Genomic DNA, 57,671 nt, shown 5'->3' on the forward strand with positions numbered 1-57,671 from the left:
TGCTTTACATCGATTCTTTGCATTGCCTCATCAATTTCTTCAACTAATGAAGACCATGTTTGCAAACCGTTCTCCATGATGTAAGCCATAAATTCATTACCTTCAAGCCCTGTTACTTTTCCGTTCTCACCAACGACATAACTTGCTACAATGCTATCTGATGCCATACCGAGCGTACAATCTAACACTGTCATTCCGCTCTCTAATTTTGCAGCTTGTACCAACGGATCATGCTCTCCTCGCATTAACCTTTTCACACGAAACATCGCTGAGTTTGGATGAAAGAAAAACGACTCTTCCGTACCTTTTGGATAAATAGCTAATCGGTTTTTACCTACGACAAGTACATCTTGTTCGTACTGCTCATACAGTTTATATACAGGTATGTCATTACGAATAACGAAAGCACTATTTAATTCTTCTGCTACTTTTTTTGCATATGCTGTCATTTCTTTATTTGTTCTTCCTGCTGTTGTTACTATCATTGTTTCACCTCTATATAAAGAAAAGAGGGAGATTTACTCTCCCCCTTCTTTAGCAATTCTTTTCGAAAGCTTGTTCTAAGTTTGTAATAATTTCGTCCATTGTTGCACCTTCAATTTCATGACGGTGAATGAAGTGAACAACTTCTTTTCCTTTTAGTAATGCCATAGATGGTGAAGATGGAGGAATTTCTCCGAAGTATTCACGCATTTTCGCGGTAGCATCTTTATCTTGACCTGCAAATACAGTTACAAGATTATCAGGTTGTTTTTCAGCACGTACAACTGCTTGACCTGCTGATGGACGTGCTAAACCAGCTGCACAACCACAAACAGAGTTTACAACTACTAATGTTGTACCTGATGCATTCTCCATAAATTCTGTTACAGCTTCTTCTGTAGTTAACTCTTCAAATCCAGAACGCACTAGCTCTTGGCGCATTGGAATTACCATTTGACGCATGTATTCTTCATATGCATTTGACATCTTGTAATCTCTCCTTCAACTTTCATTCCAAATTTATCATATCACGCTCTATTAATAGGTGCAAAAGAAAGATAGTGATGTCTTTATTTTTTTAATGGGATTTCACAAACCCCTTCACGGCAATGACCTACGGGTACAAGTTTTCTATTATTAGCAATATAATCATATACTTTACTTCCAAATCCAAGAGCTATCGATAGCTTAATGAAAGGAACTGCAAACCAAAAAGACGGGACAGCCTTCGCTAAGACGTATATACTATGAATGCCATCGTACCATTTATTGTTTTTTAATATATACAGTCTTTGTTCCATCTTGCTCTGTAATTCTTCAGAAAGTTCGTATTGATCCACTACCTCTTTATCTCGAAATGAAACAAATTTCATCTTGCCTTTTTTATCTACTTTTTTCGTACGGTCTGCCACTGCCGTGCACATCGGACACCAACTATCATAGAAAACAATCATAAATTATTCTCCTTTACGAGACTCCGTCATTTGCTTCCATACAGAACCTTTTGCTTCTTCGCCGCCTTCAATACGTTCTAAAGCTAAACGCGCTTGCATCGCTACTTCAAACTCTGGATCATCTTGCGCTGCTTTTAGTGCTGGAATTGCACTTTCATCACCAAGTTCAAATAAGAACATTGCTGCACGCCAGCGTACTAATTTACTTGAATCTTTCAGAGATTTAATCATAACGAACATCGCTGCTGGGTCACCTACGTCTGATAAGCAATCCCCTGCTGTACGGCGAACACTTACAGAACGATCTAATAACGCCTTATATAATAACGGCAATACTTCATCACCTTTTACCATACCTAAATATGCTGTTGCTAAGCGGCGGATAGATACTTTCTCATCATCTAACGCCTTTTTCAATACTGGAATATCTTCTTCAGTAGGATCCATTTGTTCTAAAGCTACAAAACGTTTTTTCCAATCAGAATCTTCCATCATCTCTTCTGTTACTTTATATGGCTCACGCTTTTGAATCGTTACTTCAATAGCACCTGCTTGATCTAATAATTCTTTAACCGTTTGATTTACACGTTCTTCTGAATAAGCAGCGACAAGTTCTTCTACTACTTCTTTCCCGATTTCTTCAAAATTACCGTAACGTGTACTTTGCTCTACCCATTTACGCTCTTTCACAACGTTAGGTGCAGACATTTGCACTTTCATAATTGATTCTTTAAAACGATCAGGTAAGCCAACACGCTCTTCTGTCGTTCCATCTGTTAACTTCACTTGCATCGGAATAGTAAAGAACATTTGAACAAACACTTTCACTTCTCCAAAATGAGAAAGTTGCTGTTCTTCACTTTCTTCCACTATTTCTTCACCGAAAACGGTACGAACTTGTTGTAATAAAACTTTCCAGTCATACTTCGCATTTCTCTCTACTGCTAAAAAGTCTGCTACATGATACACACCTTTAATGCCTTCAATTTTCAAAATTTCTTGTACTTGTACGGGTGCTTGTTCTTTATTTTCATTTGTATAATTATTACGTGCTCCTGATGGTAATACTTCATTCAAAATAACTTTCATTGTATTCGGACTTGGCGTCGGTTCAATTGCTTTAATCTTCACGTAAATAAACTCTCCTTTATTGCATGTTCTTAGCTGTATTGTAACATGTTATCCCTCTATACTCCTACTCGGATGCTTAACTACTTTCTTCCCACCATCATACTTTTTCATTCTTTCTTTTTCTTTATATAGAATAATAAAGTTTCTATAGTGCTTAAAGAAAAGAAAAGAATATATCTTTTTTAGTGGACTATATCCTATTCGCGTAAGTTTACTGATTGCAAAATAATTCAAATGGAAGTGCTGAAGACCGACAGACTGTAGATAAGATATGGGAGAATGTACTGACTGATAGTGGCCTCGCCCCTATTGATGTCCATACTCCATTATGGTTGTGGAATCGTACAGGTTTCCCACAAATTTCAAGCTGAGAAACATTACGAAGCAACACCTAATAAAAATACTTTTCACCAAATTCTTCCGAACCTATTGTTTAAATTCCCATTAATATCAGTAACAATAAAATATGTCATTTTTCTTTCTGTGGATTTCTTTATATAACCAATTGCTCCAAATCTCTGAATCAGTTCATTATTGCTATCATAACGTTCATACACAGTTCCTAATAATGTCTGTTTCTCCCTAATGACACCCATATAGATCCCCCTCTACAGGACTATCTCCCTCTAATAGCACTATTATTATTCATTTAAATATCGAAGTTTTTCATTTGATCCCTACTTTGCTTAAAACCCCACTATTATCATTATGTAGTTTCAAATTATTAGCCAGTTCTCTCGTTTATCATAAGTATATATTACACCGAAAAATTTACAATACTTTCCTAAATCTTTGTACTATCGATTAGCTTATCATAACCGATTAATACAACTCGATTCATCATAAGTTATACCACCTCACACATTTTTCTTCATTGTAAAGAAAAATGTGTGAGAGGTAAAAATTGCAAAATGGTATGTTTGTAAATAAAATTACTTATTTTATACCTTATAAAAGTAAAAAAGAAACCTTACATGTTTCAAACATATAGGGTTTCAAAATTTTTTACACTTCGCTGCAAGAAATATAATATCCCCCACGAGCCAACTTAATTTCAGCACGATAAAGTACATTTTCTAAATAAAAAATAATCGGTTTTACTTTACTCTCAAACTTTAGTTGTTCATTACACTCAGTCGCGTATCTATCAATAGCCGAACAAATCACTTCCGTCGATGGATACGTTAAAGCGTCATCTAGTTCTATGAAAAAACTTTTAGAAAATAGTTTTTTCAAAATCCCTTTTTTCTCTTTCATCATATTCCATCCCCTTCAATTCGAGTCGATATTATACCATGTTGTCAATTTATCTTTGAAAATAAAAAAATCCTGCACATTTCATGCAGGATTTTTTCATTAGTCATTTTTCGTAAAGTAAGAAACAAAACGAAGAATTTCTAAGTATAACCATACTAGCGTCATCATTAGACCCATTGCACTGTACCATTCCATATATTTTGGAGCTTGGCTACGTGCACCACTTTCGATTAAATCGAAATCTAGTAATAAATTTAATGCAGCAACTACGATAACAACTGCACTAATGATAATACCAATTGTACCACCTTGGTGAATATACGGAACAGTTACACCGAACATGTTTAGTAAGAATACGATTAAATACATAACCATAATTCCCATTGTCGCCGCAATTACACCTGTACGGAATTTATCAGTTACTTTTACTACGCGCGTTGCATATAAAACTAACATCGCAAATAGAATAGAAATTGTTAGTAATACAGCGTTTAAAACGATAGTATCGCCAAATTTCATTGTATAAACCGCTGAAATGCTTCCTAACACTACCCCTTCTACCGCTGCATAGATTGGCGCACCGATAGGTGATATGCGCGGGAAGAATATAGACGCAAACGCAACGATTGCCGCAATAACTAAAGCACCAATTAATACTGGCATCTTCATCGTACCTTGCGTCATCTGTATGTATGAATAGACAGACGTTGCAAGCAGCAAGATAAGCATGATAAACGTTTTGCCTACTGTTCCGCCAATAGTCATCGCAGAAGCATTTGCTCCTTCTTTACGGAATGCCTCTTTTTTCAACATTGGATTAGATGTTCTCATTTTTTCCCCTCCTAAAATAGGTTCTACCAATAGTGTAAAGTTTTTCTCTTTACTTTTCAATATATGCAGCTTGTTTTTATTTTAATCCTTCAACGATGTCTGATAGTTCACTCCATCTTTCCATCGTTTTTTCTAGCTCTTCTTCTGTTTTCTGCTGTGCTTCAGATAATTCTTGTGCCTTTGTAAAGTCAGATCCAACTTTCGCAAGTTCTTCTCCAATTGACTCAATTTTCTCTTCTAGTTCGGCAATAGTATCTTCAATTGTTTCCCATTCACGCTGCTCATTGTATGAAAGTTTACGTTTACGTTGTTGTTTTGGAGCTTCTTCTACTACTTTTTTCTCTTTTTGAACTTCCGCTTTCTCAATAAGTTCTTTCGTTTTTTCCATTTCTAAATAATCTGTATAACTACCTAGGAACTCACGCACTTCGCCTCCATCAGTAAAGATGAACAGTTCATCTACTACTTTATCTAAGAAATAACGGTCATGCGATACAGTTAAAACGACACCTGGGAAATCTTCTAAATAATCTTCCAGTACTGTTAATGTTTGTGTATCTAGATCATTCGTAGGTTCATCAAGTAATAGTACGTTTGGTTCTCCCATTAAAATACGTAATAAATATAAACGTCTTCTTTCACCACCAGATAGTTTACCAAGCGGTGTACCATGTGAATGCGTCGGGAATAAGAAACGTTCTAACATTTGAGATGCACCAATTACTTTTCCATCTGTTGTATGAATAACTTCTGCAATCTCTTTAATGTATTCAATCATACGCTGATTTAAATTCATCTCTTCATTTTCTTGCGTATAATAAGCAACTTTTACAGTTTGTCCTACTTCAACTTCACCACTATCAGGAGATAACTTGCCTGCAAGCATATTTAATAGAGAAGATTTCCCGCTTCCATTCGCCCCAATAATTCCGATACGATCGCCTGGTTTCACGATATGATTAAAATTATGTAGTACCGTCTTATCGCCAAATTTTTTCGTTACATCTTTTAACTCAAGTACTTTCTTTCCTAGACGACTTCCACTTAGTGCAATATCAACTGACTGTTTTGCAGCTGGTCCTTCTTGTCCCTTTAGCTCATCAAAACGCTGAATACGCGCCTTTTGTTTCGTCGAACGGGCTTTTGCACCACGGCGAATCCAAGCAAGTTCACGACGATATAAATTTTGGCGTTTTGATTCTTGTGCCGATTCTTGCTCTTCACGAAGTGCTTTCGCTTCTAAAAATGTACTATAGTTTCCTTCGTAGCTATATAGTTTACCGTTATCTAATTCAAAAATACGGTTTGTCACACGATCTAAGAAATAACGATCATGGGTTACAAGTAATACCGCACCTGTATATCTTGCTAGATATTCTTCTAACCATTCAACTGTCTCATGGTCAAGATGGTTCGTAGGCTCGTCTAAAATTAATAGATCAGGTGTTTCAATAAAACATTGTGCCATTGCGATACGTTTTTTCTGTCCACCAGATAAATTTCCAACAGTTGCAGTGAAATCTGTAATTCCTAATTTCGTTAGAAGAGATTTCGCACTTGCATTTGCTTCCCATGCACTCATTGCATCCATACGTTGCTGCACTGCAAATAATTGTTCCTGTACTTTTTCATTACTTGGATCTTTTTCGATATTTAATAATGCTTTTTCATAATCACGAAGAAGACGAATTAAAGGTGTATCACCATGGAACACTTGCTCTAATACTGTTAGTTTTTCATCAAACTCTGGTTGCTGTGATAAATAACTAATTGTATAACCACGTGAATGCGTCATATCACCTGTATCAGGAGTTTCTAACCCTGCAATAATTTTTAATAATGTCGATTTACCAGTACCGTTTACACCAATAATTCCGACACGTTGTCCTTCTGTAATACTACATGATAATCCATCAAATAACGGTTTTTCTCCGTATGATTTCGATAAGTTTTCCACAGTTAACATTTTCATATTTGTGCATTCCACTCTTTCATAAATTGTTCAATAAACTCTTCCATATAACGATGACGTACTTCAGCCTCTCGTTTTGCTGCGTTCGTGTTCATTAAGTCTTTTAGTTTTAAAAGTTTTTCATAAAAATGATTTAAAGATGGATCGTTATTTTTTCGGTATTCATCTTTCGTCATCACTTCACGAGGAGGAATATTTGGATTATACATTAATCTCCCTTTCGCTCCTCCGTATGCAAACGTACGAGCTATTCCAATTGCACCAAGAGCGTCTAAACGATCCGCATCTTGAACAATTTCCCCTTCAATTGATTCCACTTTGCCACCATGGCCACCCTTAAAGGACATATTCGCAATAATGTGGAGAATATGTTTACTTTCCTCTTGTTCAACATGTAAATCTTCTAACCAATCAGAAACTTTTTTCATTCCTGCCTCTTCACTCTCATTTAACTTCTCATCTGCTACATCGTGAAGTAATGCCGCCATTTCAATTATAAAACGATTTCCCCCTTCTTGCTCGGATAAAGAAATCGCCAATTTATGTACTCGTTCAATATGATACCAATCATGCCCACTCGCATCTTTTTCTAAAATATGTTTTACGAAAGTTATTGTTTTTTGAATTTTTTCTTGTTTTATCATTTTATCTTCACCCAGTTTCTTATTGTAACACGCCCGCATTTTTTCATCACATATTTTCTTGTCCGCCCATACACTAGGTGGTAGGCATCATCATGAAGGAGGAATAAAAATGTTCTATAATAATCAACCGCCTTACCCACAACAACCATTTTCCCCTCAACATCAGGATCAAAGATATGCAGAACAATATGAGGAGCAAGAAACACAACATCAAGAACCCCAATACGAACAAAATCCATACACAACTCCGCAAAATCAAGAAGCTGAATATCAACAAAATCCATATGAAACACGTCCAAATTATGAATATCCTCAAAATCCATATGTAGCACCACAAAATCAAGAACAACAATATCAACAAAATCAACAAAATCCATATGAAACACATCCAAATTATGAATATCCTCAAAATCCATATGTAGCACCACAAAATCAAGAACGACAATATCAGCAAAATCCATATGAAACTCAGCATACTCAAGAACAACAATATCGACAAAATCCACAGGCAACTCAGCATACTCAAGAACAACAATATCAACAAAATCCATACGCATCTCAGCCACAACAACCGCAATACCAACAACAAATGTATCAACCAAACTCCGATTCACGTGTCTCACCACCTGTACCACCAACAATTGATCCGACGCAACCACAAATTTTACCTCCAGGACCAACGTTAGATATTACACAGCCACAAATTTTACCTCCAGGACCAATTACAGAACCAACACAACAACAAATCCAACAAGTTGTCGGCACACAGTTTTTATCTTTAAAGAAACCTGTACTAGATTTCGTAAAACCTTGGGTAGATTACGGTTTAAATGAAGCAAAACATACATCACACCAACACGCTTTAACGGAAGTTGCTGCTATTATGTTCTTAATTGGAAAAGGATTCAACCCGACGATTGCTCATTATATTGTGGAATCTTGGGAGAAGAATGAACAGTTTTAGGGTTGTTCATTTCGTATAACACAAATACTATAAAAGTGCCATAAAAGCCTGTTATACAAGCTTTTATGGCACTTATTCATTTGTTATATTATATTCTATTTCAATAGGGAATTTCATATTTTTTTACGAGTTTTTATATTATTTGTGAGCAAAATGTGAGCAAATAATAGCCTTTTAATTAAACTGTATTAGATTAATTTTTATTTTGAAAACCATTCATTTAACATAAATTCCTACAATAAATCTTGTATTACAATCACCTTGATAAATAGGTATTACCGTTCACCTTGTTGAACATTTGCTTATTTCAACGGAATTGTAAATAACTTAATGGACAAGTTCTATTTTGATAGTGAATTTATGGGAGCGTAAAAAAAGCTCCCATACATTGAGGAATCAATAAGGGGATTTTTTCAAAAAGCATACGGAGCGGGATTTTCTACAACCGTAATACATGTTTTCATATTGTTAAAACACTCAAAATTCCTCTTAAGGATGAGAAAACTTCATATCTTATTTATTTAACTTATGTTACGGTACAATATGTCAATTAATTACAATACTTTCTAAAAGGAGGATACATAATGAAAGCAACGAAACTCGTATCATTAGCAATACCTATTTTATTATTAGTAGGTTGTGGGATAGGAGATAAAGGTTCTACCCCTAAGACTGAGGAAACTAGTAAAGCAATGTCGAAAACAGTAATATCTGAAAAACAGTATCCGTATTATATTTGTGAGCAACTGGTAGAGTTTCAATTCAAGAAGGATGAAATATTATTAAAACTAGGAGAAGCTTCAAAGGACAATAAGAAATATAAAGATGTATTTAAAACAGCAAACGATATGGATGAAGCCTTAGATCGTATGGAGAACATAACAGTACCTGATAAATACAAAGACATTCATAAACTCGTACAAGAAGGGATAACAGATGCAAGAAAAGGAACAAAGTTAATAAAAGACGCCGATAAAGACGATGGACTGAAGATTCAAGCAGCTGTATTAAAAAGTTCTCCACATATGTCAGGTGTGGATGGAGAACAGTGGAAAGAAGCAATTTATAAGTTAAATCAGGAAACCAAAGATGCCTACGCCAAAGCACTTGATAAGAAAATGGAAGAACATACAAAGTAATAGAGTAACTTGTAAGAATACATACTTGATATATTATTTGATTTAGGGGGCATCTTCATGAAAGTTGTACGCTCTATATTTAAAGCTTTTCGTTTAATAGGTTTAATTGTAAAACCTATACTCAAAGCATTATCTAAAAGCAAACTTTAATAGCATAGAAATAAAAAAGCCGTCATAATGACGGCTCTTATTTTTGGTAATCAAACTATTCTTTTGTCAAAAACTCACTTCACATACACATAGGCTTCATTTGCTGTTACATAGTATGTTTTACCTTTACTATTGTGTACTTTATATTGTGACGATCCATTGACAGTTACTTTCGCATCAATTGTGAATCCTAACCCTGCATCCACAGAACCACCAACATCTTTATCCTGCCAAGATGGAGCATCATAGAAACGTAGATTATTAACTTTAGAAACAATTCGTTTCCCTACAATAATAAATGCCCCTTAATATAATCTGAATTTTATACATTTACATTTTTTTCTTTTTGTCTCATACTTTTCATTGGGAAAGGGAGGAAAAAAATGGTTCAAATCAAAGTAACAGTAAAATCAGGTCGTCCTTGGGAAATACCTAAAATAGATAGAGAATAAACAATAAAGGAGATAAATTATGGCAATTCATATTACAATGAATAAAGAATTTGAAGACGAGGAAATAGTTGTATACCAATTTTATCCCTCAGAGTATCCAGATAAAGTTGGAAAAATGTATTTTCATAAAAAAGAGCAAATGTTTCATGAAATAGATCCAGTTCCGGTAAAATCAGCTGCAACAAGTGAACATTACTTTCATTGTGCATGTAGCAGAATAATGAAATGTATCAAGAGTGGTGGAGAATTCTTGGAAGAAATGACATATGGAGTATAATGAAATGAAAAAATGTATAAGCCGGCTCAATTAAGAGCCGGCACTTTTTATTTTACAGTTATATAATATTGACTAGCTGTAATGTAAAACACATTACCTCTACTATTTTTCACTTTATATTGAGGTGAACCATCCACAGATACTTTATCAAGGATTGTAAACCCTAGTCCTTCATCCACACTTCCTGCTACATCTCTATCTGCCCAGGAGGGGGAATCATAGAAACGTAGATTATTAACTTTAGAAACAACACGCTTTCCAACAATAGAAGAATCCACTGTGCTTTTCTTACTAAACTTCACATAAGATGGATCGTTTTTAATCCATTGCTCACCGCCAAGATTTAACCAACCATCCTTTTCGTCACATCATAGTGAGTCCACAATCCTTTTTCTACAGATAATCCACGATCACGTAGGATTTTAGCAAGTAATTTTACATATTTATCATAGCTGCGTTTGAATTTCTTGTAATCAAATGTTCCGTCCTCATTACGTACAGCAAAATAGATTTCTTTTACATCATGTTTGTTTGTCATCATTCATCATCCTCCAAAATAAAAAGCACCCGAATGGATGCTTAAATTAAACTTATTCATTATCAATATCTCTACTTTCATCATTAACTGATTTCGGGTCTAACAAGCTTCCTATATCAGGCGGCAAAGTTAACTCTATACCAGCTACTGGTTGATTATCCTCATTAAAATAATACTTCTTCACCTTATTCAATTCTTCATTTTTCTTATTTTCACTCATATTACCCCGCCTTTTATGTATGATATTAAACACTTTACTTAATTTGTACATTGAGAAAGATAATATACTATTTTTTCAACTCACACACGACTTATACAATTTTTGCATAATGAAAGGGCAACTGTGCACCAGCTGCCCTTTCGTCAAAATTTTATGATTATAAATACGGTAAATGAAGTAGTCTTTACAAAATGGATCTCGTCACGAGAGCACTTTATTAAGTGCTCTTTTTTTCTGGAGGTTTTCTACAAAATGAAATTTTTGTGCAAAAGATACAAACTCAGACAAAAATAACGATTTTGTTACTTTTTCGTAACTACTATAGGTATATGTACATGTTACAATTTATATGATTTTACAGATTACCCCTTGCAACTCCATGTATATTCTGCCCTTGTTGCTCCTCCGATAAGGGCAGTTTTTAATAAAGAATAGAGATTTTATTTAAAGTTTACAAAACCCACATTTACAAAAATGAGTTCAAAATTCCCATTTTGTTTATATGATTTCTTAAAAAATTTAAAATTCTATAATTAGTAATGGAGGCATTAAAATGAGCAGTACCCCAGAATTATCACAACAATTAGTCCCCCAAAAACAATTTAATCCTAACAATCGACAACAAACGAAGAAAAAACTAAGACGGCGTTTGTTGTTAACTTTAGCTTTTATATTGTCTGTAACTTTGTCTGCTCAACATTCCATTTACCAACAACAAAAATTAATAAAAGCAAAACAAGCCCTAATAGGTCAAGAAAAACAAAGATTATATGCTCTAGAAAAGGTTGGAAAATCCCTTGAGAAAGATATTAAGACTTTAACAGCAAGCGAAGAAGGAATGTTAAAATTCGCAAGAAAACTATATAAATTTTCCAAACCTGGCGAGACTATATTCCCAATAAATAATTAACGTATAAATAATCTGATAGTAATTTAATTTATTTAATATTTGTATCACTGATTTTAATTATTTTTGCTCCAAAAGGTATAGGAAGGAACTTTGCTATTGTTGTTTTTATACTTGTAAGTATTTTCCACCCCTTCTTTTCCATTATTGGTGCTATGTTCGGGGCTAGCTGAAACACATTTAAAAGACATAAGCCCGGTACAATACCGGGTCCATGCCCAAGGAACTTCCAAATGAAATAACGTGTCTAACTTTTTTGGATCACTTCATTCTATCAAACTTTTCAAATCCGCTTATACTAGCGCCTTCTATTAGGACCTCTTTTTTCTAGGACCTACAATTAATTTGATTGCTGTTCTTTCTTGATTATTGATAGAAACCTCTTGAAATGCTGGAACAAGAACCAAGTCAATGCCACTTGGAGCTACAAAACCTCTTGCAATCGCAATTGCTTTAATCGCTTGATTTAAAGAACCAGCTCCAATCACTTGGATTTCTACATTGCCACTTGCTCTTAGTACACCCGCAATTGCACCTGCAACTGAATTTGGACTTGATTTTGAGGATACCTTTAATATATTTTCCATGTAAGTTGCTCCCTCTATTATTTATTAGCTTTTCGTTACAGTTTGAAAAATAGTTAACGTATCTTTATTCCTACCAAAAGCAAACAGTACTGTATAATTACATTCATTCGATACTTTTTGTCTTCTTCCTGCACAACTACATAAATAAAAAGCGAGGACTAAATTTCAAACTTAGTCCCCGCTTTATTCATTATCTCCTGGTTCACACTAATATATCTTATTGATTAAAGTTTCACTTTATTTAATTCTATATGTTTATTTCTCTTACTTCTCCACATAAACAGACTTAACAATCGTACGATTATAAGGCTGTCCTTCCTTATTCATCCCTTTTATATCAATCGTAATGTTATATACGCCTGGCTGCTTTACGTTTTTCAAAGCGCCTGTAAACGTATTAGTATTTATATTTTGCGATTCATTTGATTCAGATACTAGCTCCCCTTCTTTATTAATTACTCTTACTGTTACTAAAAGGTCACCTTTCATTTCAGGAGCTGTAGGTGATTTTTTTAGTTTATAATCTGTTTTATCTAATTTGACTTTTGCCGGCATTTGAAGGACGAACGGAGCTTCTTTTTTGTAATCAGTTACAATTAAATATGCATCTTTCGGCTGCTTCGCCATCATTTTAACTTGCCATTCTCCTACGTCCATTTTATCAAATTTAAATGTTCTTATAGTCGCTCCTTTAAAGAAAGATTCACCTTCACCAATTGCTAAAGCACTATCTTTATTTGTATAAACTTTTCCTTTTGGAGATATAAGTTGTGTTTCTACATCTGAAGAGGCAGTTAAAACTGAGACTGTTCCTTCTGCCTTTTTGTCTACCACAACAGTTTGCCCTATCCACTGATTTTGTTGTAATTCTCCTCCTAAAATATTTTGATTAGAAGTTGTGTTTAATTGTTCTACCTTTTCATCTGAACTATAACTCGGAGCTAATAAAGCTGGTACTGCTACATTTGCTGTACGTAAATATGGTTCAATTCTTGCGAAAACAGCCGAACCTTTCCGTATATTGTCATGATCAAATCTTGAATCTGTAAATAAATGTGTTCCATACGGCAACTTAGCACTCCATTCGTTCACTAATCCATCATTAGAACCGTATGATGCTAAATACAGTCCGCCCATAGATAATGCTGAAAATACAGGTCCCCAACTTGTCCCAGTAGCCGTAAAGTAGCGGTTCAACTTAACTGCAGGATTATTATCTATTGTAGATCGAAATTTTGCCATTTCACCTAGTTGTAATGAATACGTACCATCATCTTTTTGACCTAATATAGAAGCAAGCCATCCTGCCCACCAACTATATGATAAATCCGCTAAATTTGATCCATAATGCGGAGTGGCAAGTGTAATAACATTTCCAACAAATCGATTCGCTCCGTATCCAACTAAAGCAGCTTGTGTATCGATACCACCTTTACTATGAGCTACAATATTTACTTTTTTACCAAAATGATTATAAATCTCTTCAAGTTTTTGCGCTAACAATTTTCCATTGTCCCACTGACTCGCTGACCCTTTCCCTGCAGCATCATACAATTGAATAAATACAGTTTGATAGCCTGCTCTCACTGCATAATCGTACATATCATTTATATCGTGATACACTGTTTTTCCATACCAACTATCCGCATTACCATTTCTTCCTTGCACAAAGAGAATTGGTGGTTTATTCTCATCATAATTAGCTGGCTTCTGACCTAAAAACCATTCTCCAGGAGTAAATACTTCTTTATCTGGAAATCCGGTCTTAAGCTCTTTTACAACCTCCGCCTGTATATTTGTACTAATAACAATTGGACTTATAATAAAAAGTACAATAAGTAATACGATACATCTTTTCATAATCCCCATTAAAATCCCCCTTTTTTCATCCCGAAAGAAAGCGTTATCATTTTAATGAATACCTATTGTTATAAAACCTATTTAATCAATTATTTTTGTGATACATTTGAATAAGAAATTAATAACGACATTCCTTTCTTATCCAACGTTATTCTCTAAATAATCCTTCATTCCTTTTTGCAATAAGGGTATTAAATATTTCTCAACTAAGCTTTCTCTTTACAAAAAAGCTGCGTATAAAAGGTCTCTTTAATAACCTTTTATACGCAGCTTCTTTGTTTAAAACTCGATGATGTACTCATCATCATATTTATCGTATTGTAAACCAGCTCCGATTTTCAATTCTGTAACTTGATCTCTTAAAAATGGTGCATCTTCTATATTACTAGTTGCAATTTCAATTCCATATTTTTTTGTTAAGTGCGCTAACTCTATTAAAAACCATTCTCTTCGTAATGCGACTGGAATGTCATACGTTCGTCTTTTCATGTATACTAGCGCCTCATTTATTTTCATAAATATAAAGAGTATCCCCTCTATTTTTAATACACTTTTTAAATCTATACTTCATCATAAAAGGCTAATGAAACATTATAGTATATACATGTCTGTTTTAAACGTGCTATTGCAAAATTAGTATAAAAAAGACGGCATACCCCTTATTAGTTTACATAACGAAATTATGTAACAGTAAAATGGTAAGACTTGTCCCTCATCCTTTTACTATTAAAATTTAAATTAAGAGCATTTTGGTACACCTAAAGCTAAAAATAAACCTGCTACTCCTGCTGTAATTGGTACTTTTAACATAATAACATCATCTACTTTCGTTACTAAAAAGTAATCATTACCTTCTTGTAACACGCAATTCACTAACAATTGGAATTCAATTCAAATCCCCTTCTTTCAGACGAGATACTATAATCTATGAAAATCTTTTCGAAAGGTAATAGGAATCAAATTCATTTTTCCCTATATATAAAATATTTATTTTTGTTTGTTTATCTATTAAAAATAATATAAATTTTTTTATTTTATTAGAAACCCTGTTAATCCCAATGAATTCTTATATAATCAAAAGGGCAAATCTTACAAATGGAGGTATTGAAATGGCAGTTTTGAGTAATATTGGTACAGCTTTATTTTTTATTGCTTTTATTCTTTTAATCTTATGTATTATTTCATTCTTTAAGAAAAATGGTAAGGCGATAAAATATGGTCGTTTTACCGTTATTCTTTTTATGATTTCAATTGTCTTAATGGTGACCGGCACAACAAAATCTGATCACCCAGTCGTCGAATTTTTTGCTATTTTAAGTTTCGTTCTATTTATATTCTTCCTTGTTCTTGCGATATTATCTGTTATTAAGAAAACAGGTGTAGCAAAAAAACAATTTATTATTACCGCTGTGTTATTTGTCATTTTCTTTGCGCTATTAGGTATTTCAGGTCCTTCATCTGAAAAAACGACAACAAGTAATAAACAAGTCGCTTCTAATAATGAAGAGAAAAAAGATGCCGAAAGGAAAAAGGAATTAGAAAAGAAAGAGGCGGACGAAAAAACTCGTAAACAAGAAGATGAGAAACGCCAAGCTGAGGAACAAGCTCGTAAACAGCAAGAAGAACAACGTCAAACTGAAGAACAGGCTCGTAAACAGCAAGAAGAGCAGCAACGTCAAGTTGAAGAACAGGCTCGTAAACAACAAGAAGAGCAGCAACGTCAAGCTGCTGAGCAAGCTCGTAAACAACAAGAAGAGCAGCAACGTCAAGCTGAAGAACAAGCTCGTAAACAACAAGAGGAACAGCAACGTCAAGCTGCTGAGCAAGCCCGTAAACAACAAGAAGAGCAACAACGTCAAGCTGCTGAGCAAGCTCGTGTACAACAGGAACAACAAAAAGCACAGCAAAGTCAAACACAACCAGTTGCTGAAAGCAATAGTAATACATATTACAAAAATTGTACTGAAGTTAAAAATGCTGGAAAAGCTCCTTTATATAAAGGTCAACCAGGATATAGCTCTAAACTTGATCGTGATGGCGATGGAGTCGCATGTGAGAGATAATAATAAAAAAGAAGCTCATTAGGAGCTTCTTTTTTATTATACTTCCTCAATTTCCACTTCTAAATCCACGGGCTTCGTCTCTGGTACAAAACGTCCCATTACTTCCCCCTCCTTTTGAATTAGAATCCTCTTGAAGTTCCAGCTCACTACTTTCATAACGAATAATGATGTAATTAACACATAATAAGTGATGTATATCACTAAATAGATTTTAAATTACTGCTATTCTACATTTAGATATTAAATTTAAACTTTATGGAGGCATTTATATGGAGCATACATTTACTGAGACTTCTATTATTGGTGATATTGTTACACAATTTCCAAAGGCTAGTGATCTTTTTAAATCATATAGAATAGATTTTTGCTGTGGTGGTAATAGACCACTTATAGATGCTATTAATGAGCGGAATTTATCAGCAACAGAGATTATCACAGAGTTAAACACTCTTTATCATAATACAAAACTATTAAACGAATCTGAAATTGATTGGAAAACTGCTTCTTATCGCGAACTGATTGACTACGTTATAAATAAGCATCATCGCTATTTAAATGAAGAGTTGCCACAGTTAAGTCCATATGTGACTAAAGTATTACGCGTTCATGGGGCAGGTCAGCCTCATTTAGCTCAAATTCATAAGCTATTTCATGAACTAAAGATTGAATTAGAACAGCATTTAATTAAAGAAGAAACGGAGGATTTCCCATTAATTTTAGAATTCGAACAAAATCCAACTGATGAAAACTATGCAAAGTTACGTAAAGTAGTAGATGAGTTGGAAAATGAACATAACCATGCTGGCAATATTATTAAAGAACTTCGTAAAGTGACAAATGACTTTACACCTCCAGAAGGAGCTTGCGGCACTTATCGACTTGTTTACCAGCGCCTTGAAGCTCTTGAATCTGATTTATTTGAGCATATTCATTTAGAAAATAACATTTTATTTCCGCGTGCAATTACGAGAGCATAAATACAGCGCAGGACATGAGTATAAATACTCATGCCCTGCTTTTTCATTATGTAAAAAACATTCACACTTCCCCCCACTATTTCACTGAAGAGCTTGATATAATTTAATTTATCGAAGAAATATATCAGTTAGCATTAAGGAGTTGTATTTATGAATGAAGAAATGATTAAAAAACATTTACGAGAGGTCTTCCTCTTTAAAGAACTTTCAGAAGAAGAACTACAGCCTATTGTAGATATTTCAAGTTTACGAACATATAAATCTAAGTCATTTGTATTTATGCAAGGTGAGCCACTTGACCGTGTTTTCTTTATCCACTCAGGGAAAGTAAAAATTCAAAAAACTGATACAACTGGAAAAGAGCAAATTGTGGCTGTACTTCAAGCTGGAGAAATGTTTCCACACGCTGGTTTCTTTAGGCGAGGTGTCTTTCCGGCTCATGCTGAAATAATTGAAACTGCTCAATTAATCGTTACACCAATCACTGATTTTGAGAAGATTTTGATTCAGTACCCTGAATTATGTATAAAATTATTTAAGGTTTTAGGAGAAAAAATTGTGGACCTTCAAAACAGATTAGAAGAACAAATTCTTCATGATACGTATGAACAAATTATTATGTTATTACTGCGCTTATGTAAATCAAATGGTATACAAGTGAATGATACATACACATTAAAAACACAATTTACAAATCGCGAGCTCGCCAATATGATTGGATCCTCAAGAGAAACAGTTAGTCGTACAATGAGTCAATTAAAACGTAGAAAGTTAATTGATCTCGATGAAAATGGCTGTTACATAATTGACCCTAATGCTTTAGAAGCAGAAATCCTTTAAAAAATGAAACTTTCTCAACGGAGGATTCTTCATTCCCAATTGATTATTCCTCCTTTCTCTCTTCTTTAATTCCCTTAAATAGCTTTTTCTCTCATAAAGTGAAACTTCAAATTAGCCTCAACCTCACCCTATCTACTTCCCCTACAATCTTTTGGTATGGCTATCTACTCTACTCACATAGCCAAATATTCCTTTTGTTTCTCCCTGCACATAAATCCGAATTTTAATAATTTGTGAATCATTATAAAAATGTGATAAATATCACATCTCCCTATATTTTGATTTTCTATAATGGAAATATAATTATTTGTTCAACATTTCACATAAAAGGGGAAATGAATATGAAAAAACGTTTGGTTATGATCGGAAATGGTATGGCTGGAATACGCTGTATGGAAGAAATATTAAAACATGATAGTAGTTTATATGATATTACTATTTTTGGAGATGAACCGCATCCAAACTACAATCGTATTATGCTCTCTCATGTTCTTCAAGGCAAAACAAATATGCATGACATTATTATGAATGAATATAGTTGGTATAAAGAAAATGAAATAACTTTATATACAAACGAAAGAGTTCAAGGTATTGACCGAGAAGAAAAAGTCATTGTTACAGAAAAAAATCGTACTCTTACATACGACAAACTCATTATTGCAACAGGATCTAGTGCTTTTATATTACCTGTTGAAGGTTCCACCCTTCCTGGTGTGACAGGATTTCGAACAATTGAAGATACACAATTTATGATAAACAGTGCTAAAGACTATAAAAAAGCAGTTGTCATTGGCGGTGGATTACTTGGTTTAGAAGCCGCAAGAGGCCTCATTGACTTAGGGATGGATGTACATGTTGTTCATTTAATGCCGAGCTTAATGGAGCAGCAACTAGATTCCAAAGCTGCTTCCTTACTGCGTGAAGATTTAGAAGCGCAAGGCATGAAATTTCTTATGGAAAAGAAAACTGTGAAGATTCTTGGAACAAATCATGTCGAGGGCATTCAATTTGAAGATGGTGAAATTGTAAATTGTGATTTAATCGTGATGGCTGTTGGAATACGTCCGAATACCCAAATAGCAAAAGATGCTGATTTAATTGTAAATCGCGGTATTGTAGTCAATGACTATATGCAAACGAATGATGAATCCATTTATGCGGTTGGAGAATGTGCAGAACATGACGGTATTGCATATGGACTTGTTGCACCACTTTATGACCAAGGTGCAGTATTAGCAAAACATATAACACATTTACAAACTGCTGGATATGCGGGCAGTATCGTTGGTACACAATTGAAAGTTGCAGGTTGTGACTTATTCTCTGCTGGCCAAATTTATGAAGATGATCAAACGAAAGCAATATCAATCTTTGATGAATGTAAACGTTCCTATAAAAAAGTATTAATTCGTGACAATAAAGTCGTTGGTATTGTTTTATATGGTGATACCGCTGATGGTACACGCCTCTTTAGCATGTTAAAGAAAGAAGAAGACATACAAGAATATACAGCAGCTTCCCTTCTTCACAAAGCTGGTGAAGAAAGTGAACTTAACGTTGCTACTATGAGTGCTGATGACACTGTTTGCGGATGTAACGGTGTTACGAAAGGCACAATAGTTCATGCCATTTTAGAACAAGAATTAACTACTTTTGAAGAAGTAAAAGGATGCACGAAAGCCGCAGGATCTTGTGGTAAATGTCGTCCACTTGTTGAACAAATTTTATCTCATACACTTGGAGATGCTTTTGATGCCTCTGCACAATCTGCCGGTATGTGTGGATGTACAACGTTATCACGTGATGAAGTCGTAGCGTCCATTTATGAAAAAGGTTTAAAATCTCCAAAAGAAGTACGAAATGTACTTGGTTTTGCACATGAAGACGGATGTTCAAAATGTCGCCCTGCTTTAAATTACTATTTACGTATGGCGATTCCGGAAGAATATGCAGATGATAAATTATCCCGTTTCGTTAATGAAAGAATGAATGGTAACATCCAGCATGATGGTACATTTTCTGTTATTCCACGCATGTACGGAGGCGTTACAACAGCAGATGATTTAATGAAAATTGCTGAAGTTGCGAAAAAATATGACGTCCCTCTTGTGAAAATTACAGGTGCGAGCCGAATCGGCTTATACGGTGTTAAGAAACAAGATTTACCTAACGTATGGGCTGACTTAAATATGACTTCTGGATATGCGTATTCAAAATCTCTTCGTAATGTAAAATCATGTGTTGGTTCTCGCTTCTGTCGTTTCGGTACGAAAGATTCATTAGGACTTGGTATGCTCCTTGAGCAGTCATTAGAAATGGTAGATACACCTCATAAAATGAAAATGGGTGTAACGGGTTGTCCACGTAACTGTGCTGAAGTACTTACGAAAGATTTTGGCGTTGTGTGTGTTGAAAATGGATTCCAACTTTATATCGGAGGAAATGGTGGTACGGAAGTACGTGAAGCTGATTTTGTAATGATTGTCCCTACCGAAGACGATGTCCTTCGCATCGCTACAGCTTACGTACAATATTATCGTGAAACTGGTATTTACGGGGAGCGCACTGCCTACTGGACAGAACGATTAGGTTTCGATCACATAAAAGAAATACTACAAGATACAAGTATGGTCACGATGCTAAATGAGCGTTTCCAAACAGCTCGTAACACATATAAGGAAGCATGGGGACAAGCATTAGAAACGAAGTCATTAAAAGCTATGTATGAAGTAGAAACTGTGAAATAAGGAGCCGTGATCCATATGTTACAAACGAAAGAAAAAATAAAAGTTATGCGTGCAGAAGACCTTCCAATTCAAATCGGTAAAGAGGTGCAAATGAAAGACATGTCTATCGCCCTATTCCGCCTTTCAAATGGTGATATTCGAGCTGTAGAAAATCGTTGCCCTCATAAAAATGGACCATTAGCAGAAGGAATTGTCTCCGGTAAATTCGTCTTTTGTCCACTACATGATTGGAAAATTTCATTAATAACAGGTGAAGTTCAAAAACCTGATGACGGTTGTATTCAAACGTATGATGTAGAAGTTATTGACGGAGATATTTATATATACATGTAATTTACAAAAGGAAGCCTCCCCTGGCTTCCTTATTAAATAAAAATAGACGAGGTGCGAATATGAACGGATATGTATATTTAGTTGGTGCAGGACCAGGTGAGGAAGGGCTTATTACAAAAAAAGCGATAGATTGCTTAAAGCGTGCAGATATCGTCTTATATGACCGCTTATTAAATCCTACCTTTCTTAGTTATACAAAAGAAACATGTGAACTTATTTATTGCGGAAAAATGCCAAAGAATCATATTATGCGACAAGAAATGATTAACGCCCACCTCCTTCAATTTGCGAAAGAAGGAAAAACCGTTGTACGCTTAAAAGGCGGAGATCCCTCTATTTTTGGTCGTGTAGGTGAAGAAGCAGAAACTTTAGCAGCAGCGAACATTCCATATGAAATTGTACCAGGTATTACATCTAGCATCGCTGCTAGTAGCTATGCAGGTATCCCCCTCACCCACCGTAACTACAGTAATAGCGTTACTTTACTAACTGGACATGCAAAAGGTCCTTTAACCGATCATGGAAAATATAATTCATCCCACAATAGCGACACAATCGCCTACTACATGGGTATAAAAAACTTACCTACCATTTGTGAAAACTTACTACAAGCAGGAAAAAAAGAAGATACGCCAGTAGCAGTCATTGAATGGGGTACAACTGGCAAACAACGCGTTGTCACAGGGACACTTTCAACCATTGTTCATGTGGTCAAAAACGAAAATATTTCTAATCCTTCAATGACGATTGTTGGTGATGTCGTTTCCTTACGTAATCAAATCGCTTGGAAAGAACGTAAACCATTGCACGGTAAAAAAGTATTATTTTCAGCTGCTACAAATAAAGAAAGTTCAATAAAAAAAATGTTACAAGAATGCGGTGCAGAAATATATCAAATTCCAACTTTCAAAAAGAAAGAATACACATTAACCTCTGAACAAATCAATGAGATTTTTAGCGTTGATCGCCTTGTATTTTGTTCTGCTGAAAGTATAGAAATCTTGATGCGATCATGCAGTAAACATCATAAAGATATTCGTTCCTTACACGCGGAACTTCAATATATGAACCTTTCCGTTCAAGAAAAGCTTACGCAATATGGATTGTTAAGTAAACCTGCACAGTTTTCTTCTCATTCTACTATTTATTTAGACCGAAACATTAACCGAATTGCTTTTATTCAAGAAAAAATTGGTGCTGGTTCTTATATGATGACTCATGAGTATACAATTGATAATCGCTTCGATGAAATTCATTCACGTATGCTTTCTGAATTCTCATGGGATAGCATTGTATTTGAAGGGCGTGCTTCAATTGATACGTTTCTAGCAGAAGTAAAACGTCTTGGCTTTATGCATATTCTTACTCTTCCCTTCTCGTATACAGACGTTCCAACTTTACACTATGCGAATAAAGTCGGGTTTCATAACGTAGATCATCAATTACAAGACATTATTACGAAGAAGGATATGGTGGCACAATGAAAGGAATTGTATATGTTGGACACGGTAGCCGATTACAAAAAGGTAATGAACAATTCATTCACTTTATTCAATCTGTTTTGAAAGAACGTAACGAAAGGATTCAAAAAATAGCTTTTCTTGAACTCACAACTCCTACCATTCAAGATGCAGTTACAGAAGCGGTAATAGAGGGAGCAACTGAAATAATGATTGTACCTGTTTTATTATTTGCAGCTGCTCATTATAAACGTGATATTCCTTTTGAGATAGAGCAAATACAAAAGAAATATCCACATATAACATTTTCAGTTGCACCACCTTTTAGTACACATCCTCGTATGGTTGAACTTGTAGTAAAACGCATACGTGAAACTATGCCAATGCAAGGTAGTAGCGTTCTGCTCGTGGGACGAGGTAGTAGTGATCCTCAGCCCATATATGAGTTACAACAAATTGGTGCAGCTGTCGAAAGAAAACTCGGTATGCCAGTATCTTGTTCCTTTTTAACAAAAGGAACTCCCTCTTTTACCGCTGAGCTCAAAAATATAACATCGAATACTTCCCATGTATATGTTATGCCGTACCTTCTCTTTACTGGATTGTTGCTTCAAAAAATTAAATTGCACACAAAAAAATATGATCACGTTACAACTTGTAATTGTCTTCAGTTTGATACATATATGAAGTTAGCATTATTAGAACGAATGGAGGAATGTGTGTATGTATAGCATGTACCCTCTTATGTTTAATCTAGATCAAAAAGTAGTTGTTATAATTGGTGGTGGTAAAATTGCATATCGAAAAGCGGCTGGATTAAAAGATACAGGTGCTTTTGTCACCGTTGTCAGCCCAGAGATTTGTGAGGAAATGAAGCAGCTGCCTTATATTACATGGAAGCAAAAAAACTTTACTGATGATGATATTATAGATGCCCACCTTATCTATGCGGCAACAAATCAACATACTGTAAATTTGATGGTCAAACAGGCCGCCCATGATTTCCAATGGGTTAACGTTGTAAGTGATGGTACAGCATCATCATTTCACACACCTGGCGTCATACGAAATGATGAATATGTTGTAACTATTTCAACTTCAGGTAAAGATCCATCGTTTGCGAAGCGTATGAAACAAGAATTAACTTCTGTCCTTCCTAATCTTATAAAAAGACTTTCTCGTACTCACAAATTGTAATCTATTTCTTAGCTAAAATAGTAATTAACTTTGGACAAACGTTTTTTAGAGGCGTTTGTTCTTTTTGTTTTGGTTTCGTTTTTTAGAATCGCACAAGCAATTGGACAAGAATCTGCGAAGAAAAATAATGGTGTTGGAAACTTGTAAGCAAGTGAATTTTATGACAACTGCAACATTACGGCATAAAAAACCTTTATTGAGAGCAACTGGTTCAATAAAGGTTTTATATTGGATATTCATTCAACCAAATTAGCGCTTGTTCATAATCATCAAAAAATTTTACAGATTCTTTTGTATTGGATTGTTGTAAATAATTCATTATCTCCCCTTCTTCAAGAAGAAACGCAATTGCCTTACTGTGATTCAAAATGGTTTCATTGAAGAACTTATCTTTCCATGCTTTTTGAACAGAAAAATGATTTGGCGTGTATCCTTTTCTATTCACCAACAATTTGTATTTCCGACCCTCGGAAATGAATTGCTGACAAACCTGCTCAAAGCCATTAAACCATTCATAAATATCATCTGTTTTTATCTTGCCAATTAGATGGGTAACAATTAAATCTCCTGAAACTGTTGTGCTGATATTCTGTTTACTCAACTTGGAATCATCTCCCTTAGTTACAATTATGCGTAAAAATCTCATAAAATCAATAAGGATAAAATTCTTATGCAATAAAGCAACATTATTTACGAAAAGAGCCTTGTTATTAATAAAACAATTCATTCTCTTTTGTTCAAGTAAAAAAAAGGATGCCTCTACTAGACATCCTTTTTTCTTATTAATTATTCTTTAACATCACTAACAGCTTCTCTTGGCTATACATCCACACTGTAATGATTAAACAAGCAAGTGCTACTTCTGACAATGCCATAAATCCAATTGCATAATGACCTGTTAGTTGGAATAGTAACGTTAAAATTAATGGTGGGAAGAACCCTCCTAGTCCGCCTAAAGCTGAAACTAGTCCATTTACAATCCCTGCTTGCTCAGAGAAATACATTGGAACGAGTTTAAAGATTGTACCATTTCCAATACCTGCACAAAATGCAACTAGTAAGCAACCAAATGTATACACATGCATACTAGGCATAAATGATAAAATAATACCAGATAGTGTTAAGCCGATAAATACGAAGATTAATATTTTAAATGGATTAAACTTATCACCAAGCCAACCACCAATTGGGCGCATCATTGTTGCTAATACGATGAATCCTGCTGTCCGCATACCTGCATCTACTTTCTCTAATCCGAAGTGAGATACTAAAAAGTTTGGTAAATATACTGTGAATGCTACAAATGATCCGAATGTTAAAAAGTAAAAGATACATAAAAACCAAAGTTTTTCATTTTTATATACACCTTTTATTTGTTCTATTAATGGTGTATTCACCTTTTTCTCCTTACGATCGCCTAATAAAAAGTTCATAAGTGCAAATGCTGCAAGTAAAACTAAATAACACTGTACAGTTGTTCTCCAGCCAACTGAAGTTGCAATAACAGGTGCTAAGAAGGAAGTAATTGCTGTTCCTGCGTTACCGACACCGTAAATACCATTTACAAAACCGTGACTCTCTTTCGGAAAGTATTTTGGTAAAGAAGTTACCCCTACCGAGAAAACAGCTCCACCGATTCCTACAAATAAGCCACCAATAATTAAATCCATCATAGAATTGGCAACACTAATATAAAAGACAGGGAATAATAAGAGAATAAAACTAATAAAGAATAATTTTCTTGCTCCATAACGATTTGTCCAATAACCAATTGGAATGCGAAGAATAGAACCTAAAATAACGGGTACTGCTGTGACCATAGAAATTTGTCCCGCAGTTAATGGAATATCCACTTTAATATAAGGCATTAATGATGATAAAATGACCCATACCATAAAACCGATAACTAGATTAGAAGTTTGTAAGCTTAATTGAAAATTAGGACTTTTCATCCTGTTCCCTCCTATGTATGCATAGTTATATTAATTCCCTCCAGTCTAATCACGTACTAACATGATTAGACTGAAAAGAATCAACCACCACTTACTGGTGGAATGATTGCTACAACATCACCAGTTTGAATTATGTCGTCTTCATTTGCATATTCTTCATTTATAGCGACCATAATTTCGTTTGAAATTACTACGCTGTATTTCTTTATAAGAATATCTTTTACCTCAGCAACCGTAATATTTTCACAATCTATTTGCAACGTTAACTTACTTGCTTCTTCTTGCAAATTTGCAAATAATAGTACGTCAATCATCTTCTCATCTCCTTTTCAGGCTCACCATTTACATATGCTACTTTCTCTAACTGATCACCTATCCATGACTCACCATCTTCCCAAAACTCCTTTTTCCAAATCGGAACAATTTGTTTAATACGTTCCATAATATATTCATTCGCCTCATAAGCTGCTTTCCGATGTGGTGTAGAAACGGCGACAACAACGGCAAGATCAGAAATTTGCAATGTACCAATGCGATGTGTAATTGCCACATATGTCCCAGGCCACTTCTCTTCTACTTCGATACCAATTTTCTCGAGCTGTTTTTCCGCCATATTCTTATAAGCCACATACTCTAAATATAGCGTACGACGTCCTTTCGTAAATTCTCTGACAGTACCAATAAAAGTAGTAACAGCACCACACTCACGCCGAATTACTTTACTTGTAACATCTTCAATCGAAATAGGTGTATCAATTACTTCATAATACGTATGTGTCATCTTGCACCTCTTATCTTTGTCTAAAACATTTTTTACATAGATCATTAAATGGGATCCTAATCTGTGGAAAATCCATCAATCTATTTTTCTACTATTTGTATGATCGAAGTGGTTCTTCCCATGGCCACTCGCTTCCTAAGTTCGATTCTAATAACAGTACAGAAACAGTTATTCCTGCTTCAAATCCTCTTGTTCCACCCGGTAAAACGATAAATGCATTCGCATCTGCAAGTGAAGAAATTGCACTAGATTTATCTAAACCAACTGGTATAACTTGCAATTGACCATCTACAATTTCCACTTTTCCTCTTACAAAACGAGTAAATGGGTTTGCTTTCGGAAAGTCTTTTTGTAAAATTGCTTCTGCACGATATACATGCGGATCTTTCCTATGCAAATATGTTTGAATGACTGGTCGAACATATAATTCACATCCGACATAACAAGCAGAAGGATTACCAGATAGACCAAATAATAGTTTTCCTTCTAGCTCAGCTACAGTTGTCACACTTCCTGGTCGCATCGCTATTTTATTGAAAAGTACATTAGCTTGTAATCTCTCATAAATAGCAGGTAAATAATCACAGTCTCCTACTGAAACACCACCAGTTGTAATTAAAATATCAACTTCTTTCATCGCCTTTTTTACAATGTTATAACACGTCTCTAAATCGTCAACGAATTGTCCATAATACCGTACAATTCCACCTGCTCGTTCAGCTTGAGCGGCTATCATATAGGAGTTACTATTTCGAATCTTCCCTTGTTTCAGCTTTTCATGTACTTCCAACAGTTCACTTCCTGTTGTTACGATCCCAATAACCGGCTGTCTTACAACATTTACTGAACTATAACCAAATGTAGCAAGAAGCGCTGCTACTCCAGGATTAATAGCAGTCCCTTTTTTCACAAGTAGGGCGTTTTGTTTTACATCTTCTCCTTTAAAAGAAATGTTATCACCAGAGGCGAAAGGGCGTTTTAACTTCATATATGTTTTTTCGTTTTCTTCAAACCCTTCCGTTAGCTCTAACATAACAACGGCATCACAGCCCACTGGAATTGCGGCTCCTGTCATAATACGTACAGCTTGAAATGCTTTCACCTCTTTTGTAAAAACAAAACCAGCCCCAATTTCACCAATAACTTCGAACTGAATCGGATTACTGCTACTTGCTTCTTTTGTATCTTCCGCTCGAATCGCAAACCCGTCGTATGGAGAGCGATCAAAATGCGGGACATCATGATCCGCAACAACATCTTCTCCAAGAATTCTTCCATAGCTTTCTATAAGTGAAACCTTTTCAGTTTCACCTCGATGAGTGTACTCCATTACACGTGCGACTGCTTCTGCCACTGGAATTGGTATACGTTTTTCTACCATTCTTTTTTCACCTCATTTTGATAAGGAGAAACTTTCTTTCTGTTCATCCTATATATTTTGCGTATAATCGTTTTGCTATTTTCATATCATTTGTCCCATGAATAAATGCCCTACCGTCTGTAAATAAAACAAAACGATATTCATCAATTAGAAACGATAGTAAATACGGAGTTTTTTGGACATTCACACTTTTTTGTAAGCGCTTTTGAATTTCTTCTAAATTAAGAGTTTTCTCTATTCCTGGACGGATTTGAACGGTATTCCGCCCGCATAACACTTCAGTTTTCATCTGTGATTCAAATGTTAAACTTGGGTACGTGCGTACATTTCCACAAGATGGACATGTACTTTTTTTCTGCCTATTTACTTTTAATGAGAGATATTGATTGTTCCAAATATCAAATGATAACATTGTCCCTCGCAGCGCCTGAAAATCATCCACCAATATTTTCATCGCTTCTGTCACTTGGTGAGCAACGACCATTTGTACAGCTGGCTGAATGATTCCTGCTGTATCACATGTTGCACCACCCATAGGATGATCCATTAAGCAGCGAAAACACGGTGTTTCCCCTGGAAGAATTGTATAGGTTACACCGTAACTTCCAATGCATCCACCGTATATCCAAGGTATATTTTCTTTTTGTGAAATATCATTTATAAGTAGTCGCGTATCAAAATTATCAGTCGCATCTAATATGAGATCCACTTCTTTTGTTAACTCTTCCATTTCTTGCACTGTGACATCCGTTACAACTGACACAATTTCTACTTCAGAATTAATCTTTCTTAAATGCTCTGCCGCTGCAATTGCTTTTGGTTTGCACTGCTGCGCATCTTCTTCTGTATATAACTGCTGCCTTTGTAAATTACTCCATTCGACGTAGTCACGGTCAGCAATTGTCAATTTCCCAATTCCCATCCTAACGAGCGCTTCCGCATTTGCAGCGCCAAGTGCACCCGCACCAATTAGGAGCACATGTTTTTCTCTTATTTTTCTTTGTCCCCTTTCACCAATTCCAGAAAATAATACTTGCCTTGAATAACGCTCCTGCATATGGAATCCTCCTTTCGTTATCCACCAATGTAAGACATTTCAACTTTTGGACGTTTTTTTGTACTTTCTGCCGTTCGTTCATCTGAATACCGATCTTTTCTAAGCTCCCATGTATGCTGTAGAATTTTTAATAGTGATGCATCGGAAATATTTTCTCGAAGAAGCGTTCGTAAATCCGTTCCTTGGGTTGCGAATAAGCACGTAAAAAACTTACCGTCTGCCGAAATACGTGCCCTCGTACAAGAAGAACAAAATGACTCAGAAACAGAAGTAATAAATCCAATTTCTGCATCGCTCCCTACATATCGATACAATTTCGCTACCTCTCCAAAGTAACGAGGGTTAACGGGCTCAATCGGATATACACGATTAATTTTCTCTATTAATTGTTCCTTCGTAATAACTTGTTCAAAGTTCCAACCGTTCGTACTGCCCACATCCATAAACTCGATAAAACGAAGCTGAATTTCTTGTTCTTTAAAATAACGAGCCATAAGAAGAATTTGACTATCATTCATCCCTTTTTTTACGACCATATTTACCTTTACTTCTAATCCAGCTGCCTTTGCTGCTTCAATTCCTTTCAATACAGGTTTTGTACTTACATTTCGTCCATTAATTTTTTGGAAGACATGATCCTCTATCGCATCTAAACTAATATTTACACGTTTTAATCCCGCTTCTTTTAATGCCTTCGCTTGTTTTGCTAAATGAATACCGTTTGTTGTGAGTCCAATATCCGTTAAACCTTCTAGCTTTGCAAGCCTTGCAATTAACTTCGGTAAGTCTTTACGCAATAATGGTTCACCGCCAGTAAGCCTAATTTTATGGGCTCCCATACTTATAAATAATCTCGCTAATCTTTCTATTTCATCGAACGTTAATAAAAATTCTTCCTGTAAAAAGGCGTAATCAGGTCCGAACACTTCCGCCGGCATACAGTACGTGCACCTAAAATTACAACGGTCAATAACTGAAATACGTAAATCTTGAAGTGGCCGTTCTAAAGAATCTCTCATCTTCTCGTGCATCTATATCCCTTCTTTTCTACTCAAATCCTTAGTAAGCTTTCAAATTTTTTATTTGCCTTCATTATAAAAAAGAAGCTACATATTCAATGTGACTTTTCTCACATTACTTTCCCCATTCAAAAATTCTTCACAAATCCGTTCGAATTTTGTTCACATCTCTAGCCTCATTCTCTTTTTCAAAATAAAAAACTTAGAGTTATATAATTCCTTACTACAAGTAGCTTTTTTAAAATTTAATGCTGTTTTCCCTTACGGTCATTGAAATTTTACTTTATTTTTAAAAATAGCTCTTGCATTTTCATCATACTTACACTCAAAATAGGAAATGTATTGCTTATAAGAAGAAAGGTGATCACTGTGGCAAACAGTATGACATTATCTCAAGATTTAAAAGAATTACTTGCATCTGTTGAATATAAAATGCAAATTAAAAAAGGAAGTTTTATTTTTCAAGAAGGTATGGAAGCAACAGAACTCTATATCATCCACTCCGGAAAAGTACAAATTAGTAAACTAAGTGCTGACGGGCAAGAATTAACACTTCGTATTTGTTCAGAATACGACATTATTGGCGAATTAACATTGTTCACGGACAATGCGAAGTATTTATTAAATTCAAAATGCCTTGAAGATGTTGAAGTAGGAGTTATAAAGCGTGAAGCCTTAGAAAAAGCATTACTCCAAAAGCCCGCTCTTGTATTTGAATTTATGAAATGGATTAGTGAACATTTAAGAAGAATGCAAACGAAATTCCGAGATTTAGTATTACATGGCAAAAAAGGTGCCCTATATTCTACTCTCATTCGAATGACAAATAGTTATGGTGTTTTAAAAGAAAATGGAATTCTCATCGATTTGCCATTAACAAATCAAGAACTTGCAAATTTCTGTGCAACTTCGCGTGAAAGTGTAAATCGAATGTTAAATGATTTAAAAAAACAAGGTACGATTTCTATTTATAAAGGAAAGATTACAATTCATGATTTACAATTTTTAAAATGTGAAATCTCTTGTGAAGATTGCTCTGCCTCTGTTTGTAGCATTGAGTAGCATCTTATTTAGATGCTACTCTTTTTTTCATATTTAGCTACTTCACACATACAGTTACTCGCACCTATAAGGAAAGCCAAGGCCTCCAATTAGACCTCGGCTTTCCTTATAAATTACTAAACATATATAACAAAATTATTTTTTCAATTCATTAGGAATACGTCTTCTGTAAATTACATAACTACGGCTTAAATATTTAATTGGGGCACTAAATACATGTACAAGTCTTGTAAATGGCCATACTGCGAAAAGCCCCATCCCTGCAATAATATGAATTTTAAACCATACAGGTACTTCCATCATATATTCAACTTTCGGTTGGAAAATAAAGAGACTTCGGAACCATGGACCAATTGTTGTACGGTAATCAAACCCTTTTGAGTCGATATTTAAAAACGTTGAGGAAAGTCCTGCCAGCATTACAATAAGTAATAAAATAAGCGCAATATAATCTCCCTTTGTACTCGTTGCAATGATGCGTTTTACTGTTAAACGGCGATACGTTAATATAATTAAACCGATGATAGAAGCAACACCTGCCGGAAGTCCGAAACTAATTGCAACTATATGGTACATATGCTCAGAAATCCCTATTGAGCGGTATACGGACTCTGGAATTAATATTCCCATAACATGACCGCCAATTACGAACATTATCCCAAAGTGGAATAATAGACTTCCGATTCGGAGCATTTTCTTCTCTAATAGTTCACTAGATTTTGATGTCCATCCAAATTGATCATAGTTGTATCTGAAAATATGTCCACCGATAAAGATTGCAAAAATGATATAGGGAAATAACACCCATAGAAATTGATCCATCATTTTGACAACTCTCCTTTCTAATTCATTTGTACTCCCCAGGCGTCGATAGCTAGGAGTACGGCTGCAAGAATTGGTTCGTACATACAGTCTGCTTCTTTTAACTGCCCGTGCAATGCTTGTATATTCTCCTTGTATTTACTCATGATTGGTTCACTATCTTGCTCATTTGCATTTGCAAAAAACTCAAGCAAAAGCGGTAAATAATCAGGGAGTTCTTTATCTGTTACGCTAAAACCAGATTTTTTATAATGCTGTTTTAACTCTAATAATTCAATACCTCTTTCTCTTTGTTCACCAGTGTTCATATAAGTTAAATACATATTTGTCTTTTTACCAAAGTCGAATGTATATACGTAAGAATCAATTAATTGATCGTTCGTTTTATCCAGTGCTTGTTTTATAAATGCTGTAAGTGATGCTTTAACATCTTCCTGTTCAATTGCTTCAATCTCTTCTTGTAATTCAGTTAAAGCTTCTCCCCACCCAAGTTCCGGGTAGGAAAGAAGAAAAGAAGAACAAGAAAAAGCAGTTTGTAAACTTTGTTTCATAATTTTCTGCCCCCTTTATTTATGAAATTGTCGTACAAGAGCCTGGGCCACCCGCGAAGGAAAGACCACAGCTTCCTTGTTCACTATATAAATCTGCAACTTGTTCGCGGTGAGATGTCGGGATGACGAAGCGATCTTTATATTTCGCGATAGCAAGAAGACGATACATATCTTCTACATCTTCTTTCGTTAAACCAAGTTCTTTTAATACAGCTTCATTTGGTTCTTTATTAATTTGCAATGCTCTCATATGTGTTCGCATGACAGCCATTTTTTTCAATGTAAGACGAATATGTGATTCATCTCCTGCAGTGAGTAAATTCGCTAAATATTGAATTGGAATACGCATATTATCAATAGCAGGGAAAATCTCTTCTGCTTGCCAGTTACTACCTTTCCCTTCCACCATATTCATAATTGGGCTAAGCGGTGGGATATACCAAACCATTGGCATTGTACGGTATTCTGGATGAAGAGGAAGAGCAATTTTCCAATCGATAATCATTTTATAGATTGGTGACTCTTGTGCCGCTTTCATCCACTCTTCAGGAATGCCTTGTTTTTTTGCTTCAGCTGCTACTTCTGGATCATTTGGATCTAGGAAAACAGTAAGCTGAGATTCATATAAATCTTTTTCATTTTCAACAGAAGCCGCTTCTTTTACTTTGTCAGCGTCATATAGCATTACCCCAATATATCGAATACGTCCTACACATGTTTCAGAACAAATTGTTGGCATACCAGCTTCAATACGAGGGAAACACATTGTGCATTTTTCTGCTTTATTCGTTTGCCAGTTAAAATATACTTTTTTATACGGACAAGATGATACGCAGAATCTCCAAGCACGACATGCATTTTGATCCACAAGAACAATCCCATCTTCTTCACGTTTATACATCGCACCAGATGGACAAGACGATACGCAAGATGGATTCATACAATGTTCGCATATGCGTGGTAAATACATCATAAAGACATTTTCAAAATCCGTTTTAATTTCTTCTTCCATTTTCTTTACGTTTGGATCTTGTAATCCTGTAATATGTCCGCCTGCTAAATCATCTTCCCAGTTTGGACCCCATTCAATTTTGTCGATAAATTCGCCTGTAATTGCTGATTTCGGACGAGCAACTGGTTGATGCTTACGCTGTGGGCTATTTGTTAATGTTTCGTAATCATAGTTCCAAGGTTCAAAGTAATCATCAATTGTTGGTTGATCTGGATTGTGGAAAATGTTCATAAGACGCTTCATTTTCGAACCGGATTTCAGCTGAATTTCACCATTTTTCAATTCCCATCCGCCTTTGTATTTCTCCTGATCTTCCCATTGTTTTGGATAACCAATTCCAGGTTTCGTTTCTACGTTATTGAAGTACATATATTCAGCACCTGGACGATTCGTCCAGGTGTTTTTGCATGTTACGCTACAAGTATGGCAGCCGATGCATTTATCTAGATTCATTACCATTCCGACTTGCGCTTTAATCTTCAAGCCAATCTACCTCCTTCAATTTGCGAATTACAACGTTTAAGTCGCGCTGGTTCCCAGTCGGACCATAATAGTTAAATCCATAGCTTAATTGGCCGTATCCACCAATCATATGTGTTGGTTTAACGTGAATACGAGTTGGACTATTATGCGTTCCTCCGCGGTTACTTGTTAATTTCGTACCAGGTACGTTAATGTGGCGATCTTGCGCATGGTGCATAAATGCCATTCCTCTCGGTATACGGTGTGTTACAACCGCACGCGCTACAACAACACCGTTACGGTTAAAGCACTCAATCCAATCATTATCAGCAACGCCAGCTTCAGCAGCGTCCTCTTTATTCATCCAAACAGTTGGACCACCTCTAAACAGCGTTAACATCGGTAATGAATCGAAATACATACTATGAATCGACCACTTATTATGCGGTGTTAAATAGTTTAGTGTAATTTCTTTTCCTTCTACTTCGGGCCGTGATTTACGGAATGGTTTATGTTGCAGAATTGGCTTAAATGTTGCCATCGTTTCACCAAATTCTTTCATCATGTCGTGATCTAAATAGAAAGATTGTCGACCCGTTATCGTTCTCCAAGGGATAAGACGTTCAACATTTGTTGTAAATGGTGAGTAACGGCGTCCACCTTTTTCAGAACCCGTAAAGGCCGGAGAAGTAATTACTGTTTTAGGCTGCGCTGTAATTTGTTCAAATGTGAAGCACTCTTCTTCACGCTCTTCTGCTAAATCACGTAATTTTAAATCCGTTTGTTTTTCAAGTGCTTCCCATGCTTTTACAGCCATATGACCGTTTGTTGTAGAAGAAAGTGTTAATACCGCCTCGGCAGCATTAATTGCTTCTTTTATGTCTGGGCAACCTTTCGCAATAGAATCAGTCCGAACAACTCCTAATCGACTCTTTAATTGCTCATACTCTTTTTCTGCAGACCAAGAAATCCCTTTCGTACCAATCGGTTGTTTTCCAGCATTTGGTCCAAGCGCTGTCATTTTGTCATAAATCGTTTTATAATCCCTTTCGACAACATGAATTTGCGGCATTGTTTTACCTGGGATCGGTTCACACTCACCTTTACTCCAATCTTTAATCTTGCCAAGTGGTTGCGCTAATTCTTGCGGCGTATCGTGCAGAAGTGGTGTTGCAACGACTTCTTTCATTGGTTCAAGATCGATTTTCTTCGCTAAATCTGACACAGCTTTAGAAAGAGAGGTGAAAATATCCCAGTCAGAGCGTGCTTCCCACGGTGAACCGATTGCTGGATTAAATGGATGTACAAATGGATGCATATCTGTACTGCTTAAATCATGTTTTTCATACCAAGTTGAAGCAGGTAAGACGATATCAGAATAAAGCGCTGTTCCAGCCATACGGAAATCTAAATTAATGAGTAAATCTAACTTCCCTTCAGGTGCTTCTTCATGCCACTTAATTTCTTCTGGTCGTAATGAATCACTATCGTCATTCATTAATCCATTTGTTGTACCTAATAAATGTTTTAAGAAATATTCGTGACCTTTACCCGAACTTGAAATTAAATTTGCACGCCATACGAATAAGTTGCGCGGGAAGTTGTTTTTATTATCTGGATCTTCAATTGCAAATTTCAGTTCTTTTTCTTTTAATTTTTGCACAACGTATTTTCCAATTTCTTCTTGCGTTGTTGCACCAGAAGCAACAGCTTCTTTATATAATTCAATCCCATTCTTCTCGAATGTTGGATATGAAGGTAACCAGCCAAGTCTTGCTGCTAATACGTTGTAATCACCGTGATGTTGATAACGGGAGTTGCCCTCAACTGGTGATGCTAAATGTCCTACAGGTGTATCTTCATAACGCCATTGATCTGTTACAAAATAGAAGAAAGATGTACCGTTTTGTAATTTCGGTGGCCCTTGCCAATCTTTTGCCATCGCAATTGTTTGCCATCCTTCTGCTGGTCGTAATTTTTCTTGACCAACATAATGTGCCCAACCGCCGCCGTTTACACCTTGTGCTCCAACGAGAAGAACAAGATTTAGAACTGCACGATAAATCGTATCAGAGTTAAACCAATGGTTAATACCGGCCCCGACAATAATCATCGAACGACCATTTGTATCAACAGCATTTTGTGCGAACTCACGAGCGATTTGAATAATAAGCTCTCGTTTCACTCCTGTCATTTTCTCTTGCCATGCAGGTGTAAACGGCACATCATCATTGAAGTCTTTCGGTTCTTGCCCACCAAGTCCTCGGTTTACACCGTAATTCGCTAACGTTAAGTCATATACAGTTGTAACGAACACTTCGCCTTCTTCTGTCATAACTTTTTTCACTGGAATTGTACGTTCTAATATTGTATTTCCATCATCAGAGAAGTACGGAATTTGCACCGTTCCAACACTATCTTCCATTCCAAGTAAAGAAAGACGTGGGTCAATCTTTTCACCTGTTTGTTCATCTTCTAAACGTAAGTTCCATTTCTTTTCGTTATCCCAACGTGACCCCATTGTGCCATGAGGTGTTGCAAAATCATTCGTGTTCTCGTTCCAAAGCACAGGTTTCCATTCTCCTAATTTCGTTTCGCGTCCAATATCAGAAGCATTTAAGAAACGATCAGCAACGAATTGATCTCCTTTTTGTTTCAATGTGACGAAGAAAGGAAAATCAGTATATTGCTTCGCATACTTTGTGAAGTATTCCACTTGATTATCTACGTAGAATTCTTGTAAGATCACGTGCCCCATTGCCATCGCAAGTGCACCGTCTGTACCTTGCTTCACACTAATCCAATCATCAGCAAACTTAGTAGATTCAGCGAAGTCAGGACTTACAGAAACCACTTTCGTTCCTTTATAACGAACTTCTGCTAAAAAGTGGGCATCTGGTGTTCTCGTCATCGGTACATTTGAACCCCATGTCATAATGTAGCCAGAGTTATACCAGTCACTACTTTCTGGTACATCCGTTTGATCGCCCCAAATTTGCGGAGAAGCTGGTGGTAAATCAGCGTACCAATCATAGAAACTAAGCATTGGCCCACCCATAAGTTGCATAAAACGGCTACCAGCTGCATGACTTAACATCGACATAGCTGGAATTGGTGAGAAACCAACATTTCGGTCCGGACCATATTTAATTACTGTATAAAGTAATGAAGCAGAAACGAGTTGTAAAACTTCATCCCAATTCGCGCGAATGAATCCCCCTTTACCACGCGCCTGCTTATAAGCACATGCTTTTTCAGGGTTTTCCACAATGCTTTTCCAAGCATCTAGTGGTGATTTATGATTTTGTAATTCCTCTTGCCACATATTCCAAAGAACACCACGTACATATGGATATTTCACACGAAGTGGACTATAAATGTACCAAGAAAAACTCGCTCCACGCGGACATCCTCGTGGTTCAAAGTCAGGCATATCAGGACCTGTTGTTGGATAGTTAAGCTCTTGTCCTTCCCATGTTACAATTCCATCTTTCACATAAATGTTCCAACTACAAGAACCAGTACAGTTCACACCGTGTGTAGAACGGATTACTTTATCATGCTGCCAACGCTTTCTGTACACATTTTCCCATTCACGATCTTCATATGTTTCTTGTGTATGATTATCGTTATAACGATCTATTGGTGAAAAATATTTTAAACGTCTCATTAGTGCTGAAGGTTTCTTCTTCATACTGTTCACTCCTTTAATACGTCTCTCTTACATACCCTTACTATAAGAGAGGTTGTAAAATACAGATGTGACATTTCGCACAGTTCAAGAGATTGTCAAAAATTCAGTAGAAAATAAGTTTGAGAGAAATTATTCGTAAATAAAGGTTTCTTTGTTCCGTTGCGAAGGTTTATGGTCAATCGTAATTATTAGGGAATTAGTACGTGGAGGAATCAGCTACTTTACAAAAGAAAAAACGTAGGAGAAGTTCCTACGTTTTTCTTTATAACTATATTAAAAAGAGTTTTGATATTATTTCAATAATGCTATAAGGAAACGATTATAAATTGTATGTAAGGAATTTATTTTTCTTCAACTATACTATTTTATTTCAAGACATATTTTACAGAAAACTAGAAATCATTATTTTCTGTGTTGCCCTTGGTTACGACAACAATTATACTAGATGTAACCTGGATTAATAATCTGAATATTTTTAAAATTAAGATTAGGATTTCCTTTGAGGACATAGAAATCCTAAAGTATATCACCATGATTTTTTTACATATAAGTTTCTTCCTATTTATATAAGTTCTCAATATGAACTTATATAATACCATTACGAATTACCTCTTAGATTACTATCATACTGCAATAAAATGAAAGAACTACTTTTCTTTAACCTAAATTCTATTTTCCACTAAATGAATTAGAAAACGATAATAAAATTAGGAGGATTACGATGCCCCAGCTTGATTCATTACATCCCATTGTAGAAAAAATAATCAACAATATTGAAAAATTAATGGTTGGAAAACGAAAAGAAACGATTTTAGCCTTGACAGCTCTCTTAGCTGAAGGTCATGTACTATTAGAAGATGTTCCCGGTGTCGGGAAAACAATGCTAGTACGTGCTCTTTCTAAATCAATTGATGCCGATTACAAGCGAATTCAATTCACACCTGATTTACTACCGTCAGATGTAACAGGTGTTTCTATTTACAATCCAAAAGAGCTCCAATTTGAGTTCAAGCCTGGACCAATTATGGGAAATTTTGTACTTGCTGATGAAATTAATCGTACATCTCCAAAGACACAATCTGCCTTACTTGAAAGTATGGAAGAAGGCAATATCACAATAGATGGCATTACAAGACCGTTACCAAAACCGTTCTTTGTAATGGCTACACAAAATCCGGTCGAATATGAGGGAACATACCCTTTACCAGAAGCTCAGCTCGATCGTTTCTTGTTGAAGCTAAAAATGGGATACCCTACATCAGAAGAAGAATTTGAAATTTTAAACCGGATGGAAAAAACAAATCCACTCTCCCATTTACAAGCTATTACTACAATAGAAGAATTACTTTATTTACAACAAAGCGTACGGGAAGTAAGCATGGACAAAGCAATCAAGCATTACATTGTAAAGCTTGTTAATCAGACTCGTTCTTATAGTTCTATACAGCTAGGTGCAAGTCCACGCGGCTCAATTGCTTTAATGAAAGCTTCACAGGCTTATGCATTTATCCATGGCAGAAATTATGTTATTCCAGACGATGTTAAATTTTTAGCTCCTTACGTTTTAGCTCACAGACTCATTCTAAAAATGGAAGCAAGATTTGAAGGTATAACAGGAGAACAAGTTATCGCCAAAATCGTTGCACGAACTACCGTGCCGAATCAAAGGACGATGAACCTTTGATGAAACGACTACTACGAGTACTATATCACGTTACCAAGTTATTGCTAATCCCTTTATGCCTAGTCTTAACATTTGTGTACGCTATGCTTCAAGGAGGATTTGTAAGTTGGTTTTTGTTTTACAGTACAATTCCTATTGGCCTTTATTCACTACTACTCCCCTTCTACGCTTTACGGGACGCTGAAGTAAAACGAATAACAAACCAAAACGAATATGTAGCAGGTGAACAATTTTTAAGCACTATTACAATAAAAAGAAAATTTCCTTTTCCCTTACTTTATTTAGTTATAGAAGATGAACTGCCACCACAATTTACAAGCTGTAGACAAACAAAGATGAATAAGGTAATACTCTTTCCTGGATTAAAACGAAATATTTCGTTTCAATATGTTATTGACACAATCCCTAGAGGAGAGCACACTTTTTCAAGCGTACGTGTCAAAACTGGCGATCTATTCGGTATGATGGAGAAAGAAGTAACTTTTTCAGTTCCAGATACATTTTTAGTCTATCCCCAGTATGTAGATATAACGTATCGACAATTGGAAAATCATTTCGAACAAGGAGCGCTTTCAGCAAATATAAATTTAGCAAAAGACTCTACAGTCTCTGTCGGTGTCAGAGAATATAAACCTGGTGACCGCTTTTCATGGATTGATTGGAAAGCTACTGCACGAACAAGCAACATTATGACGAAAGAGTTTGAACAACAGCGCAGCCATAATATCATGATATTCATGGACAGAACCCCATCCCCTCTATTCGAATCAGTCATAACGTTTACTGCCTCTATTGTAAGGGCTGTCTTGAAGCAAAATTCACCGGCGTCATTCGTGTCTGTCGGAAAAGAACGAACTTTTTTCCCTTTAGACAATGGAGATAGTCAGTTGCAGCAAATCTTTTGTCATTTAGCGAAAGTACAAGCGGACAGTGTATTCCCGCTCTCTCGGAGTGTAGAAATGGAATTAAGAAAAATTTATGAACCCGTAACGATTATACTCGTGACAAGTGATCTTTCTCCCGATATTCAAAAGGCGGCTGACTGTGCTGCTATAAAAAATAGAAAATTAATGGTGTTTGTCGTGAAAGAAAAAGCGAATCAACTCTCACATCGAGAACTAAGTATTCTAGAAAATCTACAAAAACGAAAAATATTTGTAAATGCGGTTTATGAAAACCGGTATACAAACGTGTTTTTTGAGGTGAGCAAATGATAACATTACAAACAAAAAAACAATGGGATATGAGCAGATTCTTTATACATGTATGTGCATTTCTACTTTTACTAGAATGGCTAAGACCCCTTATTGGTATTACAAACGTAGGTAGATTAGATATTTTTGTAATATTTATAGGAATTTGCTTCACTCTCTCTTTTTTTCAAACAAGGTGGCAGATTCCAATAAAGATCGTCACGATCTTATTCATCATTCATTTCCTGTATTATAAAAATGCTTTTATAAATCCATCTTGGCTAACTAAATTTTTTTATGATATTTCTCGAAATTCCTCCCTGTTTTTCCAGGGGAATTTGCTAGATATTTCCCCAGTTTTTCCAACACTTTTATTTTTTTTATCATTTTGGTTTTTGAGTGCTTTCATCTCTTTCTGGATGATTCATAAAAAACGTGGGTTGTTATTTCTTATATTGACTATTATTTATATCACAGTTTTTCATAACTTACATTTATACAATGCAAACTACGCTATTATTCGTACTGTTGTCATCGGCTTTTTTATGCTTAGTCTTCTTCAAATAGAACGAATAAAAGAGATTGAACACTTACAAAATTATGCTAGAGAAATCTCAAAATTACTTAAACCTCTTACAATATTTATTGTATTGTCAACAACCATCGCATACTTTGCTCCAAAATTTGGTCCTCAGTGGCCAAACCCAATGGATTTTTTAAAATTCAACACATCCGAAGCAAGTAAAAAACAAGAAGTTTCTAAAATTGGGTATGGTTTAGATGACTCACAATTAGGCGGTCCTTTTAAACCGGATAATACAATTGTTTTCACAGCACAAGCGCAAAACAAACAATATTGGAGAGTAGAAACAAAAGATTTTTATACAGGAAAAGGCTGGGAGGTTTCTGAAAATCAAAAAAAGGTTTCATTTAAAAATAAAAACGACGTCGTGAGCTGGTACGAACAATATACAAAAACGGAGACAACTGAGGCAACAATCACCATGCAAAAAAGTTATACTCACCTTACCTATCCAGCAGGATTAGTATCAGTTGAGGCTTCTTCTGATGTATCATACAGCGTTGACCCATTTTCAGAAAAAATCTATACGATGCACGGAGACTCTTCTACTACTTTAAATTCGTATAAAGTAACATATGAGATCCCGGAGTTTTCCATAGAAAACTTGAAAGCTGTAAAAACGAATGAAGGTCATGAAACAAGTCCTTATTTCATGACAAAGTACACACAACTTCCCGAATCATTACCGCAGCGAGTAAGAGACTTAGCTGTTAATCTTACAAATGATAAAGACAACCGATATGATAAAGTATTAGCTATTGAAAATTACTTCACAGACAATTCTTTTGTATACGAAACAATGAATGTCTTGTTCCCTGCCAATAACCAAGATTATGTAGATCAATTCCTTTTCGATACAAAAAGCGGCTACTGTAATAATTTTTCGACGTCTATGATCGTGTTACTTCGTTCTGCCGGAATTCCTGCTCGCTGGGTAAAAGGCTATACAGAAGGAACTCTTGAGAATACACTTGTTGGTACAGAAGGTGAGAATGTTTATAAAATCGCGAACAATAACGCACACTCTTGGGTAGAAGTATATTTTCCAGGATACGGATGGATTCCATTCGAACCAACAAAAGGATTTACCAATCCCTATAATTTTATAAATAATACTCCTGCTTCTACTTCACAAAATAGCGAAGAAAATAATTCTAAAAACGAGCAAATACACCAACGGAACAATGAAGCAAAGCTCAAAAGTTTAATAGAGAATACAGAAGAAGCACCTACTAAAAAGATCACAAATTCTAAAAATGGGTTTTCTTGGTGGTACGTATTCCTCTCTACGATACCGATTAGTATCATGGGATACATTCTCTTCACCACTAGAATGAAATGGATTACATTTTTTATTATTCTTTTCTATAAATACCGAAAAGATGATGCTGTTTATCTAAAAGCTTACGGTTCACTTTTAAAACAATTTGCGAGAATCGGTATACCGCGGGGTGAAAGTCAAACATTCCGAGAATACGCTCTCCGCATCGATACACTTTACAACTCGACTGATATGCAACAACTTACTTTCAGTTATGAGAACGCTATGTATCAAAAGGGACAGGCCGCAGCCGAATGGAAGAAATCCGTACACTTATGGGAAGTACTTATGAAAAAAGCAGCTTCTCTGCCTAAATCAAATGAATTCGATACAGTGATTTAATCTTGATAATGTGAGTTTAAAGAAAACACCTCAATGACTAAGAGCTACTTTGTTCTTTGAGGTATTTTTTAATAAACATAATAAAAAGATAGCTAACTCCTAATCGCCTCCGCCATCTCCTGAACTGCCACATACGGATATCGGTACAACAGTAAATACGTACAGTCACGTACTACCAAGTATGCAAAAATCGGTAGCGGAAAAGTTAAACGAGCTATTTAGCGGAAGTGACCAAAGTAGTGACTCCTAATTATTAGCCAAGTACCTTTTCAATCTCCACCTCTAAATCCACCGGCTTTGTCTGCGGCGCAAAACGCCCTACTACTTTCCCGTCTCTTCCAATTAGAAACTTAGTAAAGTTCCATTTTACCGCTTTCATACCGAGTAAACCTGGTGCTTGTTCTGTCATGTATGTATATAGTGGATGAGCCTTCTCACCTTTTACATCAATCTTTGCAAACATCGGGAAGTTTACACCGTAGTTCAATTCACAAAAACTTGTAATATCGGCTTCTGTGCCTGGTTCTTGTCCTCCAAATTGATTGCAAGGGAAACCTAGTATTTCTAGTCCTTGGTCTTTATATTTATCATATACTTCTTGTAATCCTTTATACTGTGGTGTAAATCCACATTTACTAGCTACATTTACAATAAGAAGTGCTTTTCCTTCGTAATCTTTTAACGATTTTTCTTCACCTGTTATTGTTTTAGCTGAAAAATCATGAATTGTCATTGTTCCTATCCCTCTCTTCTCTATCATTCTATGTTTATACTATACTACATAAGTGAACATGCAGCCCTTTTTACATACTTATATGCCCGAAATGATAGCGCTTTATTTTTGTTCAAAAAATCGACACAAACTACTAGACTTTTATGATGGAAAGTTTTACAATTGAATTGTGAACAAAATGTGACAGTTTACATTATAAATTGTGACATTTTCAATTCCATTATAAAAGAAAAGGATGGTGTTGATTATGAAAACTGCACAGCGTGAAATGATTTCAAATCGTGAGTTTTATTTCGTACTATATATGATGTTATTGTATGTTACTGGTTGGGTAATCGATGTAAATGGCTTATTCCTAAGTTCCTACTTTAATTTAGCAGGAGAGATTACACTTCCATTAGTTGGCGGTATTGTTGGACTGTTCGTTATGTCTATTAATAAACAACAAACGAAATAACGACATTACATAAAGGCAGAAGACGAGTTTTCGTTTTCTGCCTTTTTCTTTTTTTAGCGTATAATATAAAGTGAAACTTTAATCAGTGGGGATTTTACGGGCAGTAAGACTTTCACAAATAGCGGTAAAAATCTACAAGTATATAAGGAGTGGTAAGTATGAAAAAAGTAGAGCAATTATCTTCCCATCTATATCTTATTGATGATTACGACTTACAACATAATGAACGAACAGGTACGTACGTTTTATTAGGTGACGATATTACTTTAATTGAAACTTGTGCAGCCCCTTCTCTTCCCTATATTTTAGACGGCTTACAACAATTACATATTGATTTACACGATGTAAAAAACATTATCGTTACACATGTTCATTTAGATCACGCAGGTGCAGCAGGTTTAATGATGGAGAAATGCCCAAATGCTACTCTATTTGTGCATCCACGCGGGGCTCGTCATATGATTGATCCTACAAAACTTATTCTAGGTGCAAAAGCAGTATACAAAGAAGATTTCGATAAGCTCTTTGATCCAATTCTTCCTATTAAAGAGGAACGTGTTCATATTGTACAAAATGGTGATACATTAATAATTTCAGAAGACCAGACCCTTACATTTTATGATACACCAGGACATGCGAAGCACCATATTAGTATTCACGATTCAAAAACAAACGGTATTTTCACTGGTGACACGATTGGAATTTACTATCGAGAGCTAGCTGATTTTGGTGTAGAGTTATATCTACCATCAACTTCCCCTTCGCAATTCCAGCCAGATGCGATGATTGCTTCTAAAAATCATATTCAAAGTATGAATGTAGATACTATTTATTTCGGTCATTACGGGGCATCATCTCATGTTACAGAAGTATATAACCAACTGGAACATTGGTTGCCTATTTTCGTCGAGACTGGTACGGATGTCTTTGAAAAAAATAAAGATTTCGATGAAGCTACTAAGACATTAAAATCTTTATTAATGGAGAAAGTCTCCTCTCACCTTACAAAGCTAGACGTCCCATCAAATCATACTGTTTATAACATTTTACATCTAGATTTAGAAATTAGTGCGATGGGAATTATTGATTATTTAACGAAGCAAGTAAAAGCAAGTTCCACTATCAACTAACAGTAAAAGAAGAGATATACAACGGTTGGTATTGTATATCTCTTCTTTCTTTGAATATATTTTTAGTAAAGGATGGTGGAATGATATGCAAAAAGTGATTCAATATTTCTGCTTTACATTATTTATCGTCTTATTATTATTTGTCGGAGTAAAAATTCAATTTTATTTAGATACAGACGCGCAAGTGAATTTTAACGTTTACCCAAGATTATTCTACTTTACACTCTTCCCTCTTTTGGTCGGCATTTTATTACGATTCCTTCAATCCATTAATCGCGAAACGAGTAAACAAAACTGGAGCTTTCAGCCGGATAAATTTATTGCTATTACAGTACCTACAATATTAATTTCCTTTTCCCCAGCCCTACTCTTTTCACCACTTGGCGAATACCTACCGTATTTAGTTAATATTATTCTTGTGAATACAACTTTCGTTACCATTATTAGTTTAATAGCTGGTTACTCACTCTTAGATTGCTTTATACAAAGAGACAAGACAATTAGTAAGGAATACAACTAAGTGATATCCCACTTTCACTTTATTATGCAAGTCAAGGGTAGTTGGTTATGGTGGTTTATTTATTAGTGCAATACTCCTTGCGAGAGTTGCTATACATGCGGTGAGAAAGTTCAAGTAAACAAATAAGGAGAACCTGATAATAAAGGCTCTCCTTTTTTTTGTTATCTCACCTTTTCATTTACATACTCCATAAACTGCTCCGCTTTACTAAATCTTTCTTTGTATGCCTCAGGTACTTCTTCTACTTTCATTCCACCCGTTGATTTTGTTTTTACTTGTACTATTTCATATGTCATTAAAGCTTCCACATAGCGATCAAACTCTTCTGGTGTTAATACTTCTTCACTAGATTTATGACCGTTTAATTTATCAAAGTATGGTTGAAGTCCCATACTTATCTTTTTCATTTCTTCCCTTTTCTTCGGTGATAACTGATCATAATCAATATTACCGTTTGAATCTCCATACTCAAGCTTTGCATTTGTTAATTTCTTTAGTTCCTTTGTAAACTTTTCATATTCCTTTGCACCCATTTCATCTTTCGCCTGTGATAACTTTGCACTAAAACGCATATATGCTTCTAATGTCATAGTTCCGGCATGCTTCTTTAAATTTTCAAAAGATCCGTATATACCATCTGCCATAATAGATTGATAAGCAAAACCAGTCGTCGGGATTAAAAATGCTGCTACAAGCACTCCTGCTATAAGGCGTTTCTTCCTTTTACTCCCCCCGCGCTTCATTTTAATTTGAACGATTACTTTTTCTTTTAACTCCGGCGGGGCTACAATTCCCTTCGCTTCTTCTTGTATAGATTCTCTAACTCTACAATCTAAACTCATTTCACATTCCCTACCTCTCCTAAAAAGATATCTTCTACTTGCTCTTTCTGGCGTAATTTCTTTAAAGCCGCATGAATTCTAGATTTCACGGTACCGATTGGAATATGTAATATATGTGCTACTTCTTCTTGTGAGTAATCGTGTAAATATCTTAAAATAATAACTTGTTTCAATTTATACGGTAATTTATGTATGAGCTCGATTAGTTTTTGATTTGATATTTTACTTACAACATCGTTAGAAAAATCAATTTGTACTGGTTTCCTTTGCTCTTCTGCTTTTTTTACAATTCGTAGCCGCATCCACCTCTTTCTTCTATAGGAATGAATTTGTTTAATCGCAAGTCCAATTAGCCAAGGACGAAATGGCTTCTCGCTATCATATTTACGAAGCGATTCATATAGCTGTATGTATATTTCTTGAACGACGTCATCTACATCCGTTTTGTCTTCTATTAAAAAATGTGCTGTCTTATATACTTCTTGAATCGTTTTATCATACAATTCGCCATACGCTTCTTTATTGCCTGATAGAGTTAATTGAATTAAATCTGCATAATCTATTTCATCCTTCATATAACACCCCTCCTTTGTCTTACACTATATATTGGCAAGTAAATGATATTTCGTTCGATTTTTTTCAAAGGTTTTTATATAAAGTGAAACTTTAATCAGTGGGGGATGTCCATCCCCCACTGATTATTAGCCCACACCAATCGGGCTTTTAGGCGGGAGTCTTACTACACGTTAATGCGGGATAAATTAATATAATAATGCAATGCCTTCATAAGTTTCACTTATAACCGTGCATAACAATTATATAATTTTCCAATTCCTAATGAAGATTTAAAATGATTTATATAGCAAAATTTAGGGGGATATATGATGAAAGCTATCGTTGTAACTTCGTTCGGTGGTCCTGAAGTGATGAAATATACAGATGTGGGCATTCCGACTATTTCAGAAAATCAAGTATTAATTCGCATTGTTGCTACTAGTGTTAATTTCGCCGATATTAAATCACGCTATGGCAAAAAAGGAAACAAAGCATTCCCCTTTATTCCAGGGATAGATGCAGCTGGTGTTGTAGAACGAGTCGGTTCTCATGTGAAAAATATTTATCCTGGACAGCGTGTCATTGCTTTTCCTCAAAATGGCTCTTACGCTGAATATGTTGTCGCAAACGAAAATCTCACTTTCGTTTTACCTGATGAAGTCGATTTCCAAACTGCTGCTGCTTGTCCGATTGTATCTTTTACAAGCTATAATTTACTCGCAAATGTGGCCAGACTGCAAAAAGATGAAGCAGTTCTAATCCATGCAGCTGCTGGTGGAATTGGTACTACAGCAATTCAACTTGCAAAACTATTAGGAGCTGGAAAGGTTATCGGTACTGTCGGAAGTGAAGCGAAAAGAAAAATTGCTTTAGACGCTGGCGCTGATTATGTTATATGCAATCAAAATGAGGATTTCGTAGAGAAAGTTAATGATCTTACAAACGGAGAAGGTGTTAATGTTATTTTAGATTCTATTTCTGGTACTGTGTCAGAGAGAAGTTTAGATTGCCTTGCTTATTATGGTCGTCTTGTCCATTTCGGTAATGCTAGTGGAGAAGTTGGTAATTTTCGAACGAAAGATTTACATGCAAGTTGCCGTTCTATACTCGGTTTTAGCTTTGGCACTACACGGAAAAAACGTCCCGAATCTCTCAAAGAAACTGCAAATCAAGTTTTCCGTTATTTACGTGATGGAAGTTTACTAATTAAAGCTACGAAATCTTTTCCTCTTCAAGATGCAGGGAAAGCACATGAATGGGTCGAAAGTAGACAAAGTACAGGGAAAGTAATACTAAACGTTCAGACAGCTCCCTAAAATGAATACATGAAATCGAGGTGTCATTCATGGGATCACGAATTATGCATGTTATTATCGCTAACGGTATTGCCGAGAAACTATCTATTCAAGATAAAACTTCTTTCTTACTCGGAGGTGTAGCTCCTGATGCTGTTCATTCAAAAGACGAAAAAGGAACTTCACATTTTTACGCTGGTACAACGAAGAACTATACGAGAAGAATAGATTACGAATCATTTATTCATAAGTACGAAAAGCATATGGACTCCCCTTTTCTTTTAGGCTATTATACCCATCTCATTGCCGATGATAATTGGCTAAATGGATTTTTTCTACCTTGGCTCAAAAACAGAATTGAGAACGACGAAGCCATCGCACCTATGTACTATAACGATTTTAAATTATTGAACGCAAAGTTGTTGCATCATTATGATAAAGAACAACAGCTCTTCTCCCTTCTTAATCAAGAGGCTCACATTGTGAATATCGAGGAAGTGTCAGAAGAGAACGTTTTAGCTTTTCGGCAATATATTTTTGAGGATATGCTATATCCTGAGCAACACTTGCACGAAAACTTACAAGTGTTTACATTTGATCAAATCGTTGGTTATATTGAGACAGCTATTGAAAAAGGGGCATTTTTTATCAAACAACTCTCTAATGAAAAATTCACTTCAAATATTTAATCCCCCTCATTATATATGAGGGGGATTTTGACATAGCAATGCCATTATTTTTTCTTTTCCATTACTGCAAAGTAATTCCCTTCACTATCTGCAAAGTTAAACACTTTACCAGAAGGCATGGTTACCATTTCTCCAACTGTAACATTTTTATTTGTTAGATCTTTATATAGTTGATCAAGGTTTTCTGAGAAGAACATTAAAGACGGTGTACCAAGATTCAATTCCGGACTCAATTTAGAAATAACTTCTTTATTATGTAGTATAATGCTCGTTTCTGCATCGTTAGTTGGAGCAATTTCAATCCATCTCATTCCTTGCTTGTTATCTTCCTCTGCAATTACATGAAACCCTACTTTTTCAGTCCAAAAATTTACTGCCTCATCTTGATTATTTACATATAACATAATTTGTCCAACTTTATGAATCATTTGTTACCCCCCTAATGGTTTTTATATTCTATGTAGCTTTCTACAGTTACTATTATTAATCCTTTTTCATTCATATGTACTTCTTCACAAAATTTATCGACTTACTCATCCCATCAAGCTGGTCAATATAATTATTTCTTTCAATTATGTTATACCCGTCGAATCCGATTTTATTTAATGCCTTGAAGAATGTATCAAAATCCACTTCACCATTTCCTGCCGCGACTTCTATATACTCACTTAAACCATTTCTTTTTACTTCTTTACAATCTTTAATGTGCGTTTGTACTATATACTCTTTTAACAGAAATAAACTCTCTATCGGATTTTCATTTACTTCACTTATTATATTTGCTGGGTCAAAGTTAACAGCTAGTCCATTTGAGCTTATATTTTCTAAAAATCTTTTTAACACTATTGCTTTTTCAGATCCCGTCTCAATAGCAAAGACTCCCCCTAATCTTAATGATAAATTCCCTATCTCATAACAAGTCCTTTGCATCTTATCATATCGCTCGCTCTTTTCATCATCTGGAATTTTTCCAATGTGAGCCGTTATTATATTTGCTCCTAATTCTAATCCCTTATCAGCAACACGTTTCAACGGCTCTATTACACTTTCAACTTCCGCCCCTACAATTCCACTTTCTCCAAAACTAATTGCTAATGACGGTACTTTAATTCCATTAAAAAATAAGCTTTTCTTTAAATTGGCCCATTCTACCTTTGAAATATTAGCTAAGTTAAAATTCGTATTCATAGCATATAGTTGAATATAGCCTAACCCCCATTCTCTCGCCTTTTTTATTCCTTCATTTACTTCAATATGTTTTGTATTTAAAAACATTCCTAATTTCCTGTTCATAAATGTACCTTCTTTTTATTATTTCGTATCATGTTAATATTCGACTCTTTTTATGTTACTTCCTTGTACAAACTAAACTAGAAATGCTACACCTTTATCAATATTTCCTGTAGAATCGTTAATAAAATTTCATCGATTATTCCACAACAAAAAAGACGTAACTATACATAGTTACGTCTTTCCAATCATTTATCTAGGCTTTTTCTTACCAGTAAAAGCTGGCTTCTTTTTCTTTGGTGCTGGTGGTTTAGATTCTACAAATGCCCCTTTGAACATTTCTTGTTTCGTAAACACGATACCTAATTTTTTCGCAAATTGTAGTAATTTACGCTCTTCTTGTGCTGTTACAAGAGAAACAACCGTTCCTTCTTTCCCCATACGTCCAGTACGTCCTGAGCGGTGAATATATTGGTCTACTGTGTCTGGTAACTCTAAATGAATTACATGTGTTAAATCATCGATATCTATTCCACGTGCTGCAATATCAGTAGCAAGTAAAATTTCTAATTTCCCGCCGCGGAACGCACGCATCGTTGCTTCACGCTCTTGCTTACTTGCCTCTGCATGAAGAGCTGCTGCTTTCATTTTACGGAATTTCAATTTCTGAGTAATTTCATCTAAACGGAATGGGTCATTTAGGAAAGCAACTGCTTTTACATCGCCCATATGCATAATTCTTCTTACGTAATCATTTTTTTCGCGTCGCTCACAAATGATATACGTATGCTCAACTACGCTTTTTGACTCTGAACGTGTTACACGTACTAATTGTGGTTCAACTGCTAAATCACGTGCCGCGTCTTCTGCTGCTTTTGTCATTGTCGCCGAGAAGAATACTAATTGACGATCGCGCATCGTTGATTTAATTACATCCTGTACAGCGCCCATCATCTTTTGTTTTACAATTTGATCAAACTCATCAAATACAATCGTTTTCACTTCATGCATTTTTAGCTTTTTCATACGAATTAATTCTAAAATACGTCCTGGTGAACCGACAATAACTCTCGGATGTTTCTTTAATTTTTCCACTTGGCGCTTAATGTCTGCACCACCAATTAAAGATGCACCTGAAATATCAGTTCCCGCTGTAAACTTTTGAACTTCTTCATGAATTTGCATAACAAGTTCACGAGTTGGCGCTAAAATTACAACTTGGGGTTGTTTAACTTCAGGATTAATTTTATGTAAAAGGGGTAATAAGTACGCTAATGTTTTTCCTGTTCCAGTTGGAGATTCAGCTATAACGTCTTGTCCTTCTAAAATAGTTGGAATCGCTTGTTTTTGAATTTCAGTAAACTCTTTAAAACCAGCCTTCTCCCAAGCTTGTTGTAAAAATGGTTGCATATCTTTTATCATTCGTTTTTCTCCTTTATCTCTATTTTTGAAGAAAATGTTGTATTGTTCGCACCGTTTCTATCATGTGTGAAATAACAGCTATTAAATCATCAACATGGTCTTCTGTAATCGCTTTTTGAAATAGAACCTCTACCTTATTATGATATGAAATCGCTTGCTTATTATATTCGTATGAAATTTTCTGCGTAATCATTCGCTCTTTTCCCCATATAGAATGTAATAATTTTTCAATTTCTTTGCATCCTATCTCAGGGTGCTCCATTTCGAACGAGAATTCCAGCTTCATTTCACAACCTGGTATAAACTGAGGTACTTCTAATATTTCACCCGATAAGTTCTTTGCATCAACAGATAGTGAAAATGTCGCTTCTACCATCGTTTTAAATGTTTCAGTTAGTTGAAATGAAATACTATACATACGACTTAGTGAAGCAAGGTCCATCACATCTTTTCGATCTGTTACGAAAATATCACCGTGTAAATCGAAATCATAGACAGCTCCTTCCACGATTACCTTTAAATTTTCAAAAGCAGTTGGATCAAACATAATTTCCTCCAAAAAACAGGCGCCTTTCTATGGAAAGGCGCCACTTGATGTATATATAGTTTACAGATAAACGAGATGAATTACAACCTTTTAGAATAAACCTACTGCTTTTCCATCTTCGTTTACATCCATTTGAAGCGCAGCTGGCTGTTTAGGAAGTCCTGGCATTGTTAACATTGTTCCTGTTAACGCAACGATGAACCCTGCACCGATAGATGGTTTCAATTCACGAATTGTAACGATAAAATCAGATGGGCGACCTAATTTTGTTGCATCATCAGAAAGAGAGTATTGTGTTTTCGCCATACATATCGGTAGGTTACTCCAACCTTCTCCTTCAAATTGAGCTAATTGCTTGCGCGCTTTCGGAGCAAATTCAATATCTTTTGCGCCGTACACTTTTTGAGCAATTGTACGAATTTTTTCTTCTAGTGGTAATTCTAATTCATAAAGTGGTGCGTAGTTATTCTCACCTTTTTCAATCTCTTTTAACACTTTCTCAGCAAGGTCAACTCCGCCTTGGCCACCCTTCTCCCAAACTTCTGTTAAGGATACTGCATAGCCACGCTCATTGCACCACTCTTGTAAGTATGCAACTTCTGCATCTGTATCTGTAATGAACTTGTTAATTGCAATTACGAATGGAACACCGAAGCTTTGAATTGTTTCAACATGTTTCTGTAAGTTTTCCATTCCTTTTGCTAACGCATCTACATTTTCTTCTTTTAATTGATCTTTCGCCACACCACCGTGCATTTTAAGCGCACGAATAGTCGCAACAATAACTACCGCTTCTGGCTTAATACCAGCTGCACGTGCTTTAATGTCTAAAAACTTCTCAGCACCTAAATCAGCACCAAATCCAGCTTCTGTAATAACATAATCACCCAATTTTGCTGCCATTGTCGTAGCGATAACACTGTTACAACCGTGAGCAATATTCGCAAATGGTCCGCCATGAATGATAGCTGGTGTATTTTCTAATGTTTGTACTAAGTTCGGTTTTAATGCGTCTTTTAATAGAAGTGTTAACGCACCTTCTACGCCTAAATCTTTAACTGTTACAGGTTGATTTGCAAAATTATAAGCGACCACGATGCGAGATAGACGTGCTTTTAAATCTTGAATATCTGTTGCAAGGCAGAATACAGCCATGATTTCAGATGCTACTGTAATATCAAAACCGTCTTCACGTGGTACACCTTGAACCGGTCCACCAAGGCCGATTACTACGTTACGAAGGGCACGGTCATTTAAGTCTACACAGCGTTTCCAAACAATCTTACGTGTATCAATTCCAAGTACGTTTCCTTGTTGGATGTGATTATCAATAAACGCCGCTAATGCGTTATTGGCAGTTGTAATCGCATGAATATCTCCAGTAAAGTGAAGGTTAATATCTTCCATTGGTACTACTTGTGAAAAACCACCACCTGCTGCTCCGCCCTTTAATCCCATTGTTGGTCCAAGAGATGGTTCGCGAAGCGCAATTACTGTTTTCTTACCAATTTTATTAAAAGCTTGACCTAAACCAACTGTTACTGTTGATTTACCTTCTCCTGCTGGAGTTGGGTTAATCGCTGTTACTAAAACAACTTTACCGTCTTTCTCATCTTGTAAGCGCTTAAAAATTTCAAGAGATAACTTGCCTTTATAATGTCCGTATGGCTCTAATTCTTCTTCTAAAATATTCAACTCAGCTGCAATTTCTTGAATTTTCTTCATACTTGCTTCTTGTGCGATTTCAATATCAGATTTAACTGTTGTAGTAGTTGTCATATACCCTAGTCCCCCTTTAATTGGTTCTGATGATATTGTATCAGTTTTTTGTATTTTCTGCACTTATTTCCCTCCTAAAATCCTTCGATTTTGTTATATGTTTTTTAACATAAATACCCATAAGAATGTTAAAGCTTGTTGTAACTCTATAGGTAGTTGGCCTAGCATTTTCTCATTTACTCCACGCTTATATACGCCGGTACCATCTACAACTTCAAATCCTTGTTCTTTTGCTAACCGTTCGAATTCCCAAGGCATCATCGTATTACAAACAACATCTTTTCCATATAATCGAGGGTAACTGTTCTCTCTCGGCTTTGCTGTCGGTCCTAAAATTGCAATACATGCGTATCCATCTTTCTTTAAAACACGCTTTATTTCATTTAATGCTTGTAATGGCTCCTCGGTCCATTCTAAAGAATTAATTGCCATAATTGATTCAAATTGCTCATTTTCAAAAGGTAATGAAGAAAGATCTCCTTTAATAAAGGATAAATTCGGGCTCTCTCCGCGTTCCTTCCCCTTTTGAATCATAACTTCTGATAAATCCACCCCAACTGCTTTATACCCAGAAAGACTTAGTTTATATGTACCATACCCATCACCACAGCCAACATCTAACACTTGTACTTCTTTTTCCACGTACTGCTCAAAAAATGGAATGATTGTACTCCTACTCCCGCTATCCCACATTTCTTGACTATTTTGATTCCAAAACTCTGCATTGTTATCCCATTTTTTCTCTGCCGATTCATGCCAATTAAACTTCGTCATACATTCCCCTACCTTCACGTATTATCATTCATTTCATTCTACATCATTTTCCAAAATTCCTGTTTCTCTTCATAAGGAGGTGAACAGGATAACAACGGAATCTATTTTCTCCAATTTTTGCTTTACTTGGGTTTAACTCATACTCATGTTCTGTTCCTTATGAAAGATACTATAGATACACCCAATTGAAAGAGAGGGATGTATATGCGAAGAAAGAGAAATCATCATTTTAAAAGTGGTGAAAAACATTTTAAAAATGGTGAAAAAAATGAAGAGTATGCAGCTGAAATATCTCCAGCTGGTATTCCGATTAGACATGAGCGCAAAGTAATTGCAAATGAAATAGAAGGTACAAATACCGGTGCAATGATCGGTTATGTCGCATTATTTCTTTCGTTATTCTCAATTGCTTTTTACCCGGTTACACTCGGCTCCCTTGCTATTTTAGTTGGTTTATTAGCTGTCAATTTTGGAGCGAGAACACTCGGATATACAGCAATTGGTTTTGGGAGCTTTTCTGTTTTATTCACTTTACTCTATCCGCTTGCTATATCAGCGTTATAAAAAAAACACACCAAGTTATACTACTTGGTGTGTTCATTCATGATACAACATGATATGACCGCATCCGCAACAATGCTTCGCTGTAATTTCTTGAAAAACTGGATAATTTTCTTCATCCCTATGCTCAATAAACACCTTTTCAAATCGGTACATATTTGGCGCGTATGCCCAATCTTGTTTCGTACGTGCATATAATGTTGAAGAAAAAAACTCCTCACCACTGCAAACGATACATTCCTTCTTCATCAATACCCCTCCTATGCCTGTCTTACTTCATCTATATGAACACAAGCATAAAAAAAGACCTTCTATTACTAGAAAGTCTTCTCTGAAACAAAAAGAAATGTACCGAATAAACCTACTCCGCTGTATTCTTTCGTTAAACCAGCTTCTGTTTTATACGTTTGCTTTACAGTCATAAAGAATACACCGTTTCGTGCATTAATACTTTCAAACTGTAATTTCTCTTTCTTTCCATCTACATTTTGCGTGCATTCAAAGCTACTCTCGTCACATTTCAATGTATACTTATCCTCTAAATACAATTTGAAATCTGATTCTTTCGGACAAGTTATAAGTAATATCGCCACGAGAATAATACTTACAATACCCACAATTGTATAATATTTCTTCATTTGTTCTCCTTTCAAAAGACAAGAAAACTTGACTTCATGCGCCAAGTTTTCTTAGTCTACAACCCATTGCCACTCTTGTTCTTTCTTATCAAAAATGAGCCAACCCGTTTCTGTTGCTTCTGCTTTCAATTCATCGATATTATCTAGTACCTCATCCGTACTTTCGAATGAGCCCACTACATATACCGGAATTTCAAGGCCTCTTCTCGACTCAATTTTCCCCGCTAAATCAATGTATAACCCATCTTCCATTAACGGAACAAGCCCAAGGATAACTTCCTTAGAAATTGCTGGGAAAATCTTTGATTTTTGGAAGAAAGTAAAACGTTTCTTTCCAAACGAACCGAGTTTATATGGAATCACTTTACTTAGCATTCCTACAAAATCACCGATTCTACGGTAATACACTTTGTTGTACCAACCGTCATCATGTGAAAAATAAACAAATCTATTTTTCAATAACGGGAAGAACGTTCTTCCAAGTGGTTCTTTTTTGTGAGCCAGATAAAGCAGTTCTGCTATTTCTTTTGGCTCTAATTCATCTAAATCGCTTGCATCATCAAAATCTACCCAACAAAATTCATCAAATTCATCAATCTCTGCTTGAATGAGTTTATGTATATTTTCTTCCTCGACATATTCAAATAAAGTATGATAATGAAAATCTGTCCACTCAAAATTATGCTTTAAAAGCAATGCTTGGTGAAGCGGTGAAGGGATGTTACTTGCAAACTCTTTAAACGTAATTCCAGATGTAATAAAACAATGACCCCGACGATTACCATTAATATATATCATATTTTTTACTTGGTCAGATCCTCCAGACAAAGCACCTAGCCACCTTCGTTTTGTATGTTTCAATTCTATAGCATATTTTAACATGAAAAATTTTAGAAACATAGAAAAAACTTCAAAAACTATTTACAATTTCATGTGTTTTATTACATACTGATTACAAGAAAAAACACCTGCTCATAAGCAGGCGTTTTTAAAGGATATCATCTGGGCTTTGAGGGTGATGATTTCCCTCTTTCTTTTCATCTTTTTGGAACATCGATTGAATTTTATCAATTGTTTGTGGAGCTAATTCAATCATTTTCTCTGCTAAATGTGTCGCATTTTGTAAATGAAGAATATTTACCCCATCTTTATTTACCACAAGAAATGCTACCGGTGTAATTGAAACACCACCCGCGCTACCGCCCCCAAATGCAGGGTTACCGTTCGCTCTTTGTCCATCATTCGTCTGGAAATCAGAACCTCCTGCTCCAAAACCGAACGCTACTTTAGAAACCGTTAACACTACACCACCGTCAGCCGTTTGAACAGGCTCTCCAACAATCGTATTAACATCGACCATTTCCTTTAAATTTTCCATTGCTGCTTTCATTAAACCTTGAATTGGATGATCCACCGTTCATAACCTCCTTTGTCATATCTTTCCTAGTTTTTCCGAAAGTTTGTGAACTAAACATAAAATTTTATATTGATTTCAAAAACTAAAAGTTATAATATTAAGAAAAATAAAAAAAGAGTTCGATTCGTTATGATACGAAAATTAACAAAGAAAGATCATGAACAAGTATTTTCTTTTCTAAAAG

60 protein-coding genes and 5 pseudogenes (2 of these 65 cut by a window edge) are annotated in these 57,671 nt (G+C 35.5%); 24 read left to right on the forward strand and 41 right to left on the reverse strand.

What is annotated here, in order from left to right:
* The 9 genes from VK90_RS10085 to VK90_RS10125 all read right to left on the reverse strand — a co-directional run.
* Positions 1 to 485: the 5' portion of a class I SAM-dependent methyltransferase gene (locus VK90_RS10085; RefSeq protein WP_048372445.1), read on the reverse strand. The gene continues 292 nt to the left of window position 1, outside the view; the window shows 485 of its 777 coding nt (coding positions 1-485); its start codon is at positions 483 to 485; its stop codon lies off the left edge, out of view.
* Between the two features lie 49 nt (positions 486 to 534).
* Positions 535 to 969 carry a BrxA/BrxB family bacilliredoxin gene (locus VK90_RS10090; protein ID WP_048372447.1) on the reverse strand — a complete coding sequence of 145 codons (435 nt, stop codon included), beginning with the start codon at positions 967 to 969 and terminating at the stop codon, positions 535 to 537.
* An 83-nt stretch (positions 970 to 1,052) separates the two neighbouring features.
* Positions 1,053 to 1,436 carry a thiol-disulfide oxidoreductase DCC family protein gene (locus tag VK90_RS10095; protein WP_048372448.1) on the reverse strand — a complete coding sequence of 128 codons (384 nt, stop codon included), beginning with the start codon at positions 1,434 to 1,436 and terminating at the stop codon, positions 1,053 to 1,055.
* 3 nt (positions 1,437 to 1,439) lie between these two features.
* On the reverse strand, positions 1,440 to 2,567 hold the full coding sequence (locus tag VK90_RS10100; protein WP_048372450.1) for a conserved virulence factor C family protein: 1,128 nt from the start codon (positions 2,565 to 2,567) through the stop codon (positions 1,440 to 1,442).
* Positions 2,568 to 2,974: 407 nt separating this feature from the next.
* Positions 2,975 to 3,163, reverse strand: a complete 189-nt coding sequence (locus tag VK90_RS10105; protein WP_048372452.1) for a hypothetical protein — start codon at positions 3,161 to 3,163, stop codon at positions 2,975 to 2,977.
* Positions 3,164 to 3,572: 409 nt separating this feature from the next.
* Positions 3,573 to 3,827, reverse strand: coding sequence for a DUF4318 domain-containing protein (locus tag VK90_RS10110; protein WP_048372455.1), 255 nt, complete (start codon positions 3,825 to 3,827; stop codon positions 3,573 to 3,575).
* 96 nt (positions 3,828 to 3,923) lie between these two features.
* A complete protein-coding gene (locus VK90_RS10115) occupies positions 3,924 to 4,655 on the reverse strand; it encodes a Bax inhibitor-1/YccA family protein (protein ID WP_048372457.1) in 732 nt (243 codons plus the stop codon).
* 76 nt (positions 4,656 to 4,731) lie between these two features.
* Positions 4,732 to 6,627, reverse strand: coding sequence for an ABC-F family ATP-binding cassette domain-containing protein (locus tag VK90_RS10120; RefSeq protein WP_048372459.1), 1,896 nt, complete (start codon positions 6,625 to 6,627; stop codon positions 4,732 to 4,734).
* Positions 6,624 to 7,271, reverse strand: a complete 648-nt coding sequence (locus VK90_RS10125) for an HD domain-containing protein (RefSeq protein ID WP_048372461.1) — start codon at positions 7,269 to 7,271, stop codon at positions 6,624 to 6,626. Before VK90_RS10125 ends, VK90_RS10120 begins: the two co-directional genes overlap by 4 nt.
* 109 nt (positions 7,272 to 7,380) lie before the next feature.
* Between VK90_RS10125 and VK90_RS10130 the strand changes: the two genes are divergently transcribed.
* Both VK90_RS10130 and VK90_RS10135 read left to right on the forward strand, forming a co-directional pair.
* Positions 7,381 to 8,235, forward strand: a complete 855-nt coding sequence (locus tag VK90_RS10130) for a hypothetical protein (protein WP_048372464.1) — start codon at positions 7,381 to 7,383, stop codon at positions 8,233 to 8,235.
* Between the two features lie 584 nt (positions 8,236 to 8,819).
* Positions 8,820 to 9,374: a hypothetical protein gene (locus VK90_RS10135; protein WP_048372466.1), complete on the forward strand. Its 555-nt coding sequence runs from the start codon at positions 8,820 to 8,822 to the stop codon at positions 9,372 to 9,374.
* Positions 9,375 to 9,598: 224 nt separating this feature from the next.
* Here the strand turns inward: VK90_RS10135 and VK90_RS28400 are convergent.
* Positions 9,599 to 9,817 (reverse strand): annotated as a pseudogene (locus VK90_RS28400) (N-acetylmuramoyl-L-alanine amidase); the annotation flags it as partial.
* A gap of 178 nt (positions 9,818 to 9,995) precedes the next feature.
* Here VK90_RS28400 and VK90_RS10145 point away from each other — a divergent pair.
* Positions 9,996 to 10,253, forward strand: a complete 258-nt coding sequence (locus VK90_RS10145) for a hypothetical protein (protein ID WP_048372470.1) — start codon at positions 9,996 to 9,998, stop codon at positions 10,251 to 10,253.
* Positions 10,254 to 10,300: 47 nt separating this feature from the next.
* Here VK90_RS10145 and VK90_RS29820 read toward each other — a convergent pair.
* Together VK90_RS29820 and VK90_RS30230 are read right to left on the reverse strand one after the other, a co-directional pair.
* Positions 10,301 to 10,734: pseudogene (locus tag VK90_RS29820) on the reverse strand (hypothetical protein); the annotation flags it as partial.
* A gap of 109 nt (positions 10,735 to 10,843) precedes the next feature.
* Positions 10,844 to 11,011 carry a hypothetical protein gene (locus VK90_RS30230; RefSeq protein ID WP_044441988.1) on the reverse strand — a complete coding sequence of 56 codons (168 nt, stop codon included), beginning with the start codon at positions 11,009 to 11,011 and terminating at the stop codon, positions 10,844 to 10,846.
* Between the two features lie 553 nt (positions 11,012 to 11,564).
* Here VK90_RS30230 and VK90_RS10165 point away from each other — a divergent pair.
* Positions 11,565 to 11,921, forward strand: coding sequence for a septum formation initiator family protein (locus VK90_RS10165; RefSeq protein WP_048372479.1), 357 nt, complete (start codon positions 11,565 to 11,567; stop codon positions 11,919 to 11,921).
* 308 nt (positions 11,922 to 12,229) lie between these two features.
* Here the strand turns inward: VK90_RS10165 and VK90_RS10170 are convergent, their stop codons facing one another.
* From VK90_RS10170 to exsG, 4 genes are all read right to left on the reverse strand, one after another.
* The gene (locus VK90_RS10170) at positions 12,230 to 12,505 is read right to left on the reverse strand and encodes a stage V sporulation protein S (protein WP_002171638.1); all 276 of its coding nucleotides are present in this window, start codon (positions 12,503 to 12,505) and stop codon (positions 12,230 to 12,232) included.
* Positions 12,506 to 12,769: 264 nt separating this feature from the next.
* Complete coding sequence (locus tag VK90_RS10175; protein ID WP_048372481.1) at positions 12,770 to 14,374, reverse strand: lipase family alpha/beta hydrolase; 1,605 nt, start codon at positions 14,372 to 14,374, stop codon at positions 12,770 to 12,772.
* Positions 14,375 to 14,644: 270 nt separating this feature from the next.
* A complete protein-coding gene (locus VK90_RS10180; protein ID WP_048372863.1) occupies positions 14,645 to 14,854 on the reverse strand; it encodes a hypothetical protein in 210 nt (69 codons plus the stop codon).
* Positions 14,855 to 15,103: 249 nt separating this feature from the next.
* Positions 15,104 to 15,256: an exosporium protein ExsG gene (gene exsG, locus VK90_RS10185; RefSeq protein ID WP_048372483.1), complete on the reverse strand. Its 153-nt coding sequence runs from the start codon at positions 15,254 to 15,256 to the stop codon at positions 15,104 to 15,106.
* A 218-nt stretch (positions 15,257 to 15,474) separates the two neighbouring features.
* Here exsG and VK90_RS10190 point away from each other — a divergent pair, with 218 nt between their 5' ends.
* Positions 15,475 to 16,428 (forward strand): excalibur calcium-binding domain-containing protein, encoded by a 954-nt coding sequence (locus tag VK90_RS10190; RefSeq protein WP_048372485.1) that lies wholly within the window; start codon positions 15,475 to 15,477, stop codon positions 16,426 to 16,428.
* A gap of 36 nt (positions 16,429 to 16,464) precedes the next feature.
* Here VK90_RS10190 and VK90_RS30660 read toward each other — a convergent pair.
* A pseudogene (locus VK90_RS30660) lies at positions 16,465 to 16,593 on the reverse strand (glutathione peroxidase); the annotation flags it as partial.
* 104 nt (positions 16,594 to 16,697) lie between these two features.
* Here VK90_RS30660 and ric point away from each other — a divergent pair.
* The 7 genes from ric (at position 16,698) to VK90_RS10225 (ending at position 23,982) form a co-directional block, all read left to right on the forward strand.
* Positions 16,698 to 17,405, forward strand: a complete 708-nt coding sequence (gene ric, locus VK90_RS10195) for an iron-sulfur cluster repair di-iron protein (RefSeq protein ID WP_048372486.1) — start codon at positions 16,698 to 16,700, stop codon at positions 17,403 to 17,405.
* A 150-nt stretch (positions 17,406 to 17,555) separates the two neighbouring features.
* On the forward strand, positions 17,556 to 18,245 hold the full coding sequence (locus tag VK90_RS10200) for a Crp/Fnr family transcriptional regulator (protein WP_048372487.1): 690 nt from the start codon (positions 17,556 to 17,558) through the stop codon (positions 18,243 to 18,245).
* Between the two features lie 341 nt (positions 18,246 to 18,586).
* Positions 18,587 to 20,992, forward strand: coding sequence for an NADPH-nitrite reductase large subunit (nirB, locus tag VK90_RS10205; protein WP_048372489.1), 2,406 nt, complete (start codon positions 18,587 to 18,589; stop codon positions 20,990 to 20,992).
* A 15-nt stretch (positions 20,993 to 21,007) separates the two neighbouring features.
* On the forward strand, positions 21,008 to 21,325 hold the full coding sequence (gene nirD / locus VK90_RS10210; RefSeq protein ID WP_048372490.1) for a nitrite reductase small subunit NirD: 318 nt from the start codon (positions 21,008 to 21,010) through the stop codon (positions 21,323 to 21,325).
* Between the two features lie 59 nt (positions 21,326 to 21,384).
* Positions 21,385 to 22,809, forward strand: coding sequence for a uroporphyrin-III C-methyltransferase (locus VK90_RS10215; RefSeq protein ID WP_048372492.1), 1,425 nt, complete (start codon positions 21,385 to 21,387; stop codon positions 22,807 to 22,809).
* Positions 22,806 to 23,516 (forward strand): sirohydrochlorin chelatase, encoded by a 711-nt coding sequence (locus VK90_RS10220; protein WP_048372494.1) that lies wholly within the window; start codon positions 22,806 to 22,808, stop codon positions 23,514 to 23,516. The genes VK90_RS10215 and VK90_RS10220 overlap by 4 nt, the downstream gene beginning before the upstream one ends.
* Positions 23,509 to 23,982 carry a precorrin-2 dehydrogenase gene (locus VK90_RS10225; RefSeq protein WP_048372496.1) on the forward strand — a complete coding sequence of 158 codons (474 nt, stop codon included), beginning with the start codon at positions 23,509 to 23,511 and terminating at the stop codon, positions 23,980 to 23,982. The genes VK90_RS10220 and VK90_RS10225 overlap by 8 nt, the downstream gene beginning before the upstream one ends.
* Positions 23,983 to 24,205: 223 nt before the next feature.
* On the opposite strand, the gene VK90_RS10230 is transcribed toward VK90_RS10225, so the two are convergent.
* From VK90_RS10230 to moaA, 7 genes are all read right to left on the reverse strand, one after another.
* Positions 24,206 to 24,709, reverse strand: coding sequence for an STAS/SEC14 domain-containing protein (locus tag VK90_RS10230; protein WP_048372498.1), 504 nt, complete (start codon positions 24,707 to 24,709; stop codon positions 24,206 to 24,208).
* A 55-nt stretch (positions 24,710 to 24,764) separates the two neighbouring features.
* Entirely contained in the window at positions 24,765 to 25,934 is a 1,170-nt protein-coding gene (narK, locus tag VK90_RS10235; RefSeq protein ID WP_048372500.1) for a nitrate transporter NarK, read from the reverse strand.
* Between the two features lie 80 nt (positions 25,935 to 26,014).
* Positions 26,015 to 26,248 (reverse strand): molybdopterin converting factor subunit 1, encoded by a 234-nt coding sequence (moaD, locus tag VK90_RS10240; protein ID WP_048372501.1) that lies wholly within the window; start codon positions 26,246 to 26,248, stop codon positions 26,015 to 26,017.
* Positions 26,245 to 26,715: a molybdenum cofactor biosynthesis protein MoaE gene (locus VK90_RS10245; protein WP_002171623.1), complete on the reverse strand. Its 471-nt coding sequence runs from the start codon at positions 26,713 to 26,715 to the stop codon at positions 26,245 to 26,247. The genes moaD and VK90_RS10245 overlap by 4 nt, the downstream gene beginning before the upstream one ends.
* Positions 26,716 to 26,806: 91 nt before the next feature.
* Positions 26,807 to 28,096, reverse strand: coding sequence for a molybdopterin molybdotransferase MoeA (locus tag VK90_RS10250; RefSeq protein WP_048372503.1), 1,290 nt, complete (start codon positions 28,094 to 28,096; stop codon positions 26,807 to 26,809).
* Positions 28,097 to 28,139: 43 nt separating this feature from the next.
* Positions 28,140 to 29,153, reverse strand: coding sequence for a molybdopterin-synthase adenylyltransferase MoeB (locus VK90_RS10255; RefSeq protein WP_048372509.1), 1,014 nt, complete (start codon positions 29,151 to 29,153; stop codon positions 28,140 to 28,142).
* Between the two features lie 17 nt (positions 29,154 to 29,170).
* The gene (gene moaA, locus VK90_RS10260) at positions 29,171 to 30,184 is read right to left on the reverse strand and encodes a GTP 3',8-cyclase MoaA (protein WP_048372511.1); all 1,014 of its coding nucleotides are present in this window, start codon (positions 30,182 to 30,184) and stop codon (positions 29,171 to 29,173) included.
* 357 nt (positions 30,185 to 30,541) lie between these two features.
* On the opposite strand from moaA, the gene VK90_RS10265 reads away from it, so the two are divergent.
* On the forward strand, positions 30,542 to 31,234 hold the full coding sequence (locus VK90_RS10265) for a Crp/Fnr family transcriptional regulator (RefSeq protein ID WP_048372512.1): 693 nt from the start codon (positions 30,542 to 30,544) through the stop codon (positions 31,232 to 31,234).
* Between the two features lie 135 nt (positions 31,235 to 31,369).
* On the opposite strand, the gene narI is transcribed toward VK90_RS10265, so the two are convergent.
* Genes narI through VK90_RS10285 form a run of 4 tightly spaced genes read right to left on the reverse strand, consistent with a single transcriptional unit; the run spans position 31,370 to position 37,775 of the window.
* The gene (narI, locus tag VK90_RS10270) at positions 31,370 to 32,059 is read right to left on the reverse strand and encodes a respiratory nitrate reductase subunit gamma (protein ID WP_025151138.1); all 690 of its coding nucleotides are present in this window, start codon (positions 32,057 to 32,059) and stop codon (positions 31,370 to 31,372) included.
* 17 nt (positions 32,060 to 32,076) lie between these two features.
* Positions 32,077 to 32,607: a nitrate reductase molybdenum cofactor assembly chaperone gene (narJ, locus tag VK90_RS10275; protein ID WP_025151139.1), complete on the reverse strand. Its 531-nt coding sequence runs from the start codon at positions 32,605 to 32,607 to the stop codon at positions 32,077 to 32,079.
* A 19-nt stretch (positions 32,608 to 32,626) separates the two neighbouring features.
* A complete protein-coding gene (gene narH, locus VK90_RS10280; protein WP_025151140.1) occupies positions 32,627 to 34,102 on the reverse strand; it encodes a nitrate reductase subunit beta in 1,476 nt (491 codons plus the stop codon).
* Positions 34,092 to 37,775: a nitrate reductase subunit alpha gene (locus VK90_RS10285; protein WP_048372514.1), complete on the reverse strand. Its 3,684-nt coding sequence runs from the start codon at positions 37,773 to 37,775 to the stop codon at positions 34,092 to 34,094. Before VK90_RS10285 ends, narH begins: the two co-directional genes overlap by 11 nt.
* A 721-nt stretch (positions 37,776 to 38,496) precedes the next feature.
* On the opposite strand from VK90_RS10285, the gene VK90_RS10295 reads away from it, so the two are divergent.
* Genes VK90_RS10295 through VK90_RS10305 form a run of 3 tightly spaced genes read left to right on the forward strand, consistent with a single transcriptional unit; the run spans position 38,497 to position 42,898 of the window.
* Complete coding sequence (locus VK90_RS10295; RefSeq protein WP_048372521.1) at positions 38,497 to 39,459, forward strand: AAA family ATPase; 963 nt, start codon at positions 38,497 to 38,499, stop codon at positions 39,457 to 39,459.
* Positions 39,459 to 40,673: a DUF58 domain-containing protein gene (locus VK90_RS10300; RefSeq protein WP_048372522.1), complete on the forward strand. Its 1,215-nt coding sequence runs from the start codon at positions 39,459 to 39,461 to the stop codon at positions 40,671 to 40,673. The genes VK90_RS10295 and VK90_RS10300 overlap by 1 nt, the downstream gene beginning before the upstream one ends.
* A complete protein-coding gene (locus VK90_RS10305; RefSeq protein ID WP_048372524.1) occupies positions 40,670 to 42,898 on the forward strand; it encodes a transglutaminase TgpA family protein in 2,229 nt (742 codons plus the stop codon). Before VK90_RS10300 ends, VK90_RS10305 begins: the two co-directional genes overlap by 4 nt.
* Positions 42,899 to 43,151: 253 nt before the next feature.
* On the opposite strand, the gene bsaA is transcribed toward VK90_RS10305, so the two are convergent.
* Positions 43,152 to 43,631 (reverse strand): glutathione peroxidase, encoded by a 480-nt coding sequence (gene bsaA, locus VK90_RS10310; protein WP_048372526.1) that lies wholly within the window; start codon positions 43,629 to 43,631, stop codon positions 43,152 to 43,154.
* A 247-nt stretch (positions 43,632 to 43,878) separates the two neighbouring features.
* Between bsaA and VK90_RS10315 the strand changes: the two genes are divergently transcribed.
* The 4 genes and pseudogenes from VK90_RS10315 to VK90_RS31395 all read left to right on the forward strand — a co-directional run.
* On the forward strand, positions 43,879 to 44,088 hold the full coding sequence (locus VK90_RS10315) for a DUF3925 family protein (RefSeq protein ID WP_048372529.1): 210 nt from the start codon (positions 43,879 to 43,881) through the stop codon (positions 44,086 to 44,088).
* A gap of 158 nt (positions 44,089 to 44,246) precedes the next feature.
* On the forward strand, positions 44,247 to 45,218 hold the full coding sequence (locus tag VK90_RS10320; RefSeq protein WP_048372531.1) for an MBL fold metallo-hydrolase: 972 nt from the start codon (positions 44,247 to 44,249) through the stop codon (positions 45,216 to 45,218).
* An 85-nt stretch (positions 45,219 to 45,303) separates the two neighbouring features.
* On the forward strand, positions 45,304 to 45,738 hold the full coding sequence (locus VK90_RS10325) for a hypothetical protein (RefSeq protein WP_048372865.1): 435 nt from the start codon (positions 45,304 to 45,306) through the stop codon (positions 45,736 to 45,738).
* 37 nt (positions 45,739 to 45,775) lie between these two features.
* Positions 45,776 to 45,856 (forward strand): annotated as a pseudogene (locus VK90_RS31395) (ABC transporter); the annotation flags it as partial.
* 43 nt (positions 45,857 to 45,899) lie between these two features.
* Here VK90_RS31395 and VK90_RS10330 read toward each other — a convergent pair.
* Positions 45,900 to 46,580 (reverse strand): DUF3600 domain-containing protein, encoded by a 681-nt coding sequence (locus tag VK90_RS10330; RefSeq protein WP_048372534.1) that lies wholly within the window; start codon positions 46,578 to 46,580, stop codon positions 45,900 to 45,902.
* Positions 46,577 to 47,155 (reverse strand): sigma-70 family RNA polymerase sigma factor, encoded by a 579-nt coding sequence (locus VK90_RS10335; RefSeq protein ID WP_048372536.1) that lies wholly within the window; start codon positions 47,153 to 47,155, stop codon positions 46,577 to 46,579. Before VK90_RS10335 ends, VK90_RS10330 begins: the two co-directional genes overlap by 4 nt.
* A 309-nt stretch (positions 47,156 to 47,464) precedes the next feature.
* On the opposite strand from VK90_RS10335, the gene VK90_RS10340 reads away from it, so the two are divergent.
* On the forward strand, positions 47,465 to 48,451 hold the full coding sequence (locus VK90_RS10340; protein ID WP_048372538.1) for a quinone oxidoreductase family protein: 987 nt from the start codon (positions 47,465 to 47,467) through the stop codon (positions 48,449 to 48,451).
* Positions 48,452 to 48,480: 29 nt separating this feature from the next.
* The gene (locus tag VK90_RS10345; RefSeq protein WP_048372540.1) at positions 48,481 to 49,119 is read left to right on the forward strand and encodes a zinc dependent phospholipase C family protein; all 639 of its coding nucleotides are present in this window, start codon (positions 48,481 to 48,483) and stop codon (positions 49,117 to 49,119) included.
* Between the two features lie 44 nt (positions 49,120 to 49,163).
* Here VK90_RS10345 and VK90_RS10350 read toward each other — a convergent pair whose 3' ends face one another.
* From VK90_RS10350 to VK90_RS10375, 6 genes are all read right to left on the reverse strand, one after another.
* Positions 49,164 to 49,547 (reverse strand): VOC family protein, encoded by a 384-nt coding sequence (locus VK90_RS10350; RefSeq protein ID WP_048372542.1) that lies wholly within the window; start codon positions 49,545 to 49,547, stop codon positions 49,164 to 49,166.
* Between the two features lie 70 nt (positions 49,548 to 49,617).
* Positions 49,618 to 50,412 carry a sugar phosphate isomerase/epimerase family protein gene (locus tag VK90_RS10355; protein WP_048372544.1) on the reverse strand — a complete coding sequence of 265 codons (795 nt, stop codon included), beginning with the start codon at positions 50,410 to 50,412 and terminating at the stop codon, positions 49,618 to 49,620.
* Between the two features lie 189 nt (positions 50,413 to 50,601).
* Positions 50,602 to 51,771, reverse strand: a complete 1,170-nt coding sequence (locus tag VK90_RS10360) for a DEAD/DEAH box helicase (RefSeq protein ID WP_048372546.1) — start codon at positions 51,769 to 51,771, stop codon at positions 50,602 to 50,604.
* A 19-nt stretch (positions 51,772 to 51,790) separates the two neighbouring features.
* Positions 51,791 to 52,318 (reverse strand): hypothetical protein, encoded by a 528-nt coding sequence (locus VK90_RS10365; RefSeq protein WP_048372547.1) that lies wholly within the window; start codon positions 52,316 to 52,318, stop codon positions 51,791 to 51,793.
* 90 nt (positions 52,319 to 52,408) lie between these two features.
* Entirely contained in the window at positions 52,409 to 54,097 is a 1,689-nt protein-coding gene (locus VK90_RS10370; protein ID WP_025149877.1) for a formate--tetrahydrofolate ligase, read from the reverse strand.
* A gap of 93 nt (positions 54,098 to 54,190) precedes the next feature.
* Entirely contained in the window at positions 54,191 to 54,871 is a 681-nt protein-coding gene (locus VK90_RS10375; RefSeq protein WP_048372552.1) for a class I SAM-dependent methyltransferase, read from the reverse strand.
* A 204-nt stretch (positions 54,872 to 55,075) separates the two neighbouring features.
* On the opposite strand from VK90_RS10375, the gene VK90_RS10380 reads away from it, so the two are divergent.
* Positions 55,076 to 55,435 (forward strand): permease, encoded by a 360-nt coding sequence (locus tag VK90_RS10380; RefSeq protein ID WP_048372554.1) that lies wholly within the window; start codon positions 55,076 to 55,078, stop codon positions 55,433 to 55,435.
* 33 nt (positions 55,436 to 55,468) lie between these two features.
* Here the strand turns inward: VK90_RS10380 and VK90_RS10385 are convergent, their stop codons facing one another.
* The 4 genes from VK90_RS10385 to ytfJ form a co-directional block, all read right to left on the reverse strand.
* Positions 55,469 to 55,681 carry a hypothetical protein gene (locus tag VK90_RS10385; RefSeq protein ID WP_048372557.1) on the reverse strand — a complete coding sequence of 71 codons (213 nt, stop codon included), beginning with the start codon at positions 55,679 to 55,681 and terminating at the stop codon, positions 55,469 to 55,471.
* Positions 55,682 to 55,749: 68 nt separating this feature from the next.
* The gene (locus VK90_RS10390; protein ID WP_002171596.1) at positions 55,750 to 56,070 is read right to left on the reverse strand and encodes a hypothetical protein; all 321 of its coding nucleotides are present in this window, start codon (positions 56,068 to 56,070) and stop codon (positions 55,750 to 55,752) included.
* A 51-nt stretch (positions 56,071 to 56,121) separates the two neighbouring features.
* Complete coding sequence (locus VK90_RS10395) at positions 56,122 to 56,898, reverse strand: hypothetical protein (RefSeq protein WP_002171595.1); 777 nt, start codon at positions 56,896 to 56,898, stop codon at positions 56,122 to 56,124.
* 160 nt (positions 56,899 to 57,058) lie between these two features.
* A complete protein-coding gene (gene ytfJ, locus VK90_RS10400) occupies positions 57,059 to 57,484 on the reverse strand; it encodes a GerW family sporulation protein (protein ID WP_002171594.1) in 426 nt (141 codons plus the stop codon).
* Positions 57,485 to 57,616: 132 nt separating this feature from the next.
* Between ytfJ and VK90_RS27615 the strand changes: the two are divergent.
* Positions 57,617 to 57,671, forward strand: a pseudogene (locus tag VK90_RS27615) (GCN5 family acetyltransferase) (its annotated part continues 236 nt past the right edge of the window); the annotation flags it as partial.

This window comes from Bacillus sp. LK2, assembly GCF_001043575.1.
In the GTDB taxonomy this organism is placed as follows: domain Bacteria; phylum Bacillota; class Bacilli; order Bacillales; family Bacillaceae_G; genus Bacillus_A; species Bacillus_A paramycoides.

Excerpts from the sequence above, each read along its gene's own strand:
- VK90_RS10135 (WP_048372466.1), top strand. The coding sequence starts at position 8,820 with ATGAAAGCAACGAAACTCGTATCATTAGCAATACCTATTTTATTATTA.
- VK90_RS10345 (WP_048372540.1), top strand. The coding sequence starts at position 48,481 with ATGGGATCACGAATTATGCATGTTATTATCGCTAACGGTATTGCCGAG.
- VK90_RS10295 (WP_048372521.1), top strand. The coding sequence starts at position 38,497 with ATGCCCCAGCTTGATTCATTACATCCCATTGTAGAAAAAATAATCAAC.
- VK90_RS10125 (WP_048372461.1), bottom strand. The coding sequence starts at position 7,271 with ATGATAAAACAAGAAAAAATTCAAAAAACAATAACTTTCGTAAAACAT.
- moaD (WP_048372501.1), bottom strand. The coding sequence starts at position 26,248 with ATGATTGACGTACTATTATTTGCAAATTTGCAAGAAGAAGCAAGTAAG.
- VK90_RS10335 (WP_048372536.1), bottom strand. The coding sequence starts at position 47,155 with ATGAAGGATGAAATAGATTATGCAGATTTAATTCAATTAACTCTATCA.
- VK90_RS10215 (WP_048372492.1), top strand. The coding sequence starts at position 21,385 with ATGAACGGATATGTATATTTAGTTGGTGCAGGACCAGGTGAGGAAGGG.
- VK90_RS10180 (WP_048372863.1), bottom strand. The coding sequence starts at position 14,854 with ATGAAAAGACGAACGTATGACATTCCAGTCGCATTACGAAGAGAATGG.
- VK90_RS10365 (WP_048372547.1), bottom strand. The coding sequence starts at position 52,318 with ATGTTTGATCCAACTGCTTTTGAAAATTTAAAGGTAATCGTGGAAGGA.
- VK90_RS10220 (WP_048372494.1), top strand. The coding sequence starts at position 22,806 with ATGAAAGGAATTGTATATGTTGGACACGGTAGCCGATTACAAAAAGGT.
- VK90_RS10360 (WP_048372546.1), bottom strand. The coding sequence starts at position 51,771 with ATGATAAAAGATATGCAACCATTTTTACAACAAGCTTGGGAGAAGGCT.
- VK90_RS10190 (WP_048372485.1), top strand. The coding sequence starts at position 15,475 with ATGGCAGTTTTGAGTAATATTGGTACAGCTTTATTTTTTATTGCTTTT.
- VK90_RS10340 (WP_048372538.1), top strand. The coding sequence starts at position 47,465 with ATGAAAGCTATCGTTGTAACTTCGTTCGGTGGTCCTGAAGTGATGAAA.
- narJ (WP_025151139.1), bottom strand. The coding sequence starts at position 32,607 with ATGAAACAAAGTTTACAAACTGCTTTTTCTTGTTCTTCTTTTCTTCTT.
- ric (WP_048372486.1), top strand. The coding sequence starts at position 16,698 with ATGGAGCATACATTTACTGAGACTTCTATTATTGGTGATATTGTTACA.
- VK90_RS10090 (WP_048372447.1), bottom strand. The coding sequence starts at position 969 with ATGTCAAATGCATATGAAGAATACATGCGTCAAATGGTAATTCCAATG.
- narK (WP_048372500.1), bottom strand. The coding sequence starts at position 25,934 with ATGAAAAGTCCTAATTTTCAATTAAGCTTACAAACTTCTAATCTAGTT.
- VK90_RS10325 (WP_048372865.1), top strand. The coding sequence starts at position 45,304 with ATGCAAAAAGTGATTCAATATTTCTGCTTTACATTATTTATCGTCTTA.
- VK90_RS10320 (WP_048372531.1), top strand. The coding sequence starts at position 44,247 with ATGAAAAAAGTAGAGCAATTATCTTCCCATCTATATCTTATTGATGAT.
- VK90_RS10385 (WP_048372557.1), bottom strand. The coding sequence starts at position 55,681 with ATGAAGAAGGAATGTATCGTTTGCAGTGGTGAGGAGTTTTTTTCTTCA.
- VK90_RS10110 (WP_048372455.1), bottom strand. The coding sequence starts at position 3,827 with ATGATGAAAGAGAAAAAAGGGATTTTGAAAAAACTATTTTCTAAAAGT.
- narI (WP_025151138.1), bottom strand. The coding sequence starts at position 32,059 with ATGATGGATCAATTTCTATGGGTGTTATTTCCCTATATCATTTTTGCA.
- VK90_RS10120 (WP_048372459.1), bottom strand. The coding sequence starts at position 6,627 with ATGAAAATGTTAACTGTGGAAAACTTATCGAAATCATACGGAGAAAAA.
- VK90_RS10130 (WP_048372464.1), top strand. The coding sequence starts at position 7,381 with ATGTTCTATAATAATCAACCGCCTTACCCACAACAACCATTTTCCCCT.
- VK90_RS10390 (WP_002171596.1), bottom strand. The coding sequence starts at position 56,070 with ATGAAGAAATATTATACAATTGTGGGTATTGTAAGTATTATTCTCGTG.
- VK90_RS10370 (WP_025149877.1), bottom strand. The coding sequence starts at position 54,097 with ATGACAACTACTACAACAGTTAAATCTGATATTGAAATCGCACAAGAA.
- VK90_RS10095 (WP_048372448.1), bottom strand. The coding sequence starts at position 1,436 with ATGATTGTTTTCTATGATAGTTGGTGTCCGATGTGCACGGCAGTGGCA.
- VK90_RS10380 (WP_048372554.1), top strand. The coding sequence starts at position 55,076 with ATGCGAAGAAAGAGAAATCATCATTTTAAAAGTGGTGAAAAACATTTT.
- nirD (WP_048372490.1), top strand. The coding sequence starts at position 21,008 with ATGTTACAAACGAAAGAAAAAATAAAAGTTATGCGTGCAGAAGACCTT.
- VK90_RS10375 (WP_048372552.1), bottom strand. The coding sequence starts at position 54,871 with ATGACGAAGTTTAATTGGCATGAATCGGCAGAGAAAAAATGGGATAAC.
- bsaA (WP_048372526.1), bottom strand. The coding sequence starts at position 43,631 with ATGACAATTCATGATTTTTCAGCTAAAACAATAACAGGTGAAGAAAAA.
- VK90_RS10245 (WP_002171623.1), bottom strand. The coding sequence starts at position 26,715 with ATGACACATACGTATTATGAAGTAATTGATACACCTATTTCGATTGAA.
- VK90_RS10250 (WP_048372503.1), bottom strand. The coding sequence starts at position 28,096 with ATGGTAGAAAAACGTATACCAATTCCAGTGGCAGAAGCAGTCGCACGT.
- nirB (WP_048372489.1), top strand. The coding sequence starts at position 18,587 with ATGAAAAAACGTTTGGTTATGATCGGAAATGGTATGGCTGGAATACGC.
- VK90_RS10255 (WP_048372509.1), bottom strand. The coding sequence starts at position 29,153 with ATGCAGGAGCGTTATTCAAGGCAAGTATTATTTTCTGGAATTGGTGAA.
- VK90_RS10285 (WP_048372514.1), bottom strand. The coding sequence starts at position 37,775 with ATGAAGAAGAAACCTTCAGCACTAATGAGACGTTTAAAATATTTTTCA.
- VK90_RS10145 (WP_048372470.1), top strand. The coding sequence starts at position 9,996 with ATGGCAATTCATATTACAATGAATAAAGAATTTGAAGACGAGGAAATA.
- VK90_RS10355 (WP_048372544.1), bottom strand. The coding sequence starts at position 50,412 with ATGAACAGGAAATTAGGAATGTTTTTAAATACAAAACATATTGAAGTA.
- VK90_RS10105 (WP_048372452.1), bottom strand. The coding sequence starts at position 3,163 with ATGGGTGTCATTAGGGAGAAACAGACATTATTAGGAACTGTGTATGAA.
- VK90_RS10115 (WP_048372457.1), bottom strand. The coding sequence starts at position 4,655 with ATGAGAACATCTAATCCAATGTTGAAAAAAGAGGCATTCCGTAAAGAA.
- VK90_RS10200 (WP_048372487.1), top strand. The coding sequence starts at position 17,556 with ATGAATGAAGAAATGATTAAAAAACATTTACGAGAGGTCTTCCTCTTT.
- VK90_RS10225 (WP_048372496.1), top strand. The coding sequence starts at position 23,509 with ATGTATAGCATGTACCCTCTTATGTTTAATCTAGATCAAAAAGTAGTT.
- VK90_RS10165 (WP_048372479.1), top strand. The coding sequence starts at position 11,565 with ATGAGCAGTACCCCAGAATTATCACAACAATTAGTCCCCCAAAAACAA.
- VK90_RS30230 (WP_044441988.1), bottom strand. The coding sequence starts at position 11,011 with ATGAGTGAAAATAAGAAAAATGAAGAATTGAATAAGGTGAAGAAGTAT.
- VK90_RS10350 (WP_048372542.1), bottom strand. The coding sequence starts at position 49,547 with ATGATTCATAAAGTTGGACAAATTATGTTATATGTAAATAATCAAGAT.
- VK90_RS10305 (WP_048372524.1), top strand. The coding sequence starts at position 40,670 with ATGATAACATTACAAACAAAAAAACAATGGGATATGAGCAGATTCTTT.
- VK90_RS10315 (WP_048372529.1), top strand. The coding sequence starts at position 43,879 with ATGAAAACTGCACAGCGTGAAATGATTTCAAATCGTGAGTTTTATTTC.
- VK90_RS10175 (WP_048372481.1), bottom strand. The coding sequence starts at position 14,374 with ATGGGGATTATGAAAAGATGTATCGTATTACTTATTGTACTTTTTATT.
- VK90_RS10330 (WP_048372534.1), bottom strand. The coding sequence starts at position 46,580 with ATGAGTTTAGATTGTAGAGTTAGAGAATCTATACAAGAAGAAGCGAAG.
- VK90_RS10230 (WP_048372498.1), bottom strand. The coding sequence starts at position 24,709 with ATGAATTGTTTTATTAATAACAAGGCTCTTTTCGTAAATAATGTTGCT.
- VK90_RS10170 (WP_002171638.1), bottom strand. The coding sequence starts at position 12,505 with ATGGAAAATATATTAAAGGTATCCTCAAAATCAAGTCCAAATTCAGTT.
- VK90_RS10300 (WP_048372522.1), top strand. The coding sequence starts at position 39,459 with ATGAAACGACTACTACGAGTACTATATCACGTTACCAAGTTATTGCTA.
- moaA (WP_048372511.1), bottom strand. The coding sequence starts at position 30,184 with ATGCACGAGAAGATGAGAGATTCTTTAGAACGGCCACTTCAAGATTTA.